We start from the raw sequence: 54,276 nt of genomic DNA, 5'->3' as shown, positions 1-54,276 counted from the left end.
AGGGAGCCGAGCTTGTTGACGGCCGGGATGAGGGAGGAGGAGGCGCAGACCCGGGCCACCTCCTCGATGACGACGACCGTGGCCAGCGCGTCCGCACCCGCCCCGCCGTAACTCTCCGGGACGTGCACCGCGTGCAGGTCGTTTGCCACCAGCGCGTCCAGCGCCTCCTGCGGGAAGCGCGCCTCCTCGTCGACCGCCGCGGCGAACGGCGCGATCTTCGCCTCCGCCAGTGCACGTACCGACTCCCGGAGCATCTCGTGCTCCTCCGAGGGGCGGTAGAGATCGAACTCGGACACGGGATCCTCCTGGGGACACAGACTCAGTTCACGGCACTCAGTACCCCGTATTGTGCACATCTAGTTCCCTCCTACGGAAGTCCTGCCAGGAAGTGGAGTAAGTTCCTCCCATGACCGCAGACCAAGGCCCCGAGGAGACCGGCACGGAGGCGCGTCCGACCAGGGACGCCATCGTGACGGCGGCGTTCGAGCTCTTCGCCGAGAACGGCTACGAGGGCACGACCGTCGCCGACATCGTCACCCGGGCCGGCGTCGGACGCCGCTCCTTCTTCCGCTACTTCCCCACCAAGGAGGAAGTGGTCTTCCCCGACCACGAGGGCGCACTGGAGCGGATGGTGGAGTTCCTGCGGCAGGGGTGGCAGGACCCCGACCCCGTGCACCGGGCCTGCGAGGCGGCGCGGCTGGTGATGCAGATGTACGCCGCCGACCCGGAGTTCTCGGTCAACAGGTACGCGCTCACCCGTACGGTGCCCGCCCTCAAGGCGTACGAGAAGTCCGTGGTCTGGCGCTACGAGCGCGCGCTGGCCTCCTACCTGGAGAAGCGCTTCGCCGCCCTCCCGGACGGAGGCGCCCGGGCCTGCGCGGTGGCTGCCGGCGTCGTGGCGGCACACAACTACGGACTGCGCTCCTGGCTCCGCTCGGGCGCCCTGGGCGACGTGGCGGCCTGCGTGGACCAGGCCCTCGAACTCGTCAGGCGCACCTGGTCCCAGGCCGAGGAACCGATCGTCGTCATCGCGCGCAGCGGCACGCCGGCCTGGCGGATCGTCCAGCAGGTCGAAGCCGCACAGCGCGAGCATACCAAGGGTACTCAGGATCACACCTGACCGGAACTGAGGTCCCTGGTGGTCGCCTCGACCCCTGCGTCGTGAGACCTAGGACGATGGTTCGGCGGGCCGCCCGATGCACCGCGGCAGGGGGGATGGTCGGATGGCGGGGTGAGTGATGCAGCGAACGCACCCGGGTCGGCCGTCCGTCTCCGTCTGGCCAGGGAGGAGAACGTCTGGTTGTGCACCGTGCGTCCGGACGGCTCGGCCCACGTCACACCGGTCTGGTTCGTCCACCAGGGTTCGACGTGGTGGATCGGTGCGGATCACACCTCGGTCAAGGTGCGGAACATCCAGAAGGAGCCGCGTGTCTCCCTCGCCCTGGAGGACGGCCGGTCCCCGGTCGTCGCCGAGGGCGACGCAACGGTGATCCGGGGCGGGTTCCCCCGGGAGGTCGTGGCCGCGTTCGAGCGCAAGTACGGCTGGGACGTGTCCGCTCCCACTCGTCCGGGAGGCGAGCGCGTGCTCCTGGAAGTGCGGGTGCGCCGTTGGCTGCTGGCCGGGACGGCACAGTGAACGCTCGGCCTCCGGCAGTCGGGCGTGGCGGCCCGCGCGGCAGGCGTCGGTAGCCGGTCGGCCCCCTGACGCCCTCCCCGGCGCCGCCCCTTGAGGGGGGTGGGGCCGGGCGCGAAGGCCGGGGGCAGGTCGGGGGGCCGTGCGTGCGTGACCCGCAGTGTGACCCTTCGGTTCGGGGGGTGCGGGCTGTGGTCGCACCCGGCGCCGCGGCCCCCCACCCACCGTGCGCAGAGGGCCGGGGGTCAGGCCTCGCCGTTGAGCATGGCGGCGGTCAGGACGTTTCCGGCGACGCCCCAGCCGCCGTCGGCGACCTCGTCGACGAGTACGACGGTGGTGGGGCGGGCCCGCTCACCGTAGATCTCCGCGTACAGGTCGGTGGCGCGTTCGACGATCTTTCTCTTGTCCTCGGCGGTGACGGTGCCTGCGGGGACCTTGAAGTGGGCAAAAGGCATGGGTAGCTGCTCCTTGAGTTTTTTTCGTCCGTGGTGCACGCACGTGCGTGTCCGGGGAAGAGGGCCGGGGACGCCGTTGTCCGGCTGGTGACGGCGTGGTCCGCGACCGGCGTGGCGGGAGGTGACCGGCGGCGCCCGTGCGGTGCGGTGCGGGAAACCGCCGGCTGCGCCGGTGGCCTTCACGCCGTTCGACTGCGCCCCCGGACCACGCCCCCGGTTGGCGGGCAGGACCCGGCCGTTCACCAGGTGCCCTGCCGGACGGCCGCGTCGTGCGCGTGCTTCACCCGACGGCAGGCCCCTCCCCGGCGAGCCTGACGGAGTCCGCCCGGCCGGTACCGCGTGATCCGCCGGCGACGACACAAACACGCACGGACACCGGTGCAGGGGTGGGTGGTTCGTGGTCATGGCCTCCACGATGTGCGGCCCGGGCGGGCGGAACCAGGGGATGTCATCCCCTGGGTCGGCGGCCCGGCCGGTTGCAGAATGACAGGCATGGGTTCTGTGAAACACACCGAGCTGGGGGCTTTCCTGCGCTCACGGCGTGCCCGCATCCGCCCGGCCGACGTGGGGCTTCCCCACGGGCCCCGCCGCCGGGTGCCGGGGCTGCGCCGCGACGAGGTCGCCCAGCTCGCCGGCGCATCGGTGGACTACTACAACGAACTTGAGCGCGGCGCCGGGTCCCAGCCCTCCGAGCAGATGATCGCCGCGCTGGCGAGGGCCCTGCGCCTGACCGCCGACGAGCGCGACTACCTCTACCACCTGGCCGACCGCCCGGTGCCCGCGTCCGGGGGAAGCACCTCGCACGTCCACCCTGGCATGCTCGACCTGCTCGCCCGCCTGCCGTCGACACCCGCGCAGGTCATCACCGACCTGCACGTCACGCTGGTGCAGAACCCGCCGGCGGTGGCGCTGCTCGGGGACCACTCCGGCTTCCGGGGCGCCCGGGCCAGTTTCGTCCACCGGTGGTTCACCGAACCCGAGGCCCGGCGGCTCTATCCCGAGGCCGACCACGTGGGCCAGTCCCGGGCGTTCGTCGCCGACCTGCGGGCCGCCGCCGCCAGGCGGGACGCCAAGGACACCGAGGCCGGCTCCGTGATCAACGCGCTGCTCGACGCCTCCCCCGAGTTCGCCGCCCTGTGGGCCGACCACGACGTGGCGTTCCGCCGCGAGGACCGCAAACGTCTCCAGCACCCGGAGCTGGGCCTGATCGAGGTGAACTGCCTGAACCTGTTCAGCGAGGACGGCCGGCAACGGCTGCTCTGGTTCACCCCCGCGGTGGGCACCGCCAGCGCCGGCCTCCTCGACCTGCTCGCCGTCCTCGGCACCCAGGAGGTCACCGGTCCGACACCCTGACGGCCGCGCCGGCCACCGCGTCGGTCCGCGGTGCTGAGCAGGCGGCACCCGTCCGCGCGTGGGCTGCCGGTGGAACGACGCCCGGACGAGCTCTCACCGGGGCTGCCCGCCGGTCAGTCCCCGGGACGGGTGTCCCTACCGGCCATGAGCGCCTGGTGGCTGTGGCGGACGTGCTCGCGCATCACGCGTTCCGCGCCGTCGCCGTCCTTGGCGAGGAGGAGGCCGGGTACCCGGTGGTGCTCGTGGTCGGACTCGCTCAGTCGCCCCGGCCGGGCCAGGGAGGCGGGCGTAGGCGAGCTGGTTCATGAGCGTGCGGTGGTGCGCCTCGAGTGCGGAGTTGTCGGCTCCGACGACGATCAGGTCGTGGAAGGCACCATCGGGTCCGGGCGCGGGACCTCGGGGGTGGTCGGCCACCGCGGCGTCGAACTCGGACACCGCCCCCACCCAGCAGCCCGAGCGACGCCGGACCGTGCGTCGGCGGGACTGAACGCACTCGTGGCCAAGAGCAGTTGGGTACGACCTCCGGTCCCGGGGGCGCCCGGTGCGTATCGCTGCGTCTACCGGAAGCCGAGGCGCGGATCAGTACCGGTCAGCTCACTGCTGGCGGCCCACAGACGGGCAGCGACGGCTGGATCGGCCATGTGAGGGAGGACGGGTTCACGCCGCGGCACGCCACGCAGCCCGAAGACCCTCGGCCCCCACAGCTGCCCGCCCGCCACCTCCCCGTCGAGGACGGCGCGGACGACAGGCCAGGCTCCGGCGTCCTTGCCCTGCACCAGGAGCCCTGCGGGCAGAGCGCGCAGCCGCTCACCGGGGGTGGTCACGTGCACCGGCGGGCGGGACGGGGTGAGGGGGTCCAGCGCGCCGCCGGGGTGGGCCACCACGCTGAGCACCGTGCTCCCGGCGGCTCGCAGCCGGCGGTCGAGTTCGAAGCCGAAGCTCATCTGCGCCAGCTTCGACCGGCCGTAGGTGCGCTTGGGCCGGTAGTCCCGGGCCGACTGGAGATCGTCCGGGTCCAGGCGCTCGGACCGCGCCGCGAAGCTCCCCACCGTCACGATGCGGCCTGCCGGGGCCGCTGAGAGCAGGGGTGCCAGGGGTTGGGTCAGTGCGAAGTGGCCGAGGTGGTTGGTGCCGAACATCAGCTCGTGGCCGTCCCCGGTCCGCCGCCGCGGCCCGTCGTCCAGCGCGACCCCCGCGTTGTAGACGACCGCGTCGAGACGATCGACGTCCAGCCTGTCCACGGCGGTCCGCAGGGAGGACAGGTCGGCGAGGTCCAGTGGGAGGTGCCGCACCTGCGCGCCGGAGACACGCGAGCGGATGGCGGTCATGGCGGCGTCGGCCTTCACGGCGTCCCGGCTGCCGAGCACGACGGTGGCGCCGGCGGTGGCGAGTTGCTCCGCGACGAAGTACCCGATCCCGGCGTTGCCCCCGGTGACCAGGACGGTACTGCCCTCGGCAGACGGCAGCCGGTGGACGTCCCACGGCCGGCTCTGGGATGCGGAAGACACGATGACAGGCTCCTTGGGCTCGGGCGCCGGTACTCCTGGAGAGCACCGACCCGCCCAAGGTCGCAACCTCCACCGACAGGGCGCCGACAGATCACGGCCCCCACCGACAGCTTCCGACATTCGCCGGACAACTGCGGCTTCCTGCGGGCCACTCCCGCCGCACCACTCCGACCGGCCCGCAGGAATGGCCCGACGGGTGGTCCGGCGGGCTGCTGCGCACCGGTGCCGGTCGGGAGGGGCGGGACGTGGGCGTCGCGGACGGCGCCGATCAGACGTCCGGGGTGTGCTGGTGGATGCACTGCTGGTCGTTCGGCTTGACGATCTTCCAGACGCCGATGAGCGGGATGACGCCGTACACCGACTCGTTGGGACGGCCGCAGGCGGCGAGGTGCGGGGTTTTCCCGATCATTCCCAGCAGATAGGTCGGGTCGAGGTAGTTCAGCAACGCATAACCACCGCCGCACTCCTGTGGAATCACGTACCACACCTGGGCCTTGGCTTCGTCGGTGCCCTCGGTGACAGCCACCTTGGGCTTCCAGATGATGCCGTTGGCGATGTCCGCAGGATTGGCGCTCATGTAGCGGTCCGCCGGAAGGTTTCCGGCGCCGTCCTGCAGCAGGTTCTCGAAGCTGTAAAGATTGTTGCCCTCGTGGTTTCCCTCCAGGTGCATACGGAAACGGTGGCTGCGGTCGGCGCTCGCAGCCACCTTGTCCGGGACCACCTGCAGGTCACCGGAACGCTTGGCGTATCCGCCGGTCACCTGGTGCACGAGCATCACCGGGTCCTTGTCCACGACGGAACTGACGACGGCGTCCAGGGTATTGGGGTGCATGGCGCTCCTCCTCGGATTTCGACTGTCCGGGTTTCCGGCACGGTGCGGCCCGCATACGCACGACGGGCGAATTTCGCGGGATTCTTTCGACGCAACGGACCGAATGCGTCGCGATGACGGTTTCGCGACCGGTCGAAACGTGTCGACCTTCCGTGTTATTTCCGCTGCCCCGGGACCGAACCTGCATTTTTCCCCGCTTCACTCAAAAGTGCCGGGAAAATGATGCGGAGTAGGCAGGCGGTGGCCTCTGTGGTTCCCGGGACCTGAGGGGGTGCAGAGCCGGCGGTGGGGGCGACGGGCGGGAGAGGACGGCTGCCGCGGAGGGGCGCCGGCTCGGGCATCAGGCACCGACCCTGCGGCCACCGTGCGGCCAGGGGCCGGGCGGAGGCGCAACCACTGTGCGCAGCGGGCGCCGTGACCGGCTTTCGAAGAGCGCGAGGATGCGGGAATCCCCGCCGCGGCCCGAGCACCGTACTGCACGTCTGCCGACGTCCCGGGCCGCCACGGCACGGCCGGTCTGCGGTCAGCCACCGCAGACCGGCCGGTGCGTCAGCGCAGTGTGCTGCCGAACAGCGCCTTGGTCGCGGTGGCACCGAGGTCGGCGGGGCCGAACGCGGTGGCGCCGGTGGTGGTCAGGCCGGACGCCGTGCCGTTGAAGGACCACAGCGCGCCCGCGGAGTCGTTCTCGGCGCTGGAGGAGACCGCGATGTCGCGGTGGCCGTCCCCGTTGGTGTCGGCGAGCGTGCAGGCGGCCCCGAACTTGTCGCCCGTCTCGGCCACCCCGGGCACTCCCGCGGTGTTCTGGTGCACCACCTGGCTGCCGGAGCCGGTGACCCCGGTCGACGTGCCGTGCAGCAGGGCGAAGGAACCGGCGTTGGTGAGGCCGCTGAAGTCCTCGCCGCTGATGCCGAGGAGGACATCGGCCTTGCCGTCGCCGGTGACGTCGGCCACCGAGACACAGGAGCCGACGTCGTCACCCTTCTCCTGGGCGCCGTAGAAGCCGGGCAGGGTCTGGTCGAAGGTCTGCTCGCGGTCCTGCTTCGGATAGTCGGCCGACCCGAAGTCGATGGTGACCTTGGACGTGGCGTCGTTGGCGCCGACGACCACGTCGTCGTACCCGTCACCGTCCACGTCGCCCACGCCGACCGCTCCGCCGTAGCCCTCGGTCGTGGCGTGGGTGAAGCCGTCCGGGCTCCCGAGCAGGACATGGTTCTGCCACATGCCGTCGCCGTCGTAGACGCCTGCGACGATGTCCTCGCGGCCGTCACCGTTGACGTCCCCGGTGGCCTTGGCGATGACCGGGCCGGCTACGGAGTGCGGGCCGTTGATGCAGGAGTCGTCGTCGGCGCAGGCCGCGCCGTTGTCGTCGTAACCCCACCACTCCGACTTGTCCAGGAAGTTCAGCTTCCCGGCCGGTTGCCCGGTCGTGCGCGAGACCGGGCCCTTCCACAGGGCCGCGGGCTGGGCCGGCGGGTCGTCGCCGTAGCTGCCCGGGTCGCCGAAGAGGGCGAGGTCGGCCTTGCCGTCACCGTCGAAGTCGCCGACGGTCGGGGTCTGGCCGTACCCCTTGATCTCGGTGCCGCCGGTCAGCCCCGTCGGAGAACCCCACAGGATGACGCTGGACAGGCCGGCCTTGCCCGAGCCGATCACCAGGTCGCTGTAGCCGTCGCCGTCCAGGTCGCCCTTGCTGAAGGCCGAGCCGAACTGCTCCTTGGCGGCGGCCGTGCCCGGAACGCCGCTGGTGGAACGGGAGAGGATCGACTTGTGTGCGGGCGAGAGGCCCGAGGCCGAGCCGTAGGTCACCACGACGTACCCGGCCGTCGCCTTGCCCGAGACCGTGCCGCCCGGAGCGCCGGCGACGACGTCGGCGTAACCGTCACCGTTGAAGTCGTCGGTCTTCGCCGCCTGCCCCTTCGCCGCCTTGGCACTGGCCGCGGAGGGGCTCTGGGCCGGGTGGCCGGTCGCGGCGAAGGCAGGGGTGGCGGCAAGCGCCCAGGCGCTCAGTCCGCCGGCTGCCAGAAGCGCGGCGGCGGCGCGGGCGCGGCGGGCACCGCCGGATTTCCGGGACACGCGAGGACCGGTTCCAACTGAACTTCGTATGTGCGTCATTGCTCTTTCCTCCGGTCGTCGGTCCTTGTTCACCACCGAGGACACGCAGGACGCGGCAGTTGGTTGCATCGTCCATCGGATTCGGCGGGCCGCGAGCCGGGTGCCGCGGGACCCAGGTGTGTTGTCCCGGCCCCGCGGCGGAGCGGGAACCGGCTCTTCCGACCGCGGGGACCCCGATCAGGTTGGAGGCCGGCAGAGATGCCGCTCACGGTCGCCCGGAATGACCGGAGCCGCCAGGTGCACACAGGGCCCCTTTGCTGCTTTGGCACGGATATTTGCGGTTTCCTCAGAGCGGCCGCACGGTGTGTGCATGACCGAAAACGTGAGTGTCGACGAGTTCGACGTCGTGGTCGTCGGCGGTGGTGTCGCGGGGTTGTCCGGTGCTCTGACGCTGGCCCGCGCCCGCCGCTCGGTGATCGTGGTGGATGCCGGGGAGCCCCGCAACGCTCCGGCTGCCAGAGCGCACGGCTTGCTGTCACGGGACGGGACACCGCCCCTGGAACTGCTGCGCGCGGGGAGGGACGAGGTGGCCTCCTACGGCGGCAGGCTACTGTCCGCACGTGCGGTCTCGGCGACGCGCACGGCGAGTGGCTTCGCCGTCAGGACCGACACCGGTGACGTGGTGCGCGGGCGGCGGCTGCTGGTGACGACGGGGCTGGTGGACGAACTCCCGAAGGTGCCCGGCCTGCGGGAGCGGTGGGGTCGGGATGTGCTGCACTGCCCGTACTGCCACGGCTGGGAGGTGCGCGACCGGCCGATCGGCGTGCTGGGCACGAGTGCGCTCTCGGTTCACCAGGCCCTGCTGTTCCACCAGTGGTCCGCGCAGATCACCCTGTTCGTGCAGTCCGGTGTACAGCTCGACGAGGAGCAGGCGGAGCGCCTGGCCGCACTCGGCATACGGGTCGTTCGGGGTGATGTGACCGGTGTGGACGTCGTGGAGGACGCCCTGGCCGGTGTTCGCCTTGCCTCCGGGCAGCGGATCACGGTCGAGGCCCTGGTGGTCGCGCCGCGTTTCACGGCCCGGAGCGCGCTGCTGGAGCAACTCGGCGTCGGGACGGCGGAGCACCCCGCCGGCATGGGGACCCTCGTCCCGGCCGGGCCCGGTGGCAGGACCGCGGTGCCCGGGCTCTGGGTGGCGGGCAATGTGACCGACCTGGTGGCCGCTGTCCCCGCGGCCCAGGCTGCAGGTGCGGGGGCCGGCGCGGCGATCAACCTCGACCTGGTGGAGGCCGACGCCGACGCAGCCGTGGCCCGGCACCGATCCGCCGCCGAAGGCATCTGCAGCGCGACTGCCGAGGCCGAGGTCTGCGAGCGGCTCCAGGGCAGCCGACGGCACGGTCTCGACTCGCTGCTCGCAGCCGAAGGCGACCCTGCCTGACTGCCGGCGGACGGTACCCCATTAGGCCCGGGGCGTCACCCGGCGGAACTCCCGGCGGTGCGCCACCCTTAACCGCGCCGGGCCCAGGCGGTCAGGAGCGCCGCACCGGCAGTCACCGGTGAACTGTTCGGCGTGCCCGTATGCGCACCGCCCTCCGCCACTCCCCCCGGTCTGCGGTCTGCGGTCTGCGGTCTGCGGTCTGCGGTCTGCGCCACGACGACTCCCCCACCACGACAGCCGGTTGATCACTCCGGAGTGCCGGCCCGCGCCAGGCGCACGCCTGCCGATGGTATGGACCTGCCGTCGTCCCTTGGCTACTGTCCGCCTCACGTCGCCTGCGGGCGCGTACCGGCTCGGCTGTTCCATCCCACTCGTCAGGAACACAGAGAGGCCACTCCGTGAGACCTTCCACAGTGTTACGCACAGCGCTCACCACGCTCGTCCTGGCCGGGAGCTGGGCGGTGACCGGGGCCGGCGCGTCGGCCGACGCCTCCGTCTCCCCCTCCCCCGGGTCCACCGCCGCCTCCTCATCGGACGAAGCTCCCGCATCGGCCGGGCTGCTGTCCGCCCTGCAGAAGGACCTGGGCCTGACGAAGGCGCAGGCAAGGGCTCGCCTCGCGGCGGAGAAGACCGCCGTCAAGGTGGAGAAGAAGGCCCGTACCGCGGCCGGGTCGGCCTACGGCGGCTCCTGGTTCGACCAGAACAGCGGCACCCTGACGGTCGCCGTCACCGACGCCGGCAGGGACGCCGCCGTCCGGGCGACGGGCGCGACGGTGCACCGGGTGCGGTACAGCGCGGAGCGGCTGGACGCCGCCAAGGCGCGGCTGGACAGGCTCAGTGCCCCGGCCGGTGTCGCGAGCTGGGAGGTCGACCCGATGACCAACCGGGTCGTCGTCGACGTGGTCTCGGCGCACAAGTCCGACAACGATGTCCGCGACTTCGTGGCCCGCGCCCGCGCGGCGGGACCGGTGACGGTCCGGGAGACCCGTGGAACGCCGCACACCACGGCCGCGGGCACGGTCGGCGGCGACCCGTACTACACGGGCAACGTCCGTTGCTCCATCGGCTTCTCGGTGAACGGCGGGTTCGTCACCGCGGGCCACTGCGGGCAGACCGGCGCGTCGGTGAGCGGCTGGGACGGTTCGTACATCGGCAACTTCCAGGGGTCGACCTTCCCCGGCAACGACTACGCGTGGGTGAACGTCGGCAGCGGTTGGTGGACGGTACCGGTCGTGCTCGGCTGGGGCACCATCTCCGACCAGCTGGTCCGCGGCTCCAACGAGGCACCCGTCGGCGCCTCCATCTGCCGCTCGGGCTCCACCTCGCACTGGCACTGCGGGAACATCCAGGCCAAGAACGTCACCGTCAACTACAGCCAGGGTGCGGTGTACTCGATGACCCAGACCAGCGTCTGCGTCGAGGGCGGCGACTCCGGCGGTTCCTACATCAGCGGTGACCAGGCGCAGGGGGTCACCTCGGGCGGATCCGGAAACTGCACCAGCGGCGGCCAGTCCTTCTACCAGCCCCTCAACCCGATTCTCAGCCACTACGGGCTGACCCTGCAGACGTCCTCCTGACCTCCCCCCGATCCCGACCTCGGCGCCCCGCCGCACCCGTGAGAACCGACCCGGCCCACTGCCGGCGCGGACCGGGCGCGGTGGCGGCCGTCCGCTCGTCGGCCACCGCCCGCCCCGCAGGGGTGAGTTCAGGCGCTGGGTACGGCGAGGCGGTGAAGGGGCGACCCGGCCCCTTCACCGTCAGGGCGGCACTGGCGCGGCCCCCCACAAGGCCAGACCACAGCAGACGATCACATAGATGCTGAACACGGAACAGACACCCAGAACCCCCCACAGAACTGCTCTGAGCCCTCTGCGCATGAGGCGACTCCTCGGAAAGGCGGTACCCGGGCAAGGTTCCTACCGCACATCGGCCCGCTCGGCAGGGGGGTGGCTGTCACGGGAGGCGGGTTCGGGCAGTGGCCCGTCTTCCCGGCAGGCAACGGAAGCGGCAGCGCCCGGCCGCGTCACCGGCGGACTCCGCCGCTCGGGCCCGGTCCCCGTTCCAGGGACTCGGCCGAAGTCGCTGGTCAACCAGCGTTCGATGGAGGTGTAGGGAAATGTGCGGGGCCGGTGGGTACCGGCCACCGGCGAGATGTCGGTGATCCGGTCGAGGCGGAAGGTGCGCCAGTCGTCCCGTTCGACGTCGAACGCCACGAGGTACCAGTGACCGGCGCGGAGGAAGTGGCGGTACGGCTCGACCAGACGGGTGGAAGGCCGGCCGTGCCGGTCGAGGTAACGGAACCGGAGCCTGCCGTCCTCGGCCACTGCGTCGGCTATCACGCCGACGGTCGCTGCCGTGACCACGGCGCCGGGCTGCTGCAGCACCTCGGTGGCGAGGTCGATCGCGGCTGCGCGGCGACGCAGGGGGCGGGGCAGGACTTGGTCGAGCTTGAGCAGGGCGCTCGCCGTGACCTCCTCCTCGGGGAGCCAGGCACGGATCAGGTGCAGGCCGGCCACCAGCGCGGTGATCTCGTCGGCGGTGAACAGCAACGGCGGAAGCCTGCCCCCCGGCCTCAGCCGATAGGCGCTGCCCGGCCCCGGACGGGCCTCGACCGTGTACCCGAGCCGGCGCAGCCGCTGGATGTCGCGCCGTGCGGTGCGGACGCTCGTACCGAGGCGTGCGGCCAGGTCGGTGGCCGTCCACTCGCCACCCGACTGCAGCAGGGTCAGGGTTCTGGTCGTCGGGGTCGGGTCCATGCCCTCAGCCTCGCAGGAGAGGAGGACAGGTTCAGGCCGCCTCTGCGCCTAACCTGAGGCCGACGCACCGAAGGAGAGGGAACATGCAGATCGCTGTCACCACCCCGACCGGCAACGTCGGCCGCCACGTCGTCGCCGGCCTGGTCCGCGCCGGCGTCCGCCCGCGTGTCCTGCTGCGCGATCCCGACCGGCTCGCCCCCGGCATCAAGGACGAGGTGGATGCCGTGCAGGTCGACCAGTACGACGCCGACGCGGTGGCGGCGGCCACCGAGGACGTCAGCGCACTGTTCTGGGTGGACCCGACCACCGGCAGTGAGGACCCCCTCGCCGACTACGCCCGTGCGACCCGCAGCGTGGTCCGCGCCGTCACCCGGAACCGGATCAGCCGCGTCGTCTTCCTGAGCAGCGTCGGCGCCGAGAAACGTCACGGTGCCGGCGAGATCGACGGACTGGCACACACCGAGACGGCCCTGGACGGTATCGGCGTCGACGTCACGCATCTGCGTTGCGGTTACTTCTTCACCAACCTGGAACTGCAACTCGACGCCCTGCGAGCGGGCACCCTCCAGGTGGTCCTTCCCCTCGACCAACCCATGGCCTGGGTGGCGCCTCGCGACATCGCCGAGGTGGCCGTCGCCCGGCTGCTTTCCCCTGCCTGGTCCGGGCGGTGCGTGCAAGCGGTGCACGGCCCCACCGACCTCACCTGGGAACAGGTCGCCGGGATCCTCACCGCCGCGACCGGCCGGCGGATCGACGTCCAACGGATCACCGACGACGCCATGCGCGCCCAGCTTCGCCAGGCCGGCATGACCGACGGACTGGTCGAGGCCGTGCTGGGAATGTCGACCGGGCTCCGCGAGGACTTCGTGCCCGAACAGCGCCGGACCGTCCGGACCACCACCCCGACCACCCTCGCCGCCTGGGCCTACGACCGCCTCCGACACCAGATCACCGACGCGTCGTGAGTGTCCCGGACCGGTACCGGGACGCCGCTCCCGCACGGCAGGGGCCGGCTGCGAACGGGGCCGCCCTACGGAGCGCCCGGCCTGCGGAGGCTTCGGACGCCCACCGGGACGCTTGCGGGAACCGCCCACCCCCGACAGGAGGTCATGTCCGGCATGAACCTGGAGCACGCGCCGACAACCGAGTCCACCAGCGACGCCACCCCCGACGCCCGACCCGGCTGCGCCCCTGACCGCCCGTTCCGCGTACGGCTCACCGTCCGCCACGCAGACCTGGACACCAACGGCCATGTGCGGGGCTCGGCTTATGTGGACTTCGCCGACCACGCGCGGTGGGCCTGCCTGCAGGAAGCCGGGGTGGACCCGGTGGAGATGTCCCGGTCCGGGCTGGGCCCCGTCAACCTGAGAACCACCATCGACTTCCACCGGGAGCTGCGCGCAGGCGACGAGTCCGTCGTCACCTGCACGTTCACGTACGAGGGGGGCGAGAAGAAGACCGGCCGCGCGACCCAGGAGCTTCGTCGCACCGACGGCACACTGGTCGCCACGGTGGAGAGCGTCTTCGGGCTGCTCGACCTCACCACCCGTCGCCTCGTGCCCGACCCGGCCTCGCACTGGCGCCGGTTGGCGACCACTCCCTGCCTGCTGGGCGCGGACTGACCCGGGTTTCGTGGCGCCCGTCCCCCGGCCGCGCTTCCACCTTCCCAGCAGGCGGTCCGTGCGTGATCGCGGGCGTCCCGCCCGGACCGGCCCCTCGCTCCACCCGGTGCCCACCGGCGAGACCCCCGCGACCCGTTGCTCGCCGCACACCGACGGCTCGGCTGCCCCGTCGCCGGTGTCCGGGGCCGCAGCGACCGGCCCCGGCAGGCTCCGGCCCTACTTGACCTTGTCCACGAACTCCGTCGTGTAGGTGCCGCCGAGGTCGATGGTGGCGTTCTGGAGGTTCGGATTGAACGCCTTCAGGACGCGCTGCACGGTTGCGGGACCGTCCGCGGGCATCCGCCCGTCCTTGGTGAACATCGGCAGCGTGTTGCTGATGGCCTGGGCGTAGAGCGCGGCTCCCCCCTGGGCGTAGTCGGCCGGCATCTTGGCCGCGATCTCCTTCGCGTCGTGCTGGGAGATCCAGCGCAGGGTGCGGACGAAGGCGTCGGCGAGCTTCTGGGTGGTGTCCTTGTGGGACTTCACCCAGGCCGTGTTCATGTAGAGACTGGAGGACGGGTACAGGCCGCCGAGCGCCTTCCTCGACCCTTCGGGCGTGCGCATGTCGACGAGGATCTTCCCGATCTTCTTGTCGAGGATCTGGGCGACGGTCGGGTCCGTGGTCATGCCGCCCTGGATGGACCCCTTCTGCAGCGCGGAGATGAACGTCTGCCCAGCCCCCACCGCGACGTTGGTGAACTTGTCCGTCGCCACCCCGCTGTGGACGGCGAGGTACTTGGTCAGGAAGTCGGTGGACGAACCCAGGCCGGTGACCCCGAGCTTCTTGCCGGCGAAGTCCTTCGGTGAGGTGAGGCTCCCGGCTGCCTTCGCGGAGACGACCTCCACCTCGCCCGGTGTCTGGGCCAACTGCACCACCGACTCGACCTGTTTGCCCTTCGTCTGCAGGTCGAGGGTGTGGTCGTAGAACCCCACGACGCCCTGGACGTTGCCGGCCACCAGCGAGGTGGTGGCGTCCACCCCGGCCGGTTCGGTCAGCAGCTCCACGTCGAGTCCCGCGTCCCGGAAGTAGCCGAGCCGCTGGGCGAGCATCGCCGGCAGGTAGATGACCTTGTCGATCCCACCCACCATGATCTTCACCTTCTCGCCGTGCCCACTGCCGCCGCCGCTCGCGTCGGAGGAGGAGACCTCGTCGGCACAGCCGGTGAGGGCGGCGAGGGTCAGCAGGGCGGCTGCGGTGGTGGTGAGCCGGACGGTGAGTGAGTGGCGCTTCATGTCGGTTTCTCTCCTTCGCGGACAGTGGCGGTGGGGCCGGTTCAGTGGGAGTCGGGAGCCGCCGGCTTCCAGCGGAAGAGGCGTCGCTCCAGGAAGGTGAGGAGCCCCTCCGCCAGGAGTGCGACGACTGCGAGGATGACCATCGCGGCGTACACACCGGCCGAGTTGAAGGTGCCCTGGGAGGCGGAGACGAGCAGACCGATGCCCTTCGTCGCGCCGATGTACTCGCCGACGATCGCGCCGATCAGGGCGAAGCCGAAGCTCACGTGGAGGCTGGTGAAGATCCATGACGTGGCTGCCGGGATCACCACCTGCAGGGTCACCTGGCGATCGCGGGCCCCGAGCACGCGGGCGTTGTCGATCAGCCGCCGGTCCACCTCCCGCGCTCCCTGGAAGGCGTTGAAGAACACCGGGAAGAAGACGAGCACCACCGCGGACGCGATCTTCGATGCGGGCCCGAGCCCGAACCAGATGAGGAAGATGGGCGCCAGCACGATGCGGGGAAGTGCGTTGAGCACCTTGATGTACGGGCCCATGACGTCCGCGAGAAAGCGCACCCGCCCCAGCGCGATACCCAGCACCACGCCCACCACGACGCCGGCGACCCAGCCCAGCAGCGCCTCGTACAGGGTGTACCAGATCTGCTCGGCCAACGATCCCTGCGCCGTGCCGTGCAGGGTCCACTGCTGGATCTGCTCCCAGATCCGGGAAGGCATCGAGAAGTTGAACGGGTCGATGACCCCCGTCCGGGAGAACCACTCCCACAGCCCCAGGACGCCGACCAGCAGCAGGGCACGCGTGCCGAGCACGAGGGCACGCCGCCGGCGGGCCAGGCGGGTGCGTTCCTGAGAGCGTTGTTCCTTGGTGACGGGCCTGTACAGCGCGGTGGTGGTGTCAGGCGACACGGTCGGCTCCCCTCTCACGCGTGATGCGCACCTCTTCGCCCAGCGACGACCAGATCTCGCGGTAGATCTCCACGAACCGCGCGTCGAGACGGATTTCCTCCACCGTGCGGGGCCTGGGCAGGTCGATCTCGAACACTTCCTTGACGGTGGCCGGGCCCGCCGTCATGACCACCACCCTGTCGGCGAGCGCGATGGACTCCTCGAGGTCGTGGGTCACGAACACCACCGACGAGCCGGTGCCGGACCAGAGGTGCAGGAGTTCGTCGGACATCAGGGCGCGGGTCTGCACGTCGAGGGCGGAGAACGGTTCGTCCATGAGCAGCACCGCGGGATCGTTGACGAAGGTCGCGGCCAACGCGACGCGCTTGCGCTGCCCACCGGAGAGCTGGTGGGGGTACCGGTCCTCGAAGTCGCTGAGGCCGACCTTCGCCAGCCACTCCCGGGCGCGCTCCCGGGCGTCGGCCTTCGCGACCCCTCGGAAACGCGGCCCGGCCATCACGTTCGACAGCACGGTCCGCCAGGGAAAGGTGGCGTCCTGCTGGAAGACGAACCCGACCTGTTCACTGATGCCCCGCACCGGCTTCCCGCCCAGCAGGACTTCGCCCTCCGTCGGTTCCTCCAGACCGCTGACGAGCGTCAACGTGGTCGACTTGCCGCATCCCGTCGGCCCCACGACGGCGACGAACTCGCCCGGTCGGACGATCAGGTCCAGCTCCCGCACCGCGGTGTGCGCGACACCCGACGGTGTGCGGAAGACCTTGCTCACTCCGCGGAGCTCAATGGCTTGCCCGCCTGCGTGGCTCTTCATGAGGCGGCACACTAGGGAGATGGCGCCCGGCCCCGGAAGCTTCCGCCCGCAACCGGCGATTGTGCTCGTTGCGGTGGGTTCTGCCGATTGTGCCGACGCCGCGGGCAACTCAGTCGCCTCCAGGGCTTCCGGCCCCACATGCCGCCCGTTACGGTGCGTTCACCCCGGTGGAACAAGTGGCCGCCGGGGATCGTCCCCGACGGCAGGAGTGCTGTGGCCCGCTTGCACTTCGGCTGGCCCCGACGCGTCTTCGCCCAGGTGCTCGCCGCCCAACTGCTCATCACCACGGGCGTACTGCTGCTCCTGACCGGCCTCTTCCTCCAGCCGCTCCGCGCCCAGCTGGACGACGAGGCCGAGCACCAGGCGCTTGCCATCGCCCAGACCACCGCGGCGGACCCCGACATCGAACGGGGCGTGACGCACAGCGAGCCCCTGCCGAGCGGCCCTGTCCAGCAGCAGGCGGAGCGGACCAGGGCGGCCACCGGCGCACTCTACGTCGTGGTCATGGACCGGCGAGGCGTGCGCTGGTCCCACACCGACGCGTGGCGCGTGGGCCACCGGGTCTCCACCGACCCCAGCGCGGCCCTGCGCGGGAACATCGTCCTCCAGGTGGACCGCGGAACCCTGGGCGTCTCCGCACGCGCCAAGGTGCCGCTGCGCACACCGGCGGGTACGGTCATCGGTGCGGTGTCGGTGGGCATCGCCTACTCCGGCATCCACGATCGGCTGCTGGCCGCGCTGCCGGGACTGCTGCGTTACGCAGGCGCCGCCATGGCCGTCGGCGCCTGCGCCGCCTCGATCGTCGCCCGCGTGCTGCGCAAGCGCACCCACGGCGTGTCGGTCGGGGACATCTCGGCGTTGCTGGCAGAGCGGGACGCCATGCTGCACGCGGTGCGGGAAGGGGTCCTCGCGCTGGACCGGGAAGGCCGGGTGCGGCTGGTGAACGACGAGGCCGCCAGACTCCTGACGCTGGGAGACCGCGTCGAGGGGCAGAGTCTCCAGGACGTCCTGCCGGCCGGCAGGTCCCGCGACGTCATCGGCGGTCAGGTCGCGGGCCGCGACCTGTTGACGGTACGCGGCAACCGGGTCCTCATCGCCAACCGCATGCCCACGCACGACGGCGGCTCGGTGATCACCCTCAGGGACCGCACCGAGGTGGAGCTCCTCGGGCGGGAACTCGACTCCACCAAGGGCTTGCTGGAGGCCCTGCGGGCCCAGGAGCACGAGTTCGCCAACCGCCTGCACACCGTCCTCGGCTTCCTGGAACTGGACATGACCGAACGCGCCAAGTCCTACGTGTCCTCACTGACCTCCGCACGCAGGTCCAGCCGGGAGGAGTTCACCGAGCGCATCGGCATCCCGCTGGTCTCCGCTCTCCTGGTCGGCAAGTCGGCGGTCGCGGCGGAGCGCGGGGTGCGGCTGCAGCTTTCCCCGGCCACCTGGCTGCCACCCGGAGTGATCGACCCGTCAGACGTGGTGACGGTGCTGGGCAACCTCATCGACAACGCCGTCGAGACCATCGGTGGAGGCCGCGTCCCCGAGCCGACCGTCGAGGTGGAGATCGTCTCCGAGGGAGGCACGGTGACGGTGCGGGTCAGCGACAACGGACCAGGTGTGCCCACGGAACTCCGTACCCGCATCTTCGAGGAGGGGTGGAGCACCAGGGACACCCCCGGCAGGCGCGACCGCGGTCTCGGACTGGCACTGGTGAAGAGCCTCGTCGAGCGCTACGGAGGGGATGCCCGGGTGGACTCCCGCGCCGGCGGCGGAGCCCTCTTCACCGTCACCTTTCCCGAAGTCCTCGCCACCGACGGGCAGGTGGCGGCCGACAGGCCGTGGCAGGAGTCGCTGACGTGATCGATGTACTGGTGGTGGACGACGACTTCCACGTGGCCGAGATCAACGCGGCCTACGTGGACCGGCTTCCGGGGTTCCGCACCGTGGGCGTGGCACACAGTGCGGCGCAGGCTCTCGCGGACGTCCAGCGGCACAACGTCGACCTGCTGCTCCTCGACCACTACCTGCCCGACCTCACCGGGCTGGACCTGGTGGGCCGACTACGTCAGGCGGGCCACCGGGTCGACGTCATCATGGTGACCGCGGCCCAGGACGTCGAGACGGTCGAAGCCGCACTGCGCAACGGGATCCTGCACTACCTGGTCAAGCCGTTCACCTTCGACGGTCTGCTTTCCAAGCTGGGTGCCTATGCCGAACTGCGGCGGACGCTGCGGGACGTCGGCGACGGCACGACGACGGGGCAGCGGCAGGTGGACCAGATCTTCGGCGCCCTCAGGGCCGTCACCGACGTGGCGCCGGCCCCCTCCAAAGGCTGGTCCGGGCCGACCGTCGACCTCGTCCTGCGCATCGTGGGAGCGGCGGACCGGCCCCTCTCCGCCCAGGACATCGCCACCGAGGCCGGCATCAGCCGGTCAACCGCCCAGCGCTACCTGCGGTACCTGGAGGAAAGGGGCGCCCTACGGCTGACCCTGCGCTACGGCGACGCCGGACGCCCGGAGCACCGCTACGCCCGCATCAGCGGTCCGCGTTGAGGCGGCTGCACTGCAGGCACGCCAGTCGGCGGCCGACCCGGCGACCGCCTCAGCTCGGTGACGGCGCAGTAACCCTTGCCGGGGTCGAGGAGACGATCTAGCCTCACGCGCGGCGTCTGACAACGATGTCCATGGGTGGCAACACGGCGGGAGCGGTATGCAGTCAACGCGATACGCACCAACCCGGAGCGGCTCGAGAGCACGGCGGCTGAGAGACCGACTGGGGGCGGCTGTGCTCTGCATGGCCCTCGCTGCCGCGGGCTCCGCGGCCGTGGCCCCGGTGAGCGCGAGCGCCGCCACGCAGCCGGCTGCGGTCTCCGACGTACGGCCGCCGGCGGGGGCGGATCTGACGAAACTGGTCAATCCCTTCATCGGGACCGAGAACGAGGGACTGGACTTCCCCGCCGCGGGCGCACCCTTCGGCCTGGTGCAGGAGAGTCCGCTGACGAGGAGATCCGGCGGCACCGGGTGTGACACCGAGTCCGCGGACACGGTCGTCGGGTTCAGCCAGACGACGATCAACGGGTGCCGGTTCAACTACCTGCCGATGATGCCCACGACCGGCGCCGTCAGCTCGACCGACCCGGCGCAGTACGCATCGGCCTTCAGCCACGCGAAGGAGACCACCGGCCCTGACTACTACCGGACGAAGCTCGACCGGTACGGCGTGACCGTCGGGCTGACGGCGACCGCGCGGACCGGGTGGCAGAAGTACACCTTCCCACGGACCAGTCAGGCGAACGTGCTGTTCAACGCCGGTGCGGGCGTCACCGGTTCGGAGATCCACCTGGTCGGCAACCGGACGGTCGAGGGGTGGGTGGAGGACTCGAAGAAGACCTGGTTCGTCGCGGAGCTCAGCCGGCCGTTCACGTCGTACGGCACCTGGAAGGGCACCGATCGGAGCCCGGGCTCACGCGAGTCGGCCGCCAAGGGCTCCAACGGAGCGTGGGTGTCCTTCGACACGACGAAGGACGACACCCCCGTGGTCGCGAAGGTGGGGCTCTCCTTCACCGGACCCGACGGCGCCCGGAGGAACCTCTCGGCGGAGACGGGGAAGCTCGGATTCGACTTCGACGCCGCACACCGGGCGCTGAAGGGGCAATGGAACACGATGCTGCACAAGGCCGCGATCGGTGGCGGTACGCACGACCAGCAGGTGGCGTACTACACGGCGCTGTACCACTCGCTGCTCGATCCGAACATCATCGGCGACGTCGACGGCCGCTACGTCGGGGCCGACAAGAAGGTCCACACCGCCGGCGACTACACCCCCTACAGCAACTTCTCCCTGTGGGACACCTACCGGACGCAGAACCAGCTCCTGGAGATGCTCGTTCCCGAGGTGGCGCACGACGTCGACATGTCGATCCTCGCGGTGGCCCGGGAGGGCGGCGCACTGCCGCGCTGGTACCTGGAGGACCAGGAGGGCAACATCATGACCGGCGACCCGGTCACACCGTTCCTGGTCGAGGGCTGGTCGAAGGGGCTGCTGACCGGGGCGGACGCCCGGGAGGCCTACGGGTTCCTGCGGGCGAACGCGACCGAGGTGCCGCCCGCCGGCGTCCGTGAGAACGGCCGGGCCGGCGCCGCCTACTACGCGGCCCGCGGGTACATCCCCTACGGCCTCAACATCAAGCCGAGCGCCGACTGCGACGAGGGAGCGAGCGGCACCTGCTGCCCCACCAGGACGAACGACAACGACTGCTACTACGGAACGTCGGCCACGCTGGAGTACGCAGCAGCCGACGCCTCGTTGGCACTGATGGCCAAGGGGCTGGGCCACACCTCGGACGCCGCGATGTTCGCCAGGCGCGGCGAGTCGTACAAGAACGTCTTCGACACCCGGATCAAGCAGTTCCGACCGCGTACCGCGGCCGACGGTACCTGGCTGGCCCCGTACGACCCGGTCACCAGCGACCACGCCTTCCACGAGCAGAACGCGAGCCAGTACCAGTGGATGGTGCCCCAGGACCCGGCGGGGCTCGTCGGCATGCTGGGGGGCAGCGAGGCGACGACCAGCCGGTTGAACGAGTTCTTCGCCTACGACGACCTCCTCACCGACCCGGCGGGGACCGCGCACACCGCCTGGGTCAGCGACCCGTACGACTACTACGGCTCCACGAAGTACAACCCGAACAACGAACCGAACCTCATCGCGCCCTACCTGTACGCGTGGACCGGGCAGCCCGGCAACACCGCGACGGTGGTCAGGGCGCAGGAGAGCCTGTTCACGAACAGTCCCGGCGGCATCCCCGGCAACGACGACATGGGCGAGATGTCCTCCTGGTACGTGATGTCGTCGCTGGGGCTCTACCCCACCACCAGCGGCGGCAACTTCGACGTCCTCACCACTCCGCAGTTCCCCTACGCCCAGGTGCGGATCGGTGACTACGGGAAGACCCAAGGCGGCACTCTGACGATCTCAGCGCCGGGCACCAGCATGGCCAACCGTTACGTCGCCTCCGCGACGGTGAACGGCAGGGCCTGGGACAGGGCATGGGTCCACCAGGCCGACATCGCCCACGGCGGACACATCGACTTCGCCCTGAGCACCGAACCCACCCCGTGGGCGACGGACGCGAAGGACGCCCCGCCGTCGATCGACACGACGCCGGATCCGCAGCGCCGGCTCAGCGCCGACGTCACACCCGACCATGTCGTCACGGAGGCCGCGGCGGGCCACCCCGCGCAGCAGCAGGTCGGCCTGACCCTGCTGGCCACCACTGCGCACACCGCGCGGGTCGCCGTGACCGCGAAGGCCCCCAAGGGGTGGTCGGTCTCGCCGGCCCGCACGACGGCGAAGGCCGACTCGCACGGGCTCCCCGCCCAGATGGACGACCGGCTGCGGATCACCGTGCCGGCCGGAACCACAGCAGGCACCTACCGGGTGTCGGTCACCGCGAAGCTCCCCGGAGCGGCTCCGGTCGAGAAGACCGTCACCGTCCTCGTCCAGCACTCCGCGCGATGCGCGATCCGGACGAGCGCCTCGTGCGCCGTCGACCTGAACGAGGCCTACAACACCGACGGCGTCGCCACGCTCGCCGCACCGGGCCAGGGGGACTTCGACGGCACCGGTCTGAGCTACGCCGCCGACCAACTGCCCGCGCCGGGACCGGTGACTCTCGGCCAAGTGACCTACCAGGCACCTCCGACCTCCGGCACCAGCCGCAACTTCGTCAGGTCCACCGGGCAGGCGATCGCCCTGCCCTCCGGCCACTACGGCAGCCTCCACATCGTGGGCGCCTCCGACAACGGCAGTACCGGTGCCGCGTCGGCCACCGCCGTCGTCACCTACACCGACGGCAGCACCGCGACGGTTCCGCTCGCCCTCACCGGCTGGACGAACAAGGCACAGGATTTTGACAACACCGTCGCTTGGAAGACCGATTACCAGCTCAAGGCCGGAACCGGGAAGACCACCACCGGGGCGTCGCTCTACGAGGCGACCGTCCCGCTGGAGCCCGGCAAGCGGATCCGGTCCCTCTCCCTGGCGACACCGTCCGTGCCGGCCTGGGTCGCCCCGGGCTCCGGAGGACTCGACTGGCAGCGCAACAGCGACCTCGAGATCTACGCGATGACCCTGCAACGCTGACCGTCGTCCTCACCCCTGCCCCACGGGGGCACCGCGATCGGGGGGAGGCCCGGGCCCACGAGCCCGGGCCTCCCCCTGATCGGCGCGCGGCGGGTGCGGTTCCCGGCTCGGCGGCGATGGGTGGCTGCCACTCGGGCGGGACGTTCGCGCCGCGCACGTGTCGCCGCCTTCACCCGTGCCGGCGCCGTACGCCCGTCAGGCACTGCCGCAGCAGCCGCGCAGGCGCTGGACCGATCCGGAACCCTTGCCGGGAGGAGTTGCCGCCCCGGGCGGTTGCTCCCCGAGGCGGTCAGCGTCCGGTGAGGCGGGCCGTCAGACGGGACAGCAAGGCGACGGACTCGCCCAGTCTGCGTTGCTCCTCGGGGCCGAAGGTCTCGCGGATTGCGGCACCCAGGGCACCCGCGCGGCGGGCGCGTTCCCGCTGGAGGCGGGCGCGGCCGGCGTCGGTGAGGTGCAGCAGGAGCTTGCGGCCGTCCTCGGGGTGCTGCTCGCCGCGGACCAGGCCGGCCGCGGAGAGGTCCTTGACCGACTTGGCGGCCGACTGGTGGGTGACGCCCCGCAGGCGGGCGAGGTCGGCCGTGGTCAACGGGCCGCCGCGGTCGAGGTGCCCGAGGACCGCAGCCTCGCCGGGAGGCATCGAGTCCACCGCGCGCACCGCCCGGACCAGCTCACCGACCGACTGCCGCAACTCCTCGGCCAGCGCGTCCTCATCCATGGAGCCATCCTAACCGGCCCCCGGAACACAGTTGTACAGTTGAGTTGTACAGATAGGCTGTGCAACTGTGGTCAAGTCAAGGCTGGAGGACGTGTCGGTCATGGAGCTCACCAAGTTCGGCCATGCATGTGTGCGACTCGAGAAGGACGGGCGCCGCCTGGTCATCGACCCGGGCGGCCTGAGTGACCCGAGGGCGCTGGAAGGCGCCGACGCCGTGCTCGTCACCCACGAGCACTTCGACCACTTCTCGGAGGAGCTGCTGCGCCGGGCAGCCGCGGCGCACCCGGGCCTGCGCATCCGGACCACCCCCTCCGTCGCGAAGCAACTGGACGGTCTCGGCCCGCAGGTGGCCACCACCGGGGACGGGGACGCCTTCTCCCTCGCAGGCTTCGACATCCGGGTCCACGGGGCCTGGCACGCGGTCATCCACCCCGACGTCCCCCGCATCCCCAACATCGGCTTCCTGGTGGACGAGACCCTCTTCCACCCCGGTGACGCCCTGACCGTCCCCGGCACTCCGGTCGACACCCTGCTGCTGCCCGTGCACGCCCCCTGGTCCACCGTCGGCGATCTCATCGACTACGTGCGCGAGGTGGCTCCCCGCAACGCCTGTGCCGTGCACGACGGCGCCCTCAACGACATCGGCAGCGCGATGGTCGAAGGCTTCCTGGGCGCGCAGGGTCCCGGGGTGCCGGCCCGCTACCACCGGCCGGCCCCGGGCGCGAGCATACGCATCGGCTGAGGCCCTGTGGCGCCGGGATCACGCGACCTCCGTCCCGGTGCCCTCCCGCGCCACCCGCCGGGGCGGGCGTCCAGGGCTGCGCCGGGCCTCCCGGGGCCGCGGTCGGTCCTGGCCGGTTGCCGGAAGGCCGTACGGCGGGAGTGGGGCGGCGCCGAGGGAGCCGGGCGGTGCGGGCGGCCGGGCCTCAGTGCTCGTCGGTGGAGTGCGGGTTGGCTGCCGCGCCCTCGGTGTTCAGCAGGACGGCCACCGGGTCCGGGCCGAGCCCGAGTGCCGTGCGGCGTGCGTCGGCGCCGGGGCCGGTGAGCGCGGTGCGGACGCCGGCCAGGGCGGCGGCCCCGCAGGGGCCCGAGGAGAGACCGAGCGCCGCGAGGTCACCGGCCGCGCGAGCGCTGTCGGCATCAGCCACGAGGACAGCGGCATCCAGACCGTTCTTCAGGTGAGGCCAGGCGATGCTGGACGGGGTGCCGCAGTTCAGTCCGGCCATGGTGGTCTCGCCGGTGGTGACGCTGACGGCCTCACCGAGGCTGAGGCTTCTCAGGACGCAGGCCGCAGCCTCCGGCTCCACCGACAGCAGCGCCGTGGCCCGCCCGGAGGGGCGGCTGCGGTAGTGGGTGACGACGGCCTGGGCCAGCGACCCCACCCCCACCGGCACGGCGACCAGGTCGGGCCCGGCGACGATTCCTCCGGCCCCCAGTTGCTCGTCGATCTCGGCGCAGAGGGTGGAGTAGCCCTCGACGATCCAGGCGGGGATCTGCTCGTACCCCGGCCAGGCCGTGTCCTGGACGAGGACCGCGTCCGGTGCCGCAGCCGCCTCGGCCGCCAGGCGCACGGCCTCGTCGTACGCCCCGGTGACCTGGGTGACCTCGGCGTGCTCGGCGGCGATGGCCGCGGCGGCACTCGGATGCACGCCCTGCGGGACGAAGACGTGGGCGCGCCGGCCGAGCAGCCGGGCCGTGCGGGCCACGGCCCGGCCGTGGTTGCCGTCGGTGGCGGTCACCAGCGTGACCTGGCCCGACGCCCCGCGCGCCGTACGCTCGGCAAGCGTGCGGTGCACCGCCCAGGTGGCGCCCAGCGCCTTGAACGCGGGCAGTCCCAGACGGCGCGACTCGTCCTTGACGAACACCCGCCCGACACCCAACTCAGCGGCTATGGAGGGTACTTCGACCAGCGGAGTGGGGGCGTAGTGCGGCAGGGAGGCGTGGAAGTGGCGCACCTCGGCGCAGACAGGGGGGCAGGTCCAGGCGCGGGCGGCGGGCCGCGCGTACCACGTCGCGGTGGGCAGGGGGGCAGCTTCTTCCGTCACGTGATCAGGGTGCGGCCCTACCTCGTTGCGGGTCCAGCGGGCGGAGGGGACTGCGCCGAGGTGTCCGGAGTCGGCCGGGCGGTCATTGCAGACCGGTGAGGGCCTGCAGCAGGAGACTGGTCCCGGAGACGACGAGCCACAGGGTGCCGCCCAGGAGCAGCGGGCGCGGGCCGGCGCGCCGCAGGCTGCGGATGTCGGTGGAGAGCCCGATGGCGGACAGCGCCATGGTGATGAGGAACGCGGACACCCCGCCGAGCGCGCCGTGGGCGGCCTGCGGGACCAGTCCGAGGGTGTTGGCGGTGGCCGTCAGCAGGAACCCCACCAGGAACCAGGGCACCAACGACCGGACGCGCACCGGCTGCCCGCCGGTGGTCTGCGCGTGGGATCGGCGGGCCCTTCGCTGCGCGAGGGCGAACAGGGCCAGGCTCACGGGGATGATGAGCAGGGTCCGGGTGAGCTTGGTGACGACTGCGCAGGCGCCCGCTGCGGTGCCGTACGTCGCCGCTGCGGCGACCACCGAGGACATGTCGTTGACGGCTGTGCCGGCGAACAGGCCGAACGCGTGCTGGCTGAGGCCGAGGAGGTGGCCGACCAGGGGGAAGACGAGCACGGCCGCGACGTTGAAGACGAAGATGGTGGAGACGGCGTAGGCCACCTCCGTCCCGACGGCGCCGACGACCGGGGTCACTGCGGCGATGGCGGACGCGCCGCAGATGCCGGTGCCCACCCCCACCAGGGTCGTCAGACGGTCCGGGATCCGCAGGCGGCGCCCGAGCAGGAAAGCAGCGATCGCGCACACGGCGAACGTGCCGAGCAGGACGGGAAGCGACTGCGTGCCCGCCCGGGTGATCTGCCGGAGGGACAGGTTGGCCCCCATCAGCACGACGGACACCTGGAGCACCGTCCTGCCCGCTGTGGTGATGCCCGGCCGGAGCCGCTCTCCCGGCCCGGTCGCGACAGCCAGGAGGGCGCCGATGACGATGCCGGACACGGGGCCGCCCACCACGGGGAGCTGCTGCCCCACGAGGGTCGCCACCCCGGCGACGGCACCGCACACCACCAGTCCGGGAAGACGCGAGGAGAGATCGCGCAGGGGCCCGGCCAGCACGGTCAGGGAAGTCCGGTGGAGACATACCTTGCTCATGGGAAGGACTCTGCCGCCTCACCGGCGTGACCTGTAGCCGCCGAATACCGACCACCTCATTCCCTCTGGTTATGACACGCGGCGGGTGGTCCCGTAACGTCGAGGCATGGCCCGCACCCCGGATCTCGACTCCCTGACGCTTCTCGTCAGGGTGGGAAGGCACGGCAGCCTGGGCGCTGCCGCCTCCAGCCTCGGCATGTCCCAGCCCGCCGCCAGCAAGCGACTGTCCACCCTGGAACGCAATCTGGGGCTGGTGCTCCTGGAACGCTCACGCCGCGGATCGGAGCTCACGGACGCCGGGCACATGGTGGTGGGGTGGTCCCAGCGACTCCTCGACGACCTCGACGAACTACTGGTCGCAGCGGAGGCCCTCCGCACCCGGCGCGACGCGGAACTGCGCCTCGCGGCGAGCATGACCATCGCCGAACACCTCGCGCCCGGGTGGATCGGGCGCTTGCGCAGGCAGCGGCCGGAGCTGTACGTCGGGCTCCAGGTCACCAACAGCGAGCAGGTCGTGGCGCTGGTGGCCGGCGACGCCGTGGACATCGGGTTCGTCGAGTCACCCCGCGCACCGGCAGGCTTCGCCACGCGTCAGGTCGCCAGCGATCGGCTGGTCGTGGTGGTGGCCCCCGGACATCCGTGGGCCCGCCGGCGCAGACCGCTCACCATCGACGAACTCGCCTCGACGCCTCTGGTCGTGAGAGAACCGGGGTCCGGCACCCGGGAGACGCTGGACCAGGTACTCTCCCGCGCCGGTGCCGGCACGGCCCGGCCGCTCCTGGAGCTCGGCTCGGCCACCGCGGTGCGCAGCGCCGTCATCGCCGCCACCGGACCTGCCGTCATCAGCGAGCTCGCGGTCCGCACCGACATCGCGGACGGCAGGCTGGTCTCCGTACCGGTGGACGGCCTGGCCCTGAGCCGTACCCTCCGAGCCGTCTGGCGCGGCGGTCGCAGGCTCGTCGGGCCGGCAGCGGAACTCCTCGCGGTGGCCAGGGAGCGCTGAGGCACGGTCCGGCCCGCCTTTTCCGGCAGGAGACGGGCATGACGCCGGGGCAGTACCGTCGATGCCGTCCGCGTGGAGGCCTCGCAGGCCCTGCTGTCCTGCGGCACCGCCTCGGTGGAGGAGGTCGCGCGGCGGACCGGCTTCGGCTCGTCGGAGACGATGCGGCGCGTCTTCCAGCACGCCCTCGGCGTCTCTCCCACCGTCTACCGGGCCCGCTTCCGCACCACGGCCCCTCCTCCCCTCTGATCCGCTGCCTCAGCCTTCCTTGCACTCACCTCGGCAGGAGAGGTCTGCGGTGCCGTCCAACTGGCGAGGAGTCTGAGGCGGTCCTCCGAGGGGGTGCCCGGCTCGGCCGCGTAGACGGTCAGGTCGTGGACGGCCCGTTGGGGCAGGGGCAGGTTCAGGGAGCGGAAGGTCATCTCCAGACCGCCGACCTCGGGATGGTTGAGCCGCTTGACGCCTTCGTGATGGATGCGGACGTCGTGACTGGCCCACATGGTGCGGAAGTCGGGGCTCAGTGCGGACAGTTCGCCGACGAGCTCGCGCAGGGACCGGTCGTGAGGTGCGCGTCCGGCTTCGGCGCGGAGCACTGCGACCGTGGCCCTCGCACCTTCCTCCCAGTCGACGAAGAAGTCGAGGGAGCCAGGGTCGAGGAAGAAGTAACGGGGGAAGTTGGCGCAGCCGCGGTCGCCGGTGGTAGCGCTGTCGAACATCGGTGCGTACAGGGCCCTGCACAGTGCGTTGCTCGCGACGATGTCCAGATGTCCGCTGCGCACGAAGGCGGGGGCCATGGTCATGGAGTCCACCATCCACTGGACGGAGGACGGGATCTCGACGTCCTTGCGCCGGTGCGGCCCGCGGCGGGTGGGGCGAGCTGCTCTGGCCAGATCGAGCAGGTAGGTGCGCTCGTCCTCGTTGAGGAGCAGCGCCCGTGCGACCGCCTCCAGCACGCCCTCGGAGACGCCGCTGATGTGGCCTTTCTCCAGCCGCGTGTACCACTCGGTGCTCACGCCGGCGAGGGCTGCGACCTCCTCTCGGCGTAGTCCCGGAACCCGGCGTCGCCGGCCGGTGGGCAGTCCGACCCGCTCCGGGGCGAGTTTGGCGCGTCGGCTGACGAGGAAGTCGCGGATGTCCGAGCGGTTGTCCGTGTGACTCCCGGTGCGGTTTCCGGGCGGAGGTTCCATCCGCCCACGGTATCCGTGGTCCGGCCGGCAGAGAGAGGTTGTGTCTGTACCCCCCATAAACGCGACCTTCCCCGCCTCTGACGGCGCCGGTTTCCTGAAGTCGGCGGACCTGAGCGGCCTTTCGCACCACGGGCCGCAGTCCGCCGTCCCCGTCCACGCCTCAGGAGCATGACCATGACCAGCAGGACCGTACTGATCACCGGCGCGACCAGCGGTATCGGCGCCCACACCGCGCGGTTGCTCCTCGACCGCGGTCACCGCGTGGCCGTCACCGGCCGCAACGAGAGCAGGCTGAAGGCGTTCCTCGACGAGGCCGGCCACCCCGACCGTCTGCTGGGCCTGGTCGCGGACGCGGCGGACTGGCAGGCCACCGAGTCGGCCGTGGCCCGTACCGTGGCGCGTTTCGGTGCCCTTGACGCAGCGGTGGCCAACGCCGGATTCATGTCCGGCGACTCCGTCGGAGCCGGCGACCCGACGCTGTGGGCGCCCATGGTCCTCACCAACGTCCTCGGCCCCGCCCTGCTGGCCCATGCCGCCCTGCCCCACCTTGAGGACAGTGGCGGACGGTTGGTGCTCATCGGCAGCGTCGCCGGGCTGAAGAACTCCCCCGCCAACCTCTACTCGGCCACCAAGTGGGCTACCACCGGACTCGCTGAGAACCTGCGTCTGCACGCCACGACGCGCGGCATCGGCGTCACCCTCGTCAACCCCGGCATGATCGACACACCCTTCTGGCAGGGCGCCGGCGTTCCCCCCTTCGCCCTGCCTCCCCAGCCCGTCGCCGAGGCCGTCTGCTTCGCCCTCGACCAGCCGGCGGGCGTCGACCTCAACACCCTGACCATCCGGCCCATGGGCCAGCCCGCCTGACCACGCCCGGTCGCCACACCACGCCGCTCACCCACTCGGGGCTTTCCTTACCCGTCTGCGTCACGGGTGGTCCGGCCAGGTGCGGCCTGACCCGTGACCCAGTGGGCGCAGGCGTGCTCGGAGCCGCGTTCAGGATGCCGCCCCATGGGGCGACCCGGCAACGGGCTCGCCCATCACCGCTGACCACCGCGACCTGCGGCTGGGACGGGGGCAGTTGTCCGTCCCAGCCGGGTGGACCACGGAAGCGTGCCGGTCGGACCGCGACCGAGCCGGGTGGCGGTGAGGCCGGGCAGGTGGTGTCCTGCCCGGCCTCCTCGGGTGTCCCGTGGCCGCCGCGTCCGCGGGCCGCGGAGCAGCTGCTCCGCGGGCTCAGGCGGATACCCGGGCCCGGGCCGGTCCGGTGGTCAGCGCGTGCTGCGCCGGCCCGTGAAGCCCAACCGTCCCGGCACGAGCAGCAGCAACAGGGTGTAGTACTGCAGCACCGGTACGGCCAGGGCGAGGGCGAAGGCGACGACCACGGCTATCACGTTGATCCAGCTGTCGCTGTACAGGCGCGCTGTCCTTGCGCGGGTCTCCGTGCCGTCCGCCTCGACCATGCCGGGGTTGTTCTTCAGGATGTGCAGCATGGCCAGCCGGCACACCATGCCGGCCAGGAGCACCGCGTAGTAGAACGCCGCCACGAACCGGTCACCGCCGAAGGCGCCGATCATCTCCGTCGGCAGGGGCAGCACGACGACCGACAGCAGCCATCCCATGTTCCACACCGTCAGGGAGCGGGTGGCCGTCCTCACCGTCGAGAAGGCCCGGTGGTGCTCCCGCCAGATGTTCGCGATCACCACGAAGCTGAGCAGGAAGCTCCAGACCTGGTCGAGGTGACCGGTGATCACCTCGCTGGCGCGCTCGTGGGCGGACGCGACCTCGGGGACGAGGTCGACCAGCGGCAGGATCAGCAGGGTGATGGAGATCGCGGTCACCGCGTCGGTGAACAGCACCAGCCGCTCCCCCGAGACACCCCCTCCACTCCCCTCACCCCTGTCCGCCGCGGCAACCGACGACTGCGCCGGGCCGACCCCGCCCGTTCCGGTCTCCTCGATGACGCCTTCTGCACCCATACGTCTGCACCTCTCCTTGTGCCATGGCGGCCGCGCCTGCCGGCGCCACCGGTCCCTACTGGTCATGAACGCCCCGACGCACCGCGCGGTCCTCGCCTGTGAAGTAGGCCAGACGTCGGCGAGGTTCACCGTCGGCGCTGCCGGCCGTAGTCCTGGTTCTTGCCGCTGTGCGGCTTCTCCGGGGCCCGGCCTCGCGGGCCTGCGATGCGCGAACGGAAAGCCTGTCCTCAGACAGCTGCCTTTCAGGGCGCGGTGGCGGTGACGTCCACCTCCGTGATGGCCGCGTCGGGGTGCCTTGCCCCCGTCAGTACCTGGTCCTGCCCGGTGTCGCCGAGAAGGTAGCGGCGGAAGAAGGCGTCGAGGTACGTGGTGGTGACCTGGCGTTGCTGCGGCTCGGTCAGCTGCCTGGAAGGCGCCGCACCCTGGGGGTCCGTGCACTGGCCGGGGTGTCCTTCCACCGGTGTGGCGTCGTCGGAGGCCGCGACCTGACGGCTCCGGGGCGACCACTGGGTGTTGAAGTAGTTGTGGTTCGCCCCGTGGATCGCGAACCGGTAGAAGCCGCTTCGGTTCCCCTTGGCCGCGTCGGCCGCGAACCAGAGGGCGTCACTGCCGACCTGGCCGTCGCATGTTCCCCGGAAGGAGGCGAAGGGGGTCTTGGTGATGGTGTAGCGGGACATATCCTCCGTCATCACGTTGTAGGCCGGTGCCAACGCCGCCACCGCCTTGACCTCGACGCCCTCGGGCCACTGCCCTCGGTGGCTGTCAGCGGCCTGCCAGGTGACCCCGGCGCCTCCCCTGGAATGCCCCATGATGCCCACGTCGCCCATGTCCACGTGGTGGGCGAAGCCGACGCCTCGCGCCGCTCCGGTCGCCGGGTCGGTGAACCTCCCGGCGAGCTCACCCGCGTCCTCGGAGCTGAGCTCCTGCCACATGCGCAGATGCCGGTTGATGAGGTCGGCCCGCGCGGCTGCGTTGTCATCGCCCGTCACAGAGGAGGCGTTGACGCCGTTGGCGCCGACCGAGACCACGACGAAGCCCTGAGCGGCCAGCGTCCGGGCCAGATAGTCGTATCCCAGCTCACTGGGCAGGGCAGGTGTCCCCGGTGCGCACGGCCAGGCGAACAGCTTGGCGCCTGCGGCCTCGTACGCGGCGTCGTCACCGTCGCGCTGGGCGGCAGTGCGCGCGGCGTCCGCCTTCCGATCGGCGCAGGTCTCGTGCAGTCCGTGCATCATCATGATCAGTGGATGCCGCCCGGTGCCCAGGTCGGCGGGGTAGTGCACCACGCCGGTCAGCTCGACCGGTTGACCGGTCTGCGGCAGGTGCCAGGCATCGTCGCCCAGGTCGTAGCGGACCGTCCTCGTGCTCCCGGGCGCGGCCACCGGGCTCCGTCCCGTCGCCTCGCCCACTCCCTCGGCGCCCGCCGCGGAGGTGTACGTGAAGGCGGCTGCGGCCACGGACAGCGCCGCCGCCGACAGGCCGAGCAGGCGGACCGGAACCCTCGTACGCTTGTGTCGCTTCACCTTGTCTTGTTCTCCATCCGTGAGTACGGGGCCGGGCGGGAGCGCGCGGTGCCGCTCATCGCCACCGCCCCAGCTACTGAAGTGGCTGCTGTGTCAACGGGAGGCGTCGTAGGAATCGACCACGAAGGCGATGACCCGGTCCTGCAGCGCGGCCCCCGAGGCACCGGCCCGCTTGATCATGTCTGTTCCGTGGCGGCCGCTCCTGTCGATGACGAGCTGCTTCTTGCGGGCAGCGGAGGCCGCGTAGACCTCACGGACCTGCTTCTCCACCGCGCCCTGCATGTCACCGGGCGACACCACCAGCAACGTCGGAACTTCCAGCTTCCGCACCGCCGCCACCCCGTCGGCTCCGAGGCACCGGGCAGGCGAGGACATCATCAGAAGGCCCACCACGCGCAACGGCGTGTCCACACCGGCGACCGCTGCCGTCGTCCCCCCGCACGACGCGCCCGCCAGGAACACCCTCTTCGCTCCGACACGTCGCAGTTCCGCCAGGCCGGCCCGGGCATCGCGGTCGATGTGCTCGTTGGCGGTGAGTTTCTCGGAGGCACCGTGATTGCGGTACTCGGGGATCACCACGTGGTAGCCGCGCTCCGCCAGCTTGCGCCCGATGTCGACGAACGAGCAGATGTTGTAGCCCTGTTCGTGGTCCAGGAGGACACCGTCGGGCCCGTCCCCCAGGACCAGAGCCGACAGATGCACCCCGTCGCTGGTCGTCAGCGTGGTGGCCTTGCTCCTCAGGTCCTTGGGCACACACGTGTCGACGAGATGCCCCCGAGCCGTACGCACGGTCCGGTCGGGCCAGCTCGGCTGGTAGGAGACGGGCTTGTGATCCGGCGGCGAAGCGGGAGCACGGCTCCCCGTCCCGGACGGCGTCGGTGTGGAGGACGTCGACGTCCCGGCTTCCGCGTCGCGCACCGGCTTGCCGGCCGGGCCCGAACAGCCCGACACCAGACCCAGACAGCCCAGCACAGCGACGGCGACGACTCTGACTCTCAGCACTGCCCACCTCGGATCCCACCTGCACGTCGGTGTGCCGTACGCAGGCAAGGCACGCCTGATCCTTGCCGGGACGGAACTCCCCTTCACGACCTGACAGACGTGCGGGCCTGCCCGAGGTTGCAGGACGGTTCCGACGATCTGTGTGCAGGAGGCGGCCGACGGACGACGCCACCACTGCACGCTCACACCACGGTGTGCACTGCAACCTGGGGGCGCCCCACACGTCCATCCCAGTAGAGGGCGTCTCCTGGAAGCCCTGAACCACGTGATCCACTCGACAGGTTGACCCCTATGCCAGAAATGACCCGCACGGATACCGACTGCGGCACCTTCCCGGCGTCCCCCCGCCGCTCCGGGCCGGATGACGGCCGGCACGCACCCCGCCAGGACGTCCCCATACCGCCGGCTGGGGGCGGGCGCTGATGGCTGCCGTTCTCACCTGTGCAGGTGCCGTCCCGCTCAGCCGGTGGCGACGGCTCCTGGCCCGCCTCTGCCAGGGCGGGAGCATCTCGGTCCCCAGGGGCCGGTCGTCCGGCGCAGCGGCGGAAGAAATCGACATGCTGTACCGCCACCGCAGGCTCGACCTCGTGCGCCTGGCCGTCCTCCTGGTCGACGACATCCCCACAGCCGAGGACGTCGTCCAGGAAGCCTTCGCCAACCTCTACCGACGTCACGGCAGCACGCTCGAGACCGTCGGCGACCCCGAAGCCTACGTACGGCGCAGCGTGGTCAACACCTCCAGGGATGTCCTGCGCAGGAGGCGCACCGTGCGTGCCTACATCCCCCCGCGCACCCTCCCGGCGCCACCGCCGGAGGAAGAGGTCCTCCTCAGGGAGGAGCACCAGGAGGTGCTGCGAGCACTGAGGCTGCTCACTGTGCGCCAGCGGGAGGTCCTCGTTCTCAGGTACTGGTCGAACATGTCCGAAGCGGACATCGCAGCAACCCTGGACCTGTCCCGGGGCGCGGTGAAGTCCACAGCGAGCCGGGCACTCACGGCTCTGGCCAGAAGACTGAAGGAGACGCCGTGACAGCCGTCGAGGACCGCCTTCGCGCCGCACTGCACGCCCGGGCCGGGCAGGTCACCACTCTCCGCCCGGTCCCCCCGCCGTCAACCCGTGCACGGGTGGCCGTCCGTCCCGGACTGCGCAGGGCCGCGGTAGTCCTGCTGGCCGCGGCGCTGGCAGCCGTCCTCCTGGTCCTGCCGCGGCTCCTCTCCCGGGGCGACGACCCGTCGGTCCCCGCCGACACTCCCCCACCCCACGGCCCGAGCACCAGCACCCGCACCAGCAAGCCGCCTTCACCTGCGCCCTCCTCGCCGGGCGAGTCACCCGGACCTGTTGCGCCGTAGGACAGCCGTAGCGCACAGCCCTGAGGCCGGCTGACTGTTCAGGTCCCGCTGCGCACGGGAACCGCCCCGCCGCACGCGCCGGCCATGCGCAAGAGGTGCGGCCGCGGGGGAGGGAGACCGAGGCCCGCGGGGACAGCGCCGGCACGACCGCTGGGGCCGGCCGAGGTCGCACGGTGCCGGCCGGGGACACCGGCACCCGCCGACGCACCTCTGCGCTCAGTCTGCCGTGGCCGGCTCAGCACCGCCCCTCCGGTCGCCGGAGGTGACCGTGCACTGCAGCTGGTCGTCACGGACCTCGCAGGTGACGGTGTCACCCGGGCCCACCTGCCCGTCGAGCAGCATGTTGGACAACCGGTTGTCGAGTTCCGTCTGGATGGTGCGGCGCAGCGGCCTCGCCCCGAACTCGGGCTGGTAGCCCTGCTCCGCAAGCCACCTTTTGGCCCCCTCGCTCACCTGGAGACCGACCTGCTGGGCGTGCAGCCTGCGACGGCTGCGCTCCAGCAGCAGGTCGACGATGCGTACGAGGTCCTCCCGGGTGAGAGCGTGGAAGACGACCACCTCGTCGATGCGGTTGAGGAACTCGGGCCGGAAGTGGCTGCGGAGCTCGGCCATCAGGTCCTCGCGGATCTCCTCCACGGCGCCCTGGTGGTTCAGGATGAGCTGCGAGGCCAGATTGCTCGTCATGATGAGGACCGTGTGGCGGAAGTCGACCGTACGTCCCTGCGCGTCGGTCAGCCGTCCGTCGTCGAGAACCTGGAGCAGCAGGTTGAAGACGTCCGGGTGGGCCTTCTCCACCTCGTCGAACAGCAACACGCTGTACGGCTTGCGGCGCACCGCCTCGGTGAGTTGCCCGGCCTCGTCGTAGCCCACGTACCCGGGGGGCGAGCCGACGAGGCGGGACACGGTGTGGCGCTCCTGGAACTCACTCATGTCGAAGCGGATGAGACGGTCCTCCTGACCGAAGAGGATCTCGGCGATGGCCTTGGCCAATTCGGTCTTGCCGACACCGGTGGGCCCGAGGAAGAGGAAGCTGCCGGTGGGCCGGTCGGGGTCGCCCATCCCGGCGCGGCCCCGTCGCACGGCCTGCGCCACCGCGGTGACCGCCTCGTCCTGGCCGATCACCCGCTCGTGGAGGGTCTCCTCCAGCCGGATCAGGCGTTCACGCTCGGTGGCCGTCAACTGGGCGACCGGAATGCCGGTGCGCCGGGAGACGACTTCGGCGATGTCCTGTTCGGTGACCTCGGCCGCGGGCGGCCGTTCGCCGTCCAGGCCCGAGAGTCTTCCCTGCGTCTCCTCGATCTGCCTCTTGAGCCCCGCGGCCCGCTCGTAGTCCTCGTTGTGGACGGCCTCGTCCTTCTCCCGGTTCAGCCGGGTCAGCTCCTCCTGGGCCTCGTCGGCCTCGGGGCTGTCCTCGCCGCCGCGCAGCGCCACCCGGGCCCCCGCCTGGTCCAGCAGATCGATGGCCTTGTCGGGCAGGAACCGGTCGGTGACGTAGCGGTCGGAGAGAATCGCCGCACTCTCCAGCGCCGCGTCGGTGAAGTGCACGCCGTGGTGGGCCTCGTAGGAGTCGCGCAGGCCCTGAAGGATCTCCACGGTCTCCTCGACCGTGGGTTCCGGCACGATCACGGGCTGGAAGCGACGTTCGAGTGCGGCGTCCTTCTCGATGTTCTTGCGGTACTCCTCCAGCGTCGTGGCGCCGACCACGCTGAGATCCCCGCGGGCCAAGGCGGGTTTGAGGATGTTTCCCGCATCCATGGACCCCTCGCCCCCGCCACCGGCGCCCACGACCGTGTGCAGTTCGTCGATGAACAGGATGATGCTCTTCTGCGCCCCGGTCACCTCGTCGATCACCTTCTTCAGGCGCTCCTCGAACTCCCCGCGGTACTTCGAACCGGCCACCAGCCCGGAGAGGTCCAGGGCGACCACTCGCCTCTCCCGCAGGGCCTTGGGCACGTCGCCGGACACCACCCGCTGAGCGAGCCCCTCCACGATGGCGGTCTTGCCGACGCCCGGGTCACCGAGCAGCACTGGATTGTTCTTCGAACGCCGGGAGAGGATCTCCACCGTCTGCTCGATCTCCTCGGCTCGCCCCACCACCGGATCCAACCGCCCCGCGCGGGCCTCCTCGGTGAGGTCGCGGCCGTACTCGTCCAGCGTGGGCGTGGCACTGGACCCGCCCCCCGCCGAACCGCCACCGGCCCCGCCCAGGCCGCCGCGGGCACCGGCTCCCTCCGAGCCCAGCGCACTGGCCGCACCGGACGAGGGATCTTCCGCGAGCGCAGCCAGAATGTGCTCGGGTCCGATGTAGGACACACCGGCCTCCTGAGATGCGGCGTGTGCTCTGAGCAGGGCCCGTTTCGCCGCCGGAGTCAGTCGCGGCTCCTCCACGCCGCCGCCGGCGGGCAGCGACTGCTCCACCTGGGCCGCCAGCGCGTCGGGGTCGGCGCCCGCTTGCTCCAGCAGCTGGCGACCAGGGGCGACCTGGGTGGCAGCCCACAACAGGTGCCCGGTGTCGAGATCAGCCCCGTCCTCGGCGGCCCGGTCCCCGGCCGCCGCCAGGAGCTCCTGCGAGGCGTCACTGAGCAGGCGTCCGATGGGCACCCGCTGGACCGCCGGCGGCGACGCCGCCGGGCTCGTGCCGAAGAAGCGGTTGAACAGGTCCGAGAACGGGTCTGCGGACCCGAAGGGCGAAGTCGTCACAGCGTCATCCGATCCGGCGGACACCCGGCCCGCCCTGGCAGACCGACCCCGCGTACGTACGACTGGGGAGAGGCCCCACGCGAGAGGAACTTGGTCTGCCCGGCGGCGTCAGGGACCACCGGTGTGCGGGCCTTCCCCCACCTTGTGAGCCGCCCCGTGCATCCGCACGTCATCCCCCCTGTCGTGCGTGCACTCGAGTGAATTCTGCTCCCCCCGCGGCCGACGGCCGCCGAGAGGCCGGCCACGCGGCGTCCTCGTACCTCCATGCCTTTTCGTCCACGTGAGGCGAGCACCCCGCGGTGACCGCCCTCGCCGCCGGTCCCGGTGCTTCGCGCCGGGCGGTGGCACCGGAGCCCTCTCCTGCCAGGCAGCGATCCCGGCCGCCTTCGGCTGCACCCGCCGGGGAAAGCGCCCCGGGATGCCGGAGCGCTACTCGCCGGTCCCCGGCCCCTGGTCGTCCTCGAGCATCTGGCGGCGTTCCTGCTCGCGCTTGGAGTAAGCGGCTGCCCGGATGGCCTCGTCGCTCTCCAGGCTTGATCCCAGTGCGCCGCCCACGGTGGCGACGGAAGCGACGAGCCAGGACAACGTCGCGTACTCCGCGGCATGCAGCGGAGTACGCGTCAGGGAGGCGAACACTCGGTCGTTGATGATGAACAGCGCCCACATCAGGTTGATGACGACCAGGCCCCCGTAACAGACGAGCACGCCGATTCCCACGGTCATGACCGTCGAGGCGTTGTAGAGCCTGGCCCTCTGCCTGGCCTCCCACGAGTCCTGCGCCGATCGACGCCACAGCTTCCCGTCCACGATCAGCCAGCCGGTCATCAGTGCGACGGACCCGACCATGGCGATCACGAGACGCAGCACGCTCAGAGCCTCGACCAGATTCCAGACGGTGGAGTTCACGGTGGCGATGGCTCCCGTGGCGAGGGCGGCCGCCAGGGCCTTCGACAGTCCCGGTACCAACCGCCACGGTCGGTTGGCGCGGACCATGCCGACGAGCACCCTCAGGTAACCGCGCGGCCCGCTGACGACGTACCGGAGATCCGCGGTCTCCTCCTCACCGACCGGCCCCGGGTACACCGGCGCGACACGACCGATGGAAGGCCCCAGCGGCTCCCTCCGTGAAGGCTCCCCGGCCCCGTCGGCCCGCGGACCCGCCAAGTCGAGTACCGCCGCCTCAACGGCCCGCCGGGCCTTCCTCTGCAGCCGCAAGCCCCCCAGCGGAGGAAGAGAGAGCAGTGCCAAGCGGTGTTCATGGCTCAGGTCCACAACGAGTTTGCGCCTGTGTGAGTGCAGCGGAAGGTCGGTGAGGGCCACGACGACGTCCCAGTTCTCCGACTTCTTCCGGTCCCTGATCCGGCGCATCAGGGTGGGCGGGTCCTCGGTCCCCGAGGTGAAGGGCTCGCTGACCACCCTGACGTCGAACCGTCGCCTCCGACCTGCCTTGTCTGCGAGCCGGCCAGGAAGTGCCCGGGCGATGCGCTGCGCGATCTCGGTCGGAGCGTCCGGATCCGCCAGGAGGACCACCTCCGTGACACCCTCGGACGACACCCGCATGACCGGCCCTCTCATCGACTGTCTCCCGAGCACAAGCGTCCACAGGATGCCTCCGAGCCAACGCCGGCGCCGCGTGACACGCCCGCCCTGCCGGCAGGTGCAGTGGGACCGGGACGCTGTGGTTCGCCGGTCCGACATGCCAGGTCGCGCCGTCGCGCCGTCGCGCCTTCGCGGTGCGGCCGGCTGGACGGCAGGGACCCGACGGGATCGTGGGCGCCGCCGGCAGTGCGTCCGTGGCGCGCGAGGAGGCCCTGCCGGGAGCGGTTCCCTCGCGAAGAGGTTCTTCTCGGCCTGCCCCGCGTCGGCTTCCCACCAGTCCCCGAGCGGGTTCCGACGAGGTGTGCCGGGCGGCGGCCTCCCCGCCCTTGCGGTCGGGCTGAGGAAGGGCGTCAAGAACGGTTCACCGAGGGGTGGTGTCGCTCTGGGCGGTCTCCACTGTGCCGTGGAGGTCGTGAGCGGCGTGCATCGCCGAGGCCGTGGACGCCAGGAGGCAGCCCAGCAGGACGGCCGCAACCAGTCGCTGCACGCGCGCACCCCGGCTCCCCTGTTGCCTCTCGTCATGGCCCACGAGAGCCGCTACCCGCCGGGGAACCGGCCCACTGGCGACACCCAGGGCCACACTCGGGCCCCGGACCGCTGCCTTCGCGTCATGGGCCGCGAGGGCGGCACGGCTGATCGCCCGCGCGGCCAGCCGTCGGTCGCCCACCGCCTCTGCGGCGGCCTCGTCCGCCCACCGCTCCAACGCGTAGGCGAGTGGCTCCCGCAGACCACGCAGTGCGGGATGCAGCACCGCCGCTGCCTGTCCGGCCCCCAGGAAGAGGTAGTGGCGTCCCGCCAGGTGCGCCCGCTCATGCGCGAACAGCGCCTCGCGCTCGTCGGGCTTCAGGGCCCGCAGCATCGCGGCACTCACCACCACACGCCCCCGGCCACCGCGTCGCCCCGGCAGCGCGTAGGCGTACGGGTAGGGGCCCGGCCGGATGGCAAGGTCATCGTCTTCCCCGGGCCCGGCCGCCTCGTGGGCCGACCTGAGTTCCCGCCACTGGCGTGTGAGCCCCCACCCGGCCCGGGCGAGCCCGACCACGAGCAATCCGGCGGCCAGCCAGGCGGCAGGCACCGTCAGCCAGGTGTGGTCCCCCAGCAAGCGCGGCGAGAGGTGGTCGAGCGAGGCGACGGGGGCGAGGCGCAGCAGGCCGCCGAGGGCGAGCAGCCCCAGCACCGCGGTGCTGCATGCAGCCAGCAGCAGCGAGCACCCCGCAAGGGACCAGGCAGCAGCACGGGGCGGCAGTGAGCCGGCGGCACGGCGGGCGACGGGCACGGCCAGTAGCGGGATCAGCAGGGGGATCCAGACCGCGTAGATCATTTCTCGGCGCCTCCGTCCGCCTCGTCCAGCAGGGCCCGGAGTACCTGTTCGTCCTCGTCACTGAGGTCGGAGACGAACCGGGCCAGTACGCTGCCGCGGTCCTCACCCCGGTTCAGCTCGGCATGCATCCGCCTGGCGGTGAGTCCGGAGGCGTCAGCGGCAGGGAGATAGGCGTAACCGCGACCGGCAGGCGCCCGGGTGACCAGGCCTTTCGCATGCAGCCTTGTCAGGATGGTCGTCACCGTGGTCCTGGCCAGCCCCTCGCCGAGGGCTTCCCGCACGCCTCCCGGCGTCAGCGCGACCTTCGCTGCCCACAGGGCCGCGAGCACCTTCGCCTCCAGTTCACCGGCAGGGCGGCGGTCTCCGTGTTCCTCAGTCATGGAACTCATCCTCCCACCATAACGTCTACAGTTATGTAGACCGTCTACTAGGCTGTAGTCGATGCGGGCTTCCGCTCGCCCTGCGCACCTCTCGTGGAAGGAACCTGCCGTGCCTCTGTGCCCGCAGGCCTACGCCCTGGCCACGCACGTCCCGCTCGCGGTGAACGTGCTGGACGCCGGTTCACTGCTGACCGCCTTCGGGGCGACGGGCGTGGCCGTCGTCCTGTTCGCCGAGACCGGCCTCCTGGTCGGCTTCTTCCTCCCCGGCGACTCACTGCTGTTCACCGCCGGACTCCTGTGCGTCCCGGCGGGTGGCCGAGTTCACCTCTCCCTCCCCCAGGTCCTCGTGGCCGCCGTCGTCGGCGCCCTCGCCGGCGCACAGTCCGGCTACTGGATCGGGCAGCGCGGGGGGCGCCCCCTACTGGCCCGCAGCCGCGCACGGCGACTCCGTGCCGGCGCTGCCCGCGCCGAGGAACTGCTCGGCCGGTACGGACACGTGAAGGCCATCGTGCTGGCCCGCTTCATCCCCGTCGTGCGCACCGTGCTCAATCCCCTCGCCGGAATCCTCGAGGTGCCACCTGGGCGTTTCGCCCTGTGGCAGGCGGCGGGCGGCGTCCTGTGGACGGTCTCCCTGGTGGTGGCCGGATACCTCCTGGGCTCCTCGGTGCCCCACATCGATCACTACCTGCTCCCCCTCGTCGGCCTCATCGTGGTGATCTCACTCCTGCCGCTCGCCGGTGAGATCCGCAGGGGCCGGCGCGAGGCAGCCGCCGGACGCGGTACGGGCGGTGTCCTGTGACACAGCCGGAACCGCGATTCTTCGACGACGGCCTCTACCTGGACGTGACACACCTCACCCGCCATGTCCCGGCCGCCTTCAACAGCGCCGTCTCAGTGTGGACGGACTTCGGGCTGGGACTGTTCGCACTGCTCATGGTCTTCGCGTGGTGGCGCGCGCGCCGCGCGGGCCGCCCCATGGTGCCGGTGTACGCGGTGCCCGTGGTGGTCGTGCTCAGCTACGCGGCGAACGACCTCTTCAAAAGCCTCGTGGACGAGCAGCGCCCATGCCAGGTCCTCCACGTCGCCACTGTTCAACCCTGCCCCCCACTCGGTGACTGGTCCTTCCCGAGCAACCACGCCACGGTCGCCGCAGCTGCGGCCGTAGCGCTCCTGCTGATCGACCGCCGGGTCGGCCTGCTCACCGTCCCCGTGGCCCTGCTCATGGCGGCCTCGCGCGTCTGGGTGGGCGCGCACTACCCACACGACGTACTTGCGGGGCTTGTCATCGGGGCTCTTGCCGCCACCGCGCTGACCCGGCTCGCGTTGTCGGCGCGCTCCCGGTCCGCCTCACGGCAGGACGCCGCGCCGGCCGGTCAGGTACAGACGCCGTGAGCCATGCATCCGGTGCCGCCACCGCGGACGCGCGCCGTGCCGGGCGCCGGCCAACGATCGCCGGCTGGGTGGCGGTCGCTTCCGCTGCCGCATTCCTGCTGCTGACGGTGTCCGTGCTCGTCACCGACGGGGATCCGTTGCCCGGTGACGTCCCACTGCACCTCTGGGCGCTGCATCACCGAGGCACCGCGATCCGCCGGGTGGCTCGTGCGGTCACCGCGTCCGGTACGGGCATCTGGCCGTACCTCCTGGCCCTCGCCGCCGGCCTGATCGGTACGCGGAACGGACCGGATCGGCTTCGTCGCGCAACGCTTGCCGTAGCCGTCCTCGCCACCGGCCAGGCGATCCGCTTCGGCCTCATGGAGGCGCTCGCCCGCCCTCGCCCCGCCCGCACCGACTGGGCCACCCACGCCTCCGGGCTCTCCTTTCCCTCCGGCCACAGCACCACCTCCGCCCTGGTGGCGGGACTCCTGTGCTGGGCCCTGGCACGTTCGGCACATCGCACCCTCGCCGGAGTCGCGCAGGGGGTGGCACTGGCGTGGGCTCTCGCCGTCGGGCTGACGCGGATCCAGCTCGGCGTCCACTGGCCCAGCGACGTGCTGGCCGGCTGGTGCCTGGCCGGCGCCTGGCTGGCGTTCCTGGCAGCGCTGATGGCCAGGCTGAAAGCGCTCCCGCAGTCCGCCACCACCACTGACTGAACCCCTCGGCAAAAGAGCCCGGCCGGACACAACGGCACCCGGGTGGGAGAGTCATGCGCTCTTGGGCGAGCCCTTTGTCCACCAATAAGACGACATGCCGCATCGGCAGGGCCGCTTGCCCCCGGGGCCGCCGCCTGTTTCTCCCTCGCCCTCCGCCGCCTCACCCGCCGCTTCACCGGGCCGCACGAACCTCGGAGAACCACCGTGAAGATCACTTTTCTCATACACAACGTCTACGGCGTGGGCGGCACGATCCGCACCACCCTCAACCTCGCCGCGGCCCTCGCCGACCGCCACGAGGTGGAGATCGTGTCGATGTTCAGGCACCGCACCGAGCCCCGCTTCACCGTCGACGAGCGCGTGCGGCTCATCCCCCTGGTGGACCTGCGTCCCGGCTCAGCCGACCTCGACGATCCCCGTCTGCAGCAGCCGGCCGAGGTGTTCCCCAAAGAGGAGAAGCGCCATCGCCAGTACAGCCGCCTGAATGACGACCGGGCACGGGAACACCTGCGAGCCAGTGATGCCGACGTACTCATCGGCACCCGTCCGGGCGTCAACGTCTACCTCGCCCGCTTCGGCCCCCGGCGGGCCACCCGCATCGCCCAGGAGCACCTCACCCACGACGCCCACAGCAAACGACTGCGCGCCGTACTCGCCCGCGAATACGGCCGGTTGGACGCCGTCGTCACCACCACGGAAGCCGACGCAGCGGTCTACCGCTCCCGGATGAAGCTGCCCGGCGTCCACATCACCTCCGTGCCCAACAGCGTCCCCGACCCGTGCGCCGCACCGTCCGACGGCACCGCCAAGGTGATTGCCGCAGCGGGGCGGTTGACCCGGGCCAAGCGCTTCGACCTGCTCATCGACGCCTTCACCGACATCGCCTCGAAGCATCCCGACTGGACATTGCGCATATACGGGGAAGGCACCGACAAGGCCCGCCTCCAGACGCTGATCAGGGCGCACGAACTGGGTTCTCAGGTAGAGCTCTCAGGGTTCCGTTCCCCCATCGAGGAGGAGTTCGCCCGGGCGTCGATCGTCGCCGTGGCCTCTGACGCGGAGTCCTTCGGCATGACCATCGTGGAGGCCATGCGCGTCGGGGTACCCGTCGTCAGCACCGACTGCCCGCTCGGCCCCTCCGAGATCATCCGCGACGGCGTCGACGGCCGCCTCGTCCCCACCGGCGACCGCGACGCCCTCTCGGCAGCCCTCCTCGGCCTCGTCGAGGACAACGCTGCGCGGCGGCAGCTGGGAGAGGCGGCCCTGCACTCCGCGCGGCGATACGACCCGGAGCGCATCGCCGCGCTGCACGAGGAACTCTTCACCCGTCTACTGGCCACCCGGCCCCACCGCAACCGGGCACGTCGCCGAGCCCGGTTGCGCAGTCTCGCGCGGCGCCTGCTCAACCGGTGAAGGCGTGAAGTGCGGTAAGGGATGCACCACTTCGCCTCACCGGGTGCACCCGAACGCACAGCCGTCCGTCGAGGGCCCCGGACAGCCGAGGCCACACGGGTTGTGCTCCTCACAAAGAGCCCGTTGCGCGGATGCCGAGGACTCACCAGGCGCATGCCGACCCCCGCCCGCGTCACGCCGGCCGCTCGCCTTCCGCGCCCCGGGCAGACGCCGGCCGACGCGGGCAGCGGTCTCCCGCAGCCAGATGTGCGCGGCGTCGTGGGTGTGCACCGGATGCCACCACAGGGCCTCCTGGAGGGGTACGGCTTCGTAGGGCGGCTCGATGACACGGACGGCGGCGAGCGGCGCCAGCAGGCGGGCCAGCCGCGCCTGGATCAGCGCGATGCGGCGGGTGCCGGCCACCAGCAGCGGCAGCGACTGGAAATTGTCGACGGAGACCTCGACCTGCGGTTCCACGCCGAGCATGCCGAGCTGGCGGACGGCCGGGGCGTCGTAGGTGCGCTGGTAGGTGACCCAGGGCAGCCGCGCCAGGTCCTGGCGGGTGAGCGTGTCCCCGACACTCGGGTGGTCGTCGGCGACGAGGAAGACCCAGCGGTCGCTGTAGAGGTCGGTGGCCGGGAAGTCGTTGATGACGCCGTGCGGCATGAGCAGCCCGTCGACCGTGCTGAGCAGCGTCGCCGTGTCGTCGACGACCGAGGCCGGGGTCTGGCTGAAACGCAGCCGGATGCCGGGGGCCTCCTCGTGCACGACGCGGGCCAGTTCGGCGCCGAAGACCGAGACGGCGTAGTCCGAGGCGACGAGCTTGAACTCGCGGGTCTCGTGGGCCGGGTCGAAGTCGGCCTGGCTGGCGAAGAGGCGCTCCAGCACGTCGTACGCGGTCGAGGTGCGGTCGAGGAGGACCTGTCCGAGGGCGGTCAGCTGGTAGCGGCCGCCGACGCGGGCGAGCAGGTCGTCGTCGAAGTGCCGGCGCAGGCGGGCCAGCGCGGCGCTCATCGCGGGCTGGCTCAGCCCGACGCGCTGGCCGGCGCGCGTGACGTTGCGCTCCTCGAGCAGTGCACGCAGGGCGACGACGAGGTTGAGGTCCAGGCGGGCCAGGTTCACGGGCTTTCCCTGCTGTTCGAGGCGACCAGGGTCGCTGCTTGGGGCGGCCGGAGACCGCTGTGCGATGCGGCGCGGACTGCTGTGCGGCGCCCGACCAGCGTAAATCTGTCTCGCGGATGGAATCCATCCACATAATCGATTTCCCTGATCCCTGGTTGCGGGTCCAGATTGGTCCCACCGCAACCAGGAGGACGTGTCCGTGAAACCTGCTCCCGCTTCCCCCCTCTTCGCCGGCCCCTTCGCTCTTGCGACGCTCTCGGCTCCGCCAGGGCCGGCGTTCCCCGCGCTGGTGACGTCCGAGGAGCAGGTCGTGGACCTGCGCCTCGCCCTCGGCGACGAGCGGTTGACGATCAGGCGCCTCCTGACGGACTGGCCGTCCGTCCTGCCGCGCCTGCGGGAGCTGGCCGACGGCGGCGCGACGGTACGCGGGCCGCTGGCTCAGTTCCGGGTGCACGCACCGGTCGAGCCTCGCCAGGTCTTCCAGTCCGGCGCCAACTACCGCCGGCACGTCATCGACCTGCACGTAGCGCACCGCGCGCCCGGCGACGAGCGCCCCGAGGAGGAGCGGCGGGCCGAGGCCGCGGAGCTCATGGACCGCCGCGCTGCTCAGGACCTCCCGTACGTCTTCCTCGGCCTGCCGAGCGCGGTCACCGGCCCGTACGACGACGTGGTGCTCCCGCAGTGGGCCGAGAAGCCCGACTGGGAGCTGGAGTTGGCGGCCGTCATCGGGCGGCCCGCGCACCGGGTCGGCGTCGAGGAGGCGCTGGAGTACGTCGCCGGGTACACCATCGCCAACGACCTCACCGACCGCGCCGGCGTCTTCCGCCGCGACATGCCGCAGATCGGCACCGACTGGCTGCGCAGCAAGAACGCCCCCGGGTTCACCCCGCTCGGCCCCTGGATCGTGCCCGCCGAGTCGGTCACCGACCCCGGCGATCTGCGTCTGGTGCTGAAGCTGAACGGTGAGACGATGCAGGACGAGTCCACCAAGGACATGATCTTCACTGTGGCGCGGATGGTCTCCTACGCCTCACAGAGTGCCCGACTCCTCCCGGGAGACCTGGTGTTGACGGGCTCCCCGGCCGGCAACGGCATGCACTGGGGACGGCTGCTGCGGGACGGCGACGTGATGGACGGCTCCATCACCGGCCTCGGTGCCCAGCGCACCCGCTGCGTCGCCGAGGGGGTGGCCTCGTGAGCCTGGACCGGACCGACCCCGAGGGTGCGATCGCTGAGGCCGCCAAGGCGTGCTCCAACTGGGGGCGTTGGGGCGAGGACGACGTGCTCGGTACCCTCAACTTCCTCGACGAGGCCAAGCGCCGCGAAGGCGCCGCCCTCGTCCGCCGCGGCACCAGCTTCTCCCTCTCGCAGCGCTTCGACATGGACGGCCCGCAGAAGGGCTGGCGGCGCCGTACCAACCCCGTGCACACCATGCTGGACACCGGCGCCGACGCGGCCCTGGGCAGTCAGGGCTTCCCGCACGGGCTCGGCGGGGCCGACGACGTGATAGCGATGCCGCTGCAGTGCTCCACGCAGTGGGACGGACTCGGCCACATCTTCGACCACGGCAAGGCGTGGAACGGCCGGGACGCCGCCACCACCGTCACCTCCGACGGCGACCTCGTCACCGGCATCGAGCACATGGCCCCCTGCGTCGCCGGCAGGGGCGTGCTCCTCGACGTCGGCCGTGAGGTGGGCGAGGCCGGTGAGCTGCCCGACGGCTTCGCGATCACCGAGGAACACCTGACCGCGACCGCCGCGGCGCACGGGGTGACGGTCGGCCGCGGTGACCTCGTCCTGGTACGCACCGGGCGCCTGGCCCGTGCCCGGCGCGAGGGCTGGGGCGAGTACGCGGGCGGGCCCGCACCCGGCCTGTCCTTCACCACGGCCGGCTGGCTGCACCGCACCGAGATCGCCGCGATCGCCACCGACACCTGGGGCTTCGAGGTCCGGCCCAACGAGTTCGACCACGCCTTCCAGCCCCTGCACCAGGTCGCCATCCCCCACATCGGCCTGCTCGTCGGTGAGATGTGGGATCTGGACGCACTCGCCGCGGACTGCGCCGAGGACGGCGTCCACGAGTTCTGGCTGACCGCCGCGCCCCTGGCGATCACCGGTGCGGTCGGCTCGCCCGTCAACCCCATAGCCGTCAAGTAGCCACCGGCGACGTGCCGTTCACCCACCCAGCGGAACAAGGGAGTTTCCCATGACACCTCCGCGCTCACCCCGTACGGTCCTGGTCATCGGCGGCGGCGCGGCCGGCAACGCCGTCACGATCCTGCTGCGGCGTGCCGGAATCACGGTCGACCTGATCGAGGCGAAGGACGACTGGAACGCCACCGCGGGCTCCGGCATCACCCTTCAGGGCAACGCCCTGCGCGTCCTGCGCGCACTCGGCGTCTGGGAGGAGGTCGAGAAGTCCGGGTTCGGCTTCGACGCGGTCGGCATCACCGCGCCCGACGGCACCGTCCTGCACGTGGCCGAGGACCTGCGCACCGGCGGCGACGACCTGCCCGCCACCGTAGGCATGCAACGCCCCAGGCTCCAACGCGTCCTGATCGACGCGGTCCGCGCGAGCGGCGCCCGCGTCCGCCTGGGCGTGCGTGCGGAGCTGCTGGAGCAGTCCGCCGGCGAGCCCGGTGTCACCGTGCGCTTCAGCGACGGCGGCGAGTCCCGCTACGACCTGGTCATCGCCGCCGACGGCCTGGGCTCCACCACCCGCGCCGCCATCGGCATCACGGACCGGCCCCAGCCCACCGGCATGGCCATCTGGCGGATCGCCGCACCCCGCCCGGCCTCGGTCACCCGTACCGACCTCGCCTACGGCGGCCCCGCCTACATCGCCGGCTACTGCCCCACCGGCCCCGACACCCTGTACGCGTACGTCGTCGAGGCCAACCGCGACCGCGCCACGATCCCGGCCGGCTCCTACGCCGACGAGATGCGCGCACTGGCCGAGCACTACGGCGGCCACTGGCCGGAGATCACCACGCACATCACCGATCCGGCGCAGGTCAACTACACCTGGTTCGACCGGATGCTGGTCGAGGGTTCCTGGCACCGCGGCCGGGTCGTGCTGGTCGGTGACGCCGCGCACTGCTGCCCGCCCACCCTGGCCCAGGGTGCCGCCCTGTCCCTGGAGGACGCCCTCGTCCTGGCCGAACTGCTCACGGCCGCCGACGCCGCGGGCGAGGACTGGGACGACGCCCTGCTCCAGAGGTACTACGAGCGACGCATCACCCGGGTACGCCCGGTCGTCGAGGCGTCCGTGCAGATCGGGCAGTGGCAACTGGACGGGGACCGCGACGCCGACGTCCCGGGCCTCATGGGCCGCACGATGGCGCTGCTGCGGGAGCTGCCGTGAACCACCTCGCCCCCACCGTCGACGTGCACGCGCACGTCCTGCTGCCCGAGATCGAGGCCCTGGTGGAGGGCGCGCCCGGTCACGCCGAGGCCCGCGCCCTCGACGCGCGCCGCAACGGCCCGGCCGCGCTCGCGGTCAACGGTCCCATGATCGGCGAGCGGATCCCCCGCCTGACCGACGTCCGTGCCCGCATCGCGGCGATGGACGACCAGGGCGTGGACGTCCAGCTGGTCAGCCCCTCCCCCTCGCACTACCACTACTGGGCGGACGAGGTGACGGCCGATACGGTGTGCCGGCTGGCCAACGAGGCCACCGCCGCCCACTGTTCGGCAGCGCCCGAACGGCTGCGGGGCCTGGGGCTCGTACCGCTCCAGCATCCCGGCCTGGCCGTCCGCGCCCTCGACCACGCACTGGAGCAGGGTCTGGCGGGAGTCGAGATCTCCTCGCACGCCCCGGGCCGCGAACTGTCCGATCCCGCGTACGAGCCGTTCTGGGCCCGGGCGCAGGAGAGCGGCGCGGTCCTCTTCCTGCACCCCTTCGGCTGCACGCTCGACGAGCGCCTGGACCGGTGGTACCTGTCGAACAGCGTCGGGCAGCCCGCCGAGAACGCCGTCGCGCTGTCCCACCTGGTCTTCTCCGGCGTCCTCGACCGGCACCCCGGTCTCACACTGATCGCGGCGCACGGCGGCGGATACCTGCCCACCCACATCGGCCGCGCCGACCACGCCTGGTCGGCCCGCTCCGACGCGGGGGCAGGCTGCGCGCACCGGCCGAGCAGCTACCTCAGGCGTCTGTTCTTCGACTCCCTCGTGCACGACCCCCACGTACTGCGGGAGTTGGTGCGGGTCGCGGGCGCCGACCGGGTGCTGCTCGGCTCGGACTTCCCCTTCGACATGGGCAGCGAGGACCCGGTCGGCGCCCTGCGCGCCGCCCACCTGACCGATGCCGACTTCCACGCCGTACGAGGCGCCAACGCCGCCGCACTGCTCCGTCTCCGGAAGGACTGACCCCCATGACCGCACGCCTGCTCACCCACCTCCGGCACGTCGACCTCGCCGTCCCCGACTACGACAAGCAGCTCGACTTCTACGCCGGCGTCTGGGGTCTGACGAAGGTCGCCGAGGACTCCGGGATCTCCTTCCTCGCCGCTGAGGGCTCACCGGAGCAGTACGTCGTCCGGCTGCGCAAGGCCGGGGAGAAGCGCCTCGACCTCGTCTCGTACGGGGCGGCGAACGCGGCCGACGTCGACACCCTCGCCGAACGGCTTCTCACCGCCGGCGTGCAGGTGATAACGCAGCCGGGGAAGGTGGCCACCCCCGGCGGCGGATACGGCTTCCGCTTCTTCGACGTCGACGGCCGCACCATCGAGGTCTCCGCCGACGTCGAGGTCAGGCAGCACCGCAGGATCGAGGAGAAGGAGTCCATCCCGGTCAAGCTCTCCCACGTCGTCCTCAACTCCCCCGACCTGAACCGCACGCGCGAGTGGTACGAGCGCCACCTGGGCTTCGCGCTCTCCGACACGCTGTCCTCGCCCCGCATGGGTGAGGTCATGCACTTCATGCGGATCAGCAACCAGCACCACTCGATGGCCATCGCGCAGGGCCCGCACACCGCCCTGCACCACGTCTCCTTCGAGATGCGCGGCATCGACGAGTACATGCGCGGCTCCGGCCGCGTGACGCGCGCGGGCTTCAGGAAGATCTGGGGGCCGGGTCGCCACATGGCGGGCGACAACACCTTCACCTACTTCCTCGACCCGCACGGCAACACCGTGGAGTACACCACCGAGCTGGAGTGTCTGGACGAGGACACCTGGCACCCGCACGTCTATGACTTCTCCCGACCCGAGGTCACCGACCAGTGGGGCACCGCCAACCCCATGAACGAACTCGTCGCCAAGGAGTCGTTCAACGACGTCGACGGCGGCGTCTTCATCGCTCCACCGGTCTGAGGCCACCCGGGTTCCGGGGACGCGGCGGCCCTGCCGACCGCCCTGTCGCCGCCCAGCCGCGCCCCCGGCGCCGCACTTGCGCACGCGGGGCCGGGCACCGGGGCCGCGGCAACGTGGGCCCACGACCCGACGAGCATCCCTCGCCCGAACACATCCCGACGGAGCCGCACCATGCGTTTCGCCAGCTACGAACACCACGACCGCCGCCGGGTGGCGGTCGTCGAACAGGACGGCACCCTTTTCCCGCTGCCCGGGGTCACCTCGCTCACCGCGCTGATCCGGGAGACGGGCGGCCTGTCCGGGCTGCTGGCCGCCGGATCGGCGTCCCTGGACCTGCCAGGCGGCCCGCACGTCTCCCGGGTCCGGCTGCTGCCCCCGCTCCAGCCCACTTCGGTACGGGACTTCGTCGCCTTCGAGGAGCACGTCGAAGGCGTGCGCAGGGCGGTGGACGGCGTCGCCGGGGTCCCCGAGCAGTGGTACGCCGCCCCCACCTTCTACTTCACCAACCCGCACTCCGTCCACGGCACCGGCGACGACATCCCGATGCCCCCGGGGTCGTCGGTCCTCGACTACGAGCTGGAGGTCGGTGCCGTCATCGGCCGCGCGGGCCACGACCTCACACCCGAGCAGGCCCGCGACCACATCGTCGGCTACACGGTCCTCAACGACTGGTCCGCCCGTGACCTGCAGTCCGCCGAGATGAAGGTCGGTCTCGGCCCCTGCAAGGGCAAGGACACCGCCACCACACTGGGCCCGTTCCTGGTCACCGCCGACGAACTCGACGCGTACCGCGACGCGGACGGTTTCCTGCGCCTGGCCCTCACGGCCGAGGTCAACGGTGAGACGATCGGCAGGGACCTGCTGTCCAACATGAGCTGGACCTTCGAGGAGCTGGTCGCGTACGCCTCGCGCGGCACCCGCGTCGTCCCCGGCGACGTCCTCGGGTCCGGCACCTGCGGCAACGGCGGCTGTCTCGCCGAACTGTGGGGTCGGCGCGGCAAGCAGTCCCCGCCCCCGCTGAAGCCCGGTGACACCGTCACCCTCAGCGTCGACGGCATCGGCACCGTCACGAACACGGTCGTCGCCGGTGAGGACCCGTTCCCGCTCCCCGCGGGTCGCCGCAAGGGCAGGGAGCGGCCGTGAGCGACCGCCACGCCAGGCGGCTCCTGGGCAAGGTGGTCGTCGTCACGGGCGCCGCGCGCGGCCAGGGCGCGGCCGAGGCTGCCGCCCTCGCCCGCGAGGGCGCCCGCGTGATCGCCACCGACGTCACCGAGGCCGAGGGCATCCGCCCGCTCGACGTCACCGACGAGGCCCAGTGGGCCCGACTCGCCACGGAACTGGGGGACGCCCACGGTCATGTCCACGGCCTCGTCAACAACGCGGGCGTCACCTGGCGGGCCCGCATCGGCGAGGTGAGCGCCGAGGACTTCGCGCGCGTCCACGCCGTCAACGTCACCGGCCCGCTCCTCGGCATCCAGCACCTCACGCCCTTGATGACCGCCGGCTCCTCGATCGTCAACGTCGGCTCCTCCGCGGCACTGACCGCCCACTACCCGGTCGCGTACACAGCCAGCAAGTGGGCGCTGCGCGGCCTGTCCAGGACGGCCGCGCTCGAACTCGGCCCGCGCGGCATCCGCGTCAACACGATCCACCCAGGCTTCATCGAGACGGAGATGACCGCGTCGGCGGCTCCCGCCTTCCGCGAGAGCAACCTGCGCGAGACCCCCCTCGGTCGCACTGGCACGGTCGACGAGATCACCCCGCTCGTCACGTTCCTGCTCTCCGAGGACGCCTCCTTCATCACCGGGGCCGAGATCCCCGTCGACGGCGGCAGCACCGCGCACGGCGGCGCCAAGTCGATCTCCGACGCCCTGCGCCCGGGAGCGGACACCCGTGAAGCGCCTTGAGGGCTGCGGGTGCGGCCAGGTCACCCGCCGTGAGACCGCGGCGGGGAGACACGCAGGGACTCGGCCCGGAGGCGGTGCGCCGGCGGCCGGCCACCGGCCGTCAGGCCCGCTGACACGAAGGAACGGCGTCCCGCAGGGAGTGTTCGTCGGCGGGGGCCAGCCAGAAGAAGACGGGCGGCAGGAGGAGTTCGATCACCGTCAGCGCGACCTGGAACCACTGCGGCGGCCCCTGCACGGCGAGCGAGAGAAGCCGGCCCACGCCTCCCAGCAGGAAGACGCCGGCGAGCCACCTGACGACCGCGGCCGGAACCGGGCGCTGACGCGCCGCCCAGACCCAGGCCAGCCCGTACCCCGCGAAGTTGGCGCCCATGAACCGGCCCCAGCTGTCGATCGTCGGACCGGCGGACCCGGCCCCGGGGATCGCCGCATTGCCGAGGGCCAGGTGGTAGAGGCCGATGACCACGCAGGCCCAGCCCATGACGTGCGCAAGCATGCGCAGAGTCCTTGCCATGACATGTCTCCCGCCGTCCGCGACGCAGCTTGGTTGACACACGTCTCATAGAGTGGATTCACTATGAGACACGTGTCAAGTAACCTGGACCTGTGCCGCCACGTCAGCGCCTGAGCCCAGAAGCCCGACGCGCCCAGCTCCTCGGGGCAGCCGCGCACCTCTTCGCGCGCCACCCGTACGAGGAGGTGATGATGGAGCACGTCGCCGAGGCGGCCGGGGTCTCCCGCGCCCTGCTGTACCGCCACTTCTCCAGCAAGGCCGCTCTCTTCGCGGCCATGTACCAGCAAGCGGCCGATCGACTGCTTGTCGAGACCCGCCTTGAGACCGGGCTCCCCCTGGCGGACCAGCTCGCCCAGGGAATGGACGTGCACCTGGACTACTTCACGGCGAACCGCAACACGGTGCTCGCCGCCAACCGGGTCCTCGCGGGCGACCCGGTGATCCGGACGATCATCTCCAACGAACTGGACGTGCTGCGCGAACGGTTGATGACCGTGCTCCCACTCGCCGACGAGAGCGTGCGCAGCACCGTCTCCGACGTGCTGAAGAGCTGGCTTGTCTTCGTCCAGGTCCTCTGCGTCGACTGGCTCGCCCATGAGACCTGCCCACGCTCACGACTGCGCGACATCTGCGTCGGCGCGGCGCTCGGGGCGCTGCGGCCGCTGCTGGGCGAGGACCTGATCCCTCACGGCGAGTCAGCGTCTCCCGAAGCGGCGGGGTGAGAGGCGCCCCTGAAGGCAACCCGGCCCGGCCTTCCCCGTTCCTCGGCCCGGCCGATGCTCCGGCCACCGGCAAAGGCGGCTGCCGGGACGTCGCTCTGCCGGCGTTCGGGGACCGAACCCGCAGAGGCCGACGGGGCCGCCTGCACGCGGGGCCGGCTCCGTACCTCCACCAGCCACTGCCACGCCTTGCCCGCCATGGGGACGCTCGATCACCCGGGGTCCGTCCTGCGCGGGCTCCCGTCTCACCCACGCAGCACACGGGGAAACGGCGGCGTCCCTCCTCACCGACGGCGGGAGCCCGCTCCGCCGCTCAACGCACTGTGCGCACGGGCAGGATGGCCAGCGCACCACCGAGACACACCAGGGAGGCGGTGATCAGCACGATCGTGTGGTCGTGCCCGCCGCCGACCGAGATGAGCAGCGCGCCGAGCGCGGGCGCGAAGATCTGCGGGGCCGACATCGCGATGTTGAAGATGACGCCATGTCGCGGCCGATGGCGGCGCCC

The 54,276-nt window shown here is 71.5% G+C and carries 52 protein-coding genes (1 of these 52 running past the window's edge); 28 read left to right on the top strand and 24 right to left on the bottom strand.

Annotated elements, in window-relative coordinates; all coding sequences use genetic code 11:
- Nucleotides 1-254: acyl-CoA dehydrogenase family protein (locus tag ACFV3R_RS17465; RefSeq protein WP_385582870.1), on the bottom strand; the 254-nt coding region annotated here is incomplete at its 3' end.
- A gap of 152 nt (nt 255-406) precedes the next feature.
- On the opposite strand from ACFV3R_RS17465, the gene ACFV3R_RS17460 reads away from it, so the two are divergent.
- Both ACFV3R_RS17460 and ACFV3R_RS17455 read left to right on the top strand, forming a co-directional pair.
- The gene (locus ACFV3R_RS17460; protein ID WP_385582850.1) at nt 407-1,120 is read left to right on the top strand and encodes a TetR family transcriptional regulator; all 714 of its coding nucleotides are present in this window, start codon (nt 407-409) and stop codon (nt 1,118-1,120) included.
- A 111-nt stretch (nt 1,121-1,231) separates the two neighbouring features.
- Nucleotides 1,232-1,636, top strand: a complete 405-nt coding sequence (locus ACFV3R_RS17455; protein WP_385582847.1) for a pyridoxamine 5'-phosphate oxidase family protein — start codon at nt 1,232-1,234, stop codon at nt 1,634-1,636.
- 242 nt (nt 1,637-1,878) lie between these two features.
- Here the strand turns inward: ACFV3R_RS17455 and ACFV3R_RS17450 are convergent, their stop codons facing one another.
- Complete coding sequence (locus tag ACFV3R_RS17450) at nt 1,879-2,088, bottom strand: 4-oxalocrotonate tautomerase family protein (RefSeq protein WP_385582844.1); 210 nt, start codon at nt 2,086-2,088, stop codon at nt 1,879-1,881.
- A gap of 483 nt (nt 2,089-2,571) precedes the next feature.
- On the opposite strand from ACFV3R_RS17450, the gene ACFV3R_RS17445 reads away from it, so the two are divergent.
- On the top strand, nt 2,572-3,441 hold the full coding sequence (locus ACFV3R_RS17445) for a helix-turn-helix transcriptional regulator (protein WP_385582841.1): 870 nt from the start codon (nt 2,572-2,574) through the stop codon (nt 3,439-3,441).
- Between the two features lie 113 nt (nt 3,442-3,554).
- Here ACFV3R_RS17445 and ACFV3R_RS17440 read toward each other — a convergent pair whose 3' ends face one another.
- The 4 genes from ACFV3R_RS17440 to ACFV3R_RS17425 form a co-directional block, all read right to left on the bottom strand.
- On the bottom strand, nt 3,555-3,701 hold the full coding sequence (locus tag ACFV3R_RS17440) for a hypothetical protein (RefSeq protein ID WP_385582867.1): 147 nt from the start codon (nt 3,699-3,701) through the stop codon (nt 3,555-3,557).
- Nucleotides 3,702-3,998: 297 nt separating this feature from the next.
- A complete protein-coding gene (locus ACFV3R_RS17435) occupies nt 3,999-4,949 on the bottom strand; it encodes an SDR family NAD(P)-dependent oxidoreductase (RefSeq protein ID WP_385582837.1) in 951 nt (316 codons plus the stop codon).
- A 268-nt stretch (nt 4,950-5,217) separates the two neighbouring features.
- On the bottom strand, nt 5,218-5,781 hold the full coding sequence (locus ACFV3R_RS17430; protein ID WP_385582834.1) for a hypothetical protein: 564 nt from the start codon (nt 5,779-5,781) through the stop codon (nt 5,218-5,220).
- 549 nt (nt 5,782-6,330) lie between these two features.
- Nucleotides 6,331-7,890, bottom strand: coding sequence for an FG-GAP-like repeat-containing protein (locus ACFV3R_RS17425; protein ID WP_385582831.1), 1,560 nt, complete (start codon nt 7,888-7,890; stop codon nt 6,331-6,333).
- A gap of 310 nt (nt 7,891-8,200) precedes the next feature.
- Between ACFV3R_RS17425 and ACFV3R_RS17420 the strand changes: the two genes are divergently transcribed.
- Both ACFV3R_RS17420 and ACFV3R_RS17415 read left to right on the top strand, forming a co-directional pair.
- Nucleotides 8,201-9,268, top strand: coding sequence for an NAD(P)/FAD-dependent oxidoreductase (locus ACFV3R_RS17420; RefSeq protein WP_385582828.1), 1,068 nt, complete (start codon nt 8,201-8,203; stop codon nt 9,266-9,268).
- 398 nt (nt 9,269-9,666) lie between these two features.
- Nucleotides 9,667-10,845, top strand: coding sequence for a S1 family peptidase (locus ACFV3R_RS17415; protein ID WP_385582825.1), 1,179 nt, complete (start codon nt 9,667-9,669; stop codon nt 10,843-10,845).
- Nucleotides 10,846-11,184: 339 nt separating this feature from the next.
- On the opposite strand, the gene ACFV3R_RS17410 is transcribed toward ACFV3R_RS17415, so the two are convergent.
- Nucleotides 11,185-12,024: a helix-turn-helix transcriptional regulator gene (locus tag ACFV3R_RS17410; protein WP_385582822.1), complete on the bottom strand. Its 840-nt coding sequence runs from the start codon at nt 12,022-12,024 to the stop codon at nt 11,185-11,187.
- A gap of 83 nt (nt 12,025-12,107) precedes the next feature.
- Here ACFV3R_RS17410 and ACFV3R_RS17405 point away from each other — a divergent pair, with 83 nt between their 5' ends.
- Nucleotides 12,108-12,989, top strand: coding sequence for an NAD(P)H-binding protein (locus tag ACFV3R_RS17405; RefSeq protein ID WP_385582819.1), 882 nt, complete (start codon nt 12,108-12,110; stop codon nt 12,987-12,989).
- Nucleotides 12,990-13,133: 144 nt separating this feature from the next.
- Complete coding sequence (locus ACFV3R_RS17400) at nt 13,134-13,646, top strand: acyl-CoA thioesterase (RefSeq protein ID WP_385582816.1); 513 nt, start codon at nt 13,134-13,136, stop codon at nt 13,644-13,646.
- Between the two features lie 216 nt (nt 13,647-13,862).
- Here ACFV3R_RS17400 and ACFV3R_RS17395 read toward each other — a convergent pair whose 3' ends face one another.
- From ACFV3R_RS17395 to ACFV3R_RS17385, 3 genes are read right to left on the bottom strand one after another with little or no spacing between them, the layout of a single operon-like run.
- On the bottom strand, nt 13,863-14,918 hold the full coding sequence (locus ACFV3R_RS17395; RefSeq protein ID WP_385582813.1) for an ABC transporter substrate-binding protein: 1,056 nt from the start codon (nt 14,916-14,918) through the stop codon (nt 13,863-13,865).
- A gap of 41 nt (nt 14,919-14,959) precedes the next feature.
- Nucleotides 14,960-15,823, bottom strand: coding sequence for an ABC transporter permease (locus tag ACFV3R_RS17390; protein WP_385582809.1), 864 nt, complete (start codon nt 15,821-15,823; stop codon nt 14,960-14,962).
- Nucleotides 15,813-16,631: an ABC transporter ATP-binding protein gene (locus tag ACFV3R_RS17385; protein ID WP_385582807.1), complete on the bottom strand. Its 819-nt coding sequence runs from the start codon at nt 16,629-16,631 to the stop codon at nt 15,813-15,815. Before ACFV3R_RS17385 ends, ACFV3R_RS17390 begins: the two co-directional genes overlap by 11 nt.
- 213 nt (nt 16,632-16,844) lie before the next feature.
- Here ACFV3R_RS17385 and ACFV3R_RS17380 point away from each other — a divergent pair, with 213 nt between their 5' ends.
- From ACFV3R_RS17380 to ACFV3R_RS17370, 3 genes are all read left to right on the top strand, one after another.
- Nucleotides 16,845-18,488 (top strand): ATP-binding protein, encoded by a 1,644-nt coding sequence (locus ACFV3R_RS17380; protein WP_385582804.1) that lies wholly within the window; start codon nt 16,845-16,847, stop codon nt 18,486-18,488.
- Nucleotides 18,485-19,180 (top strand): response regulator, encoded by a 696-nt coding sequence (locus ACFV3R_RS17375; RefSeq protein WP_385582801.1) that lies wholly within the window; start codon nt 18,485-18,487, stop codon nt 19,178-19,180. Before ACFV3R_RS17380 ends, ACFV3R_RS17375 begins: the two co-directional genes overlap by 4 nt.
- Before the next feature lie 241 nt (nt 19,181-19,421).
- Nucleotides 19,422-22,772 (top strand): GH92 family glycosyl hydrolase, encoded by a 3,351-nt coding sequence (locus ACFV3R_RS17370; protein WP_385582798.1) that lies wholly within the window; start codon nt 19,422-19,424, stop codon nt 22,770-22,772.
- Nucleotides 22,773-23,061: 289 nt separating this feature from the next.
- On the opposite strand, the gene ACFV3R_RS17365 is transcribed toward ACFV3R_RS17370, so the two are convergent.
- Nucleotides 23,062-23,487, bottom strand: coding sequence for a MarR family winged helix-turn-helix transcriptional regulator (locus ACFV3R_RS17365; protein WP_385582795.1), 426 nt, complete (start codon nt 23,485-23,487; stop codon nt 23,062-23,064).
- A gap of 100 nt (nt 23,488-23,587) precedes the next feature.
- Here ACFV3R_RS17365 and ACFV3R_RS17360 point away from each other — a divergent pair, with 100 nt between their 5' ends.
- Nucleotides 23,588-24,229, top strand: coding sequence for an MBL fold metallo-hydrolase (locus ACFV3R_RS17360; protein WP_385582864.1), 642 nt, complete (start codon nt 23,588-23,590; stop codon nt 24,227-24,229).
- A gap of 184 nt (nt 24,230-24,413) precedes the next feature.
- Here ACFV3R_RS17360 and ACFV3R_RS17355 read toward each other — a convergent pair whose 3' ends face one another.
- Nucleotides 24,414-25,532 carry a diaminopropionate ammonia-lyase gene (locus ACFV3R_RS17355; RefSeq protein ID WP_385582792.1) on the bottom strand — a complete coding sequence of 373 codons (1,119 nt, stop codon included), beginning with the start codon at nt 25,530-25,532 and terminating at the stop codon, nt 24,414-24,416.
- Nucleotides 25,533-25,614: 82 nt separating this feature from the next.
- On the bottom strand, nt 25,615-26,676 hold the full coding sequence (locus tag ACFV3R_RS17350; RefSeq protein WP_385582789.1) for a YeiH family protein: 1,062 nt from the start codon (nt 26,674-26,676) through the stop codon (nt 25,615-25,617).
- A gap of 106 nt (nt 26,677-26,782) precedes the next feature.
- Between ACFV3R_RS17350 and ACFV3R_RS17345 the strand changes: the two genes are divergently transcribed.
- Together ACFV3R_RS17345 and ACFV3R_RS17340 are read left to right on the top strand one after the other, a co-directional pair.
- Entirely contained in the window at nt 26,783-27,679 is an 897-nt protein-coding gene (locus ACFV3R_RS17345; RefSeq protein WP_385582786.1) for a LysR family transcriptional regulator, read from the top strand.
- Nucleotides 27,680-27,751: 72 nt separating this feature from the next.
- Nucleotides 27,752-27,925 carry a helix-turn-helix domain-containing protein gene (locus tag ACFV3R_RS17340; protein ID WP_385582782.1) on the top strand — a complete coding sequence of 58 codons (174 nt, stop codon included), beginning with the start codon at nt 27,752-27,754 and terminating at the stop codon, nt 27,923-27,925.
- Here ACFV3R_RS17340 and ACFV3R_RS17335 read toward each other — a convergent pair.
- Nucleotides 27,883-28,863 (bottom strand): helix-turn-helix transcriptional regulator, encoded by a 981-nt coding sequence (locus tag ACFV3R_RS17335; protein ID WP_385582779.1) that lies wholly within the window; start codon nt 28,861-28,863, stop codon nt 27,883-27,885. The genes ACFV3R_RS17340 and ACFV3R_RS17335 overlap by 43 nt on opposite strands.
- Nucleotides 28,864-29,037: 174 nt before the next feature.
- Here ACFV3R_RS17335 and ACFV3R_RS17330 point away from each other — a divergent pair, with 174 nt between their 5' ends.
- Nucleotides 29,038-29,730, top strand: coding sequence for an SDR family oxidoreductase (locus tag ACFV3R_RS17330; protein WP_385582775.1), 693 nt, complete (start codon nt 29,038-29,040; stop codon nt 29,728-29,730).
- Between the two features lie 404 nt (nt 29,731-30,134).
- Here the strand turns inward: ACFV3R_RS17330 and ACFV3R_RS17325 are convergent, their stop codons facing one another.
- The 3 genes from ACFV3R_RS17325 to ACFV3R_RS17315 form a co-directional block, all read right to left on the bottom strand.
- Nucleotides 30,135-30,842 (bottom strand): TMEM175 family protein, encoded by a 708-nt coding sequence (locus ACFV3R_RS17325; RefSeq protein WP_385582772.1) that lies wholly within the window; start codon nt 30,840-30,842, stop codon nt 30,135-30,137.
- Between the two features lie 242 nt (nt 30,843-31,084).
- A complete protein-coding gene (locus tag ACFV3R_RS17320; protein ID WP_385582769.1) occupies nt 31,085-32,362 on the bottom strand; it encodes an alpha/beta hydrolase in 1,278 nt (425 codons plus the stop codon).
- 93 nt (nt 32,363-32,455) lie between these two features.
- The gene (locus ACFV3R_RS17315) at nt 32,456-33,115 is read right to left on the bottom strand and encodes an alpha/beta hydrolase (protein ID WP_385582766.1); all 660 of its coding nucleotides are present in this window, start codon (nt 33,113-33,115) and stop codon (nt 32,456-32,458) included.
- A 671-nt stretch (nt 33,116-33,786) separates the two neighbouring features.
- Between ACFV3R_RS17315 and ACFV3R_RS17310 the strand changes: the two genes are divergently transcribed.
- Both ACFV3R_RS17310 and ACFV3R_RS17305 read left to right on the top strand, forming a co-directional pair.
- Complete coding sequence (locus ACFV3R_RS17310; protein WP_385582763.1) at nt 33,787-34,392, top strand: SigE family RNA polymerase sigma factor; 606 nt, start codon at nt 33,787-33,789, stop codon at nt 34,390-34,392.
- Nucleotides 34,389-34,712 (top strand): hypothetical protein, encoded by a 324-nt coding sequence (locus tag ACFV3R_RS17305; protein ID WP_385582760.1) that lies wholly within the window; start codon nt 34,389-34,391, stop codon nt 34,710-34,712. Before ACFV3R_RS17310 ends, ACFV3R_RS17305 begins: the two co-directional genes overlap by 4 nt.
- A 216-nt stretch (nt 34,713-34,928) precedes the next feature.
- On the opposite strand, the gene ACFV3R_RS17300 is transcribed toward ACFV3R_RS17305, so the two are convergent.
- The 4 genes from ACFV3R_RS17300 to ACFV3R_RS17285 form a co-directional block, all read right to left on the bottom strand.
- Nucleotides 34,929-37,412, bottom strand: a complete 2,484-nt coding sequence (locus ACFV3R_RS17300; protein ID WP_385582757.1) for an ATP-dependent Clp protease ATP-binding subunit — start codon at nt 37,410-37,412, stop codon at nt 34,929-34,931.
- 429 nt (nt 37,413-37,841) lie between these two features.
- On the bottom strand, nt 37,842-38,972 hold the full coding sequence (locus tag ACFV3R_RS17295; RefSeq protein WP_385582861.1) for a hypothetical protein: 1,131 nt from the start codon (nt 38,970-38,972) through the stop codon (nt 37,842-37,844).
- A 400-nt stretch (nt 38,973-39,372) separates the two neighbouring features.
- The gene (locus ACFV3R_RS17290; RefSeq protein WP_385582754.1) at nt 39,373-40,332 is read right to left on the bottom strand and encodes a M48 family metalloprotease; all 960 of its coding nucleotides are present in this window, start codon (nt 40,330-40,332) and stop codon (nt 39,373-39,375) included.
- Nucleotides 40,329-40,712: a BlaI/MecI/CopY family transcriptional regulator gene (locus tag ACFV3R_RS17285; RefSeq protein WP_385582859.1), complete on the bottom strand. Its 384-nt coding sequence runs from the start codon at nt 40,710-40,712 to the stop codon at nt 40,329-40,331. Before ACFV3R_RS17285 ends, ACFV3R_RS17290 begins: the two co-directional genes overlap by 4 nt.
- A 109-nt stretch (nt 40,713-40,821) precedes the next feature.
- On the opposite strand from ACFV3R_RS17285, the gene ACFV3R_RS17280 reads away from it, so the two are divergent.
- The 4 genes from ACFV3R_RS17280 (at nt 40,822) to ACFV3R_RS17265 (ending at nt 44,215) form a co-directional block, all read left to right on the top strand.
- A complete protein-coding gene (locus tag ACFV3R_RS17280; protein ID WP_385582750.1) occupies nt 40,822-41,511 on the top strand; it encodes a DedA family protein in 690 nt (229 codons plus the stop codon).
- Nucleotides 41,508-42,104 (top strand): phosphatase PAP2 family protein, encoded by a 597-nt coding sequence (locus ACFV3R_RS17275; protein ID WP_385582747.1) that lies wholly within the window; start codon nt 41,508-41,510, stop codon nt 42,102-42,104. The genes ACFV3R_RS17280 and ACFV3R_RS17275 overlap by 4 nt, the downstream gene beginning before the upstream one ends.
- Nucleotides 42,101-42,802, top strand: coding sequence for a phosphatase PAP2 family protein (locus ACFV3R_RS17270; RefSeq protein ID WP_385582744.1), 702 nt, complete (start codon nt 42,101-42,103; stop codon nt 42,800-42,802). The genes ACFV3R_RS17275 and ACFV3R_RS17270 overlap by 4 nt, the downstream gene beginning before the upstream one ends.
- A gap of 204 nt (nt 42,803-43,006) precedes the next feature.
- Nucleotides 43,007-44,215 (top strand): glycosyltransferase family 4 protein, encoded by a 1,209-nt coding sequence (locus ACFV3R_RS17265; protein WP_385582741.1) that lies wholly within the window; start codon nt 43,007-43,009, stop codon nt 44,213-44,215.
- Nucleotides 44,216-44,251: 36 nt separating this feature from the next.
- Here ACFV3R_RS17265 and ACFV3R_RS17260 read toward each other — a convergent pair whose 3' ends face one another.
- Nucleotides 44,252-45,316, bottom strand: a complete 1,065-nt coding sequence (locus ACFV3R_RS17260; RefSeq protein ID WP_385582738.1) for a LysR family transcriptional regulator — start codon at nt 45,314-45,316, stop codon at nt 44,252-44,254.
- Nucleotides 45,317-45,509: 193 nt separating this feature from the next.
- Here ACFV3R_RS17260 and ACFV3R_RS17255 point away from each other — a divergent pair, with 193 nt between their 5' ends.
- From ACFV3R_RS17255 to ACFV3R_RS17225, 7 genes are all read left to right on the top strand, one after another.
- Entirely contained in the window at nt 45,510-46,514 is a 1,005-nt protein-coding gene (locus ACFV3R_RS17255; RefSeq protein WP_385582736.1) for a fumarylacetoacetate hydrolase family protein, read from the top strand.
- Nucleotides 46,511-47,473, top strand: a complete 963-nt coding sequence (locus ACFV3R_RS17250; RefSeq protein ID WP_385582733.1) for a cyclase family protein — start codon at nt 46,511-46,513, stop codon at nt 47,471-47,473. Before ACFV3R_RS17255 ends, ACFV3R_RS17250 begins: the two co-directional genes overlap by 4 nt.
- A gap of 49 nt (nt 47,474-47,522) precedes the next feature.
- The gene (locus ACFV3R_RS17245) at nt 47,523-48,680 is read left to right on the top strand and encodes an FAD-dependent oxidoreductase (RefSeq protein ID WP_385582729.1); all 1,158 of its coding nucleotides are present in this window, start codon (nt 47,523-47,525) and stop codon (nt 48,678-48,680) included.
- The gene (locus tag ACFV3R_RS17240; RefSeq protein ID WP_385582726.1) at nt 48,677-49,687 is read left to right on the top strand and encodes an amidohydrolase family protein; all 1,011 of its coding nucleotides are present in this window, start codon (nt 48,677-48,679) and stop codon (nt 49,685-49,687) included. The genes ACFV3R_RS17245 and ACFV3R_RS17240 overlap by 4 nt, the downstream gene beginning before the upstream one ends.
- Before the next feature lie 5 nt (nt 49,688-49,692).
- Nucleotides 49,693-50,631: a VOC family protein gene (locus ACFV3R_RS17235; protein WP_385582723.1), complete on the top strand. Its 939-nt coding sequence runs from the start codon at nt 49,693-49,695 to the stop codon at nt 50,629-50,631.
- A gap of 171 nt (nt 50,632-50,802) precedes the next feature.
- Entirely contained in the window at nt 50,803-51,774 is a 972-nt protein-coding gene (locus tag ACFV3R_RS17230) for a fumarylacetoacetate hydrolase family protein (RefSeq protein WP_385582720.1), read from the top strand.
- Entirely contained in the window at nt 51,771-52,538 is a 768-nt protein-coding gene (locus ACFV3R_RS17225) for an SDR family oxidoreductase (protein WP_385582717.1), read from the top strand. The genes ACFV3R_RS17230 and ACFV3R_RS17225 overlap by 4 nt, the downstream gene beginning before the upstream one ends.
- A 100-nt stretch (nt 52,539-52,638) precedes the next feature.
- Here the strand turns inward: ACFV3R_RS17225 and ACFV3R_RS17220 are convergent, their stop codons facing one another.
- Complete coding sequence (locus tag ACFV3R_RS17220; RefSeq protein ID WP_385582714.1) at nt 52,639-53,049, bottom strand: DUF4345 domain-containing protein; 411 nt, start codon at nt 53,047-53,049, stop codon at nt 52,639-52,641.
- Nucleotides 53,050-53,141: 92 nt separating this feature from the next.
- Here ACFV3R_RS17220 and ACFV3R_RS17215 point away from each other — a divergent pair, with 92 nt between their 5' ends.
- Nucleotides 53,142-53,771: a TetR/AcrR family transcriptional regulator gene (locus tag ACFV3R_RS17215; protein WP_385582712.1), complete on the top strand. Its 630-nt coding sequence runs from the start codon at nt 53,142-53,144 to the stop codon at nt 53,769-53,771.
- Between the two features lie 375 nt (nt 53,772-54,146).
- Here the strand turns inward: ACFV3R_RS17215 and ACFV3R_RS17210 are convergent, their stop codons facing one another.
- On the bottom strand, nt 54,147-54,276 hold the end of the coding sequence (locus ACFV3R_RS17210; RefSeq protein ID WP_385582709.1) for a glycoside hydrolase family 3 N-terminal domain-containing protein. The gene runs 359 nt beyond the window's last position; only the last 130 of its 489 coding nucleotides appear in the window; the start codon falls outside the window, past its right edge; the stop codon is at nt 54,147-54,149.

The organism is Streptomyces sp. NPDC059740 (assembly GCF_042733155.1).
GTDB lineage: Bacteria > Actinomycetota > Actinomycetes > Streptomycetales > Streptomycetaceae > Streptomyces.
Note: the sequence above shows the minus strand (reverse complement) of the source record. Positions and strands in the feature narration are given on the sequence as shown.

Coding starts and splice junctions, on each gene's coding strand:
- ACFV3R_RS17350 (WP_385582789.1), bottom strand. CDS start 26,676: ATGAGCAAGGTATGTCTCCACCGGACTTCCCTGACCGTGCTGGCCGGG.
- ACFV3R_RS17405 (WP_385582819.1), top strand. CDS start 12,108: ATGCAGATCGCTGTCACCACCCCGACCGGCAACGTCGGCCGCCACGTC.
- ACFV3R_RS17410 (WP_385582822.1), bottom strand. CDS start 12,024: ATGGACCCGACCCCGACGACCAGAACCCTGACCCTGCTGCAGTCGGGT.
- ACFV3R_RS17335 (WP_385582779.1), bottom strand. CDS start 28,863: ATGGAACCTCCGCCCGGAAACCGCACCGGGAGTCACACGGACAACCGC.
- ACFV3R_RS17325 (WP_385582772.1), bottom strand. CDS start 30,842: ATGGGTGCAGAAGGCGTCATCGAGGAGACCGGAACGGGCGGGGTCGGC.
- ACFV3R_RS17445 (WP_385582841.1), top strand. CDS start 2,572: ATGACAGGCATGGGTTCTGTGAAACACACCGAGCTGGGGGCTTTCCTG.
- ACFV3R_RS17330 (WP_385582775.1), top strand. CDS start 29,038: ATGACCAGCAGGACCGTACTGATCACCGGCGCGACCAGCGGTATCGGC.
- ACFV3R_RS17245 (WP_385582729.1), top strand. CDS start 47,523: ATGACACCTCCGCGCTCACCCCGTACGGTCCTGGTCATCGGCGGCGGC.
- ACFV3R_RS17385 (WP_385582807.1), bottom strand. CDS start 16,631: ATGAAGAGCCACGCAGGCGGGCAAGCCATTGAGCTCCGCGGAGTGAGC.
- ACFV3R_RS17420 (WP_385582828.1), top strand. CDS start 8,201: ATGACCGAAAACGTGAGTGTCGACGAGTTCGACGTCGTGGTCGTCGGC.
- ACFV3R_RS17235 (WP_385582723.1), top strand. CDS start 49,693: ATGACCGCACGCCTGCTCACCCACCTCCGGCACGTCGACCTCGCCGTC.
- ACFV3R_RS17365 (WP_385582795.1), bottom strand. CDS start 23,487: ATGGATGAGGACGCGCTGGCCGAGGAGTTGCGGCAGTCGGTCGGTGAG.
- ACFV3R_RS17400 (WP_385582816.1), top strand. CDS start 13,134: ATGTCCGGCATGAACCTGGAGCACGCGCCGACAACCGAGTCCACCAGC.
- ACFV3R_RS17345 (WP_385582786.1), top strand. CDS start 26,783: ATGGCCCGCACCCCGGATCTCGACTCCCTGACGCTTCTCGTCAGGGTG.
- ACFV3R_RS17360 (WP_385582864.1), top strand. CDS start 23,588: ATGGAGCTCACCAAGTTCGGCCATGCATGTGTGCGACTCGAGAAGGAC.
- ACFV3R_RS17460 (WP_385582850.1), top strand. CDS start 407: ATGACCGCAGACCAAGGCCCCGAGGAGACCGGCACGGAGGCGCGTCCG.
- ACFV3R_RS17450 (WP_385582844.1), bottom strand. CDS start 2,088: ATGCCTTTTGCCCACTTCAAGGTCCCCGCAGGCACCGTCACCGCCGAG.
- ACFV3R_RS17310 (WP_385582763.1), top strand. CDS start 33,787: ATGGCTGCCGTTCTCACCTGTGCAGGTGCCGTCCCGCTCAGCCGGTGG.
- ACFV3R_RS17395 (WP_385582813.1), bottom strand. CDS start 14,918: ATGAAGCGCCACTCACTCACCGTCCGGCTCACCACCACCGCAGCCGCC.
- ACFV3R_RS17290 (WP_385582754.1), bottom strand. CDS start 40,332: ATGATCTACGCGGTCTGGATCCCCCTGCTGATCCCGCTACTGGCCGTG.
- ACFV3R_RS17285 (WP_385582859.1), bottom strand. CDS start 40,712: ATGACTGAGGAACACGGAGACCGCCGCCCTGCCGGTGAACTGGAGGCG.
- ACFV3R_RS17430 (WP_385582834.1), bottom strand. CDS start 5,781: ATGCACCCCAATACCCTGGACGCCGTCGTCAGTTCCGTCGTGGACAAG.
- ACFV3R_RS17220 (WP_385582714.1), bottom strand. CDS start 53,049: ATGGCAAGGACTCTGCGCATGCTTGCGCACGTCATGGGCTGGGCCTGC.
- ACFV3R_RS17295 (WP_385582861.1), bottom strand. CDS start 38,972: ATGCGGGTGTCGTCCGAGGGTGTCACGGAGGTGGTCCTCCTGGCGGAT.
- ACFV3R_RS17370 (WP_385582798.1), top strand. CDS start 19,422: ATGGCCCTCGCTGCCGCGGGCTCCGCGGCCGTGGCCCCGGTGAGCGCG.
- ACFV3R_RS17230 (WP_385582720.1), top strand. CDS start 50,803: ATGCGTTTCGCCAGCTACGAACACCACGACCGCCGCCGGGTGGCGGTC.
- ACFV3R_RS17425 (WP_385582831.1), bottom strand. CDS start 7,890: ATGACGCACATACGAAGTTCAGTTGGAACCGGTCCTCGCGTGTCCCGG.